Annotated in this window: 47 protein-coding genes, 1 tRNA gene and 1 other RNA gene (1 of these 49 only partly in view); 7 read left to right on the top strand and 42 right to left on the bottom strand. The window is 59.3% G+C overall.

Annotation, left to right across the window (positions count from 1 at the left end):
* On the top strand, window positions 1–157 hold the 3' portion of the coding sequence (locus VMY05_08325; GenBank protein ID HUV31075.1) for an XTP/dITP diphosphatase. The gene continues 449 nt to the left of window position 1, outside the view; only the last 157 of its 606 coding nucleotides appear in the window; its start codon lies off the left edge, out of view; it ends in the stop codon at window positions 155–157.
* 37 nt (window positions 158–194) lie between these two features.
* On the opposite strand, the gene VMY05_08320 is transcribed toward VMY05_08325, so the two are convergent.
* Genes VMY05_08320 through VMY05_08305 form a run of 4 tightly spaced genes read right to left on the bottom strand, consistent with a single transcriptional unit; the run spans window position 195 to window position 5,943 of the window.
* Window positions 195–1,313 carry an isocitrate/isopropylmalate dehydrogenase family protein gene (locus tag VMY05_08320; protein HUV31074.1) on the bottom strand — a complete coding sequence of 373 codons (1,119 nt, stop codon included), beginning with the start codon at window positions 1,311–1,313 and terminating at the stop codon, window positions 195–197.
* 18 nt (window positions 1,314–1,331) lie between these two features.
* Complete coding sequence (locus VMY05_08315) at window positions 1,332–2,213, bottom strand: PorV/PorQ family protein (protein ID HUV31073.1); 882 nt, start codon at window positions 2,211–2,213, stop codon at window positions 1,332–1,334.
* 36 nt (window positions 2,214–2,249) lie between these two features.
* Window positions 2,250–3,236 carry a PorV/PorQ family protein gene (locus VMY05_08310; protein ID HUV31072.1) on the bottom strand — a complete coding sequence of 329 codons (987 nt, stop codon included), beginning with the start codon at window positions 3,234–3,236 and terminating at the stop codon, window positions 2,250–2,252.
* Window positions 3,237–3,246: 10 nt separating this feature from the next.
* Entirely contained in the window at window positions 3,247–5,943 is a 2,697-nt protein-coding gene (locus tag VMY05_08305) for a hypothetical protein (GenBank protein ID HUV31071.1), read from the bottom strand.
* 378 nt (window positions 5,944–6,321) lie between these two features.
* Between VMY05_08305 and VMY05_08300 the strand changes: the two genes are divergently transcribed.
* On the top strand, window positions 6,322–7,701 hold the full coding sequence (locus VMY05_08300; GenBank protein HUV31070.1) for a PKD domain-containing protein: 1,380 nt from the start codon (window positions 6,322–6,324) through the stop codon (window positions 7,699–7,701).
* A gap of 77 nt (window positions 7,702–7,778) precedes the next feature.
* Here the strand turns inward: VMY05_08300 and VMY05_08295 are convergent, their stop codons facing one another.
* Complete coding sequence (locus tag VMY05_08295) at window positions 7,779–8,744, bottom strand: electron transfer flavoprotein subunit alpha/FixB family protein (GenBank protein HUV31069.1); 966 nt, start codon at window positions 8,742–8,744, stop codon at window positions 7,779–7,781.
* A 70-nt stretch (window positions 8,745–8,814) separates the two neighbouring features.
* Entirely contained in the window at window positions 8,815–9,828 is a 1,014-nt protein-coding gene (dusB, locus tag VMY05_08290; protein HUV31068.1) for a tRNA dihydrouridine synthase DusB, read from the bottom strand.
* Between the two features lie 132 nt (window positions 9,829–9,960).
* Between dusB and VMY05_08285 the strand changes: the two genes are divergently transcribed.
* The 3 genes from VMY05_08285 to VMY05_08275 are packed head-to-tail and all read left to right on the top strand — an operon-like array spanning window position 9,961 to window position 13,879.
* Complete coding sequence (locus VMY05_08285; protein HUV31067.1) at window positions 9,961–10,659, top strand: FHA domain-containing protein; 699 nt, start codon at window positions 9,961–9,963, stop codon at window positions 10,657–10,659.
* A complete protein-coding gene (locus tag VMY05_08280; GenBank protein ID HUV31066.1) occupies window positions 10,656–11,384 on the top strand; it encodes a metallophosphoesterase family protein in 729 nt (242 codons plus the stop codon). The genes VMY05_08285 and VMY05_08280 overlap by 4 nt, the downstream gene beginning before the upstream one ends.
* A gap of 11 nt (window positions 11,385–11,395) precedes the next feature.
* Window positions 11,396–13,879, top strand: coding sequence for a serine/threonine-protein kinase (locus VMY05_08275; GenBank protein ID HUV31065.1), 2,484 nt, complete (start codon window positions 11,396–11,398; stop codon window positions 13,877–13,879).
* Between the two features lie 135 nt (window positions 13,880–14,014).
* Here the strand turns inward: VMY05_08275 and VMY05_08270 are convergent, their stop codons facing one another.
* The 17 genes from VMY05_08270 to VMY05_08190 form a co-directional block, all read right to left on the bottom strand.
* The gene (locus VMY05_08270) at window positions 14,015–14,473 is read right to left on the bottom strand and encodes a hypothetical protein (GenBank protein HUV31064.1); all 459 of its coding nucleotides are present in this window, start codon (window positions 14,471–14,473) and stop codon (window positions 14,015–14,017) included.
* A gap of 37 nt (window positions 14,474–14,510) precedes the next feature.
* A complete protein-coding gene (locus tag VMY05_08265) occupies window positions 14,511–14,744 on the bottom strand; it encodes a twin-arginine translocase TatA/TatE family subunit (protein ID HUV31063.1) in 234 nt (77 codons plus the stop codon).
* 30 nt (window positions 14,745–14,774) lie between these two features.
* Complete coding sequence (locus VMY05_08260; GenBank protein ID HUV31062.1) at window positions 14,775–15,041, bottom strand: DUF4321 domain-containing protein; 267 nt, start codon at window positions 15,039–15,041, stop codon at window positions 14,775–14,777.
* On the bottom strand, window positions 15,038–15,751 hold the full coding sequence (gene purQ / locus VMY05_08255; GenBank protein HUV31061.1) for a phosphoribosylformylglycinamidine synthase subunit PurQ: 714 nt from the start codon (window positions 15,749–15,751) through the stop codon (window positions 15,038–15,040). Before purQ ends, VMY05_08260 begins: the two co-directional genes overlap by 4 nt.
* The gene (gene purS / locus VMY05_08250) at window positions 15,748–15,999 is read right to left on the bottom strand and encodes a phosphoribosylformylglycinamidine synthase subunit PurS (protein HUV31060.1); all 252 of its coding nucleotides are present in this window, start codon (window positions 15,997–15,999) and stop codon (window positions 15,748–15,750) included. Before purS ends, purQ begins: the two co-directional genes overlap by 4 nt.
* Before the next feature lie 4 nt (window positions 16,000–16,003).
* On the bottom strand, window positions 16,004–16,777 hold the full coding sequence (pssA, locus tag VMY05_08245; GenBank protein HUV31059.1) for a CDP-diacylglycerol--serine O-phosphatidyltransferase: 774 nt from the start codon (window positions 16,775–16,777) through the stop codon (window positions 16,004–16,006).
* Window positions 16,767–17,468, bottom strand: coding sequence for a phosphatidylserine decarboxylase family protein (locus VMY05_08240; protein HUV31058.1), 702 nt, complete (start codon window positions 17,466–17,468; stop codon window positions 16,767–16,769). The genes pssA and VMY05_08240 overlap by 11 nt, the downstream gene beginning before the upstream one ends.
* Window positions 17,465–18,760, bottom strand: coding sequence for an adenylosuccinate lyase (gene purB, locus VMY05_08235; GenBank protein HUV31057.1), 1,296 nt, complete (start codon window positions 18,758–18,760; stop codon window positions 17,465–17,467). Before purB ends, VMY05_08240 begins: the two co-directional genes overlap by 4 nt.
* Complete coding sequence (gene fsa, locus VMY05_08230) at window positions 18,757–19,407, bottom strand: fructose-6-phosphate aldolase (GenBank protein HUV31056.1); 651 nt, start codon at window positions 19,405–19,407, stop codon at window positions 18,757–18,759. Before fsa ends, purB begins: the two co-directional genes overlap by 4 nt.
* Before the next feature lie 15 nt (window positions 19,408–19,422).
* The gene (truA, locus tag VMY05_08225; protein ID HUV31055.1) at window positions 19,423–20,175 is read right to left on the bottom strand and encodes a tRNA pseudouridine(38-40) synthase TruA; all 753 of its coding nucleotides are present in this window, start codon (window positions 20,173–20,175) and stop codon (window positions 19,423–19,425) included.
* A 2-nt stretch (window positions 20,176–20,177) separates the two neighbouring features.
* The gene (locus tag VMY05_08220; GenBank protein ID HUV31054.1) at window positions 20,178–20,981 is read right to left on the bottom strand and encodes an energy-coupling factor transporter transmembrane component T; all 804 of its coding nucleotides are present in this window, start codon (window positions 20,979–20,981) and stop codon (window positions 20,178–20,180) included.
* A 47-nt stretch (window positions 20,982–21,028) separates the two neighbouring features.
* On the bottom strand, window positions 21,029–21,202 hold the full coding sequence (locus VMY05_08215) for a hypothetical protein (protein ID HUV31053.1): 174 nt from the start codon (window positions 21,200–21,202) through the stop codon (window positions 21,029–21,031).
* Window positions 21,203–21,204: 2 nt separating this feature from the next.
* A complete protein-coding gene (gene feoB, locus VMY05_08210) occupies window positions 21,205–23,622 on the bottom strand; it encodes a ferrous iron transport protein B (protein HUV31052.1) in 2,418 nt (805 codons plus the stop codon).
* 24 nt (window positions 23,623–23,646) lie between these two features.
* Window positions 23,647–23,877: a FeoA family protein gene (locus tag VMY05_08205; protein HUV31051.1), complete on the bottom strand. Its 231-nt coding sequence runs from the start codon at window positions 23,875–23,877 to the stop codon at window positions 23,647–23,649.
* A 76-nt stretch (window positions 23,878–23,953) separates the two neighbouring features.
* Window positions 23,954–24,394, bottom strand: a complete 441-nt coding sequence (locus VMY05_08200; protein ID HUV31050.1) for a transcriptional repressor — start codon at window positions 24,392–24,394, stop codon at window positions 23,954–23,956.
* Between the two features lie 188 nt (window positions 24,395–24,582).
* Window positions 24,583–27,375, bottom strand: a complete 2,793-nt coding sequence (locus tag VMY05_08195; protein HUV31049.1) for a M6 family metalloprotease domain-containing protein — start codon at window positions 27,373–27,375, stop codon at window positions 24,583–24,585.
* 86 nt (window positions 27,376–27,461) lie between these two features.
* Window positions 27,462–30,377, bottom strand: a complete 2,916-nt coding sequence (locus VMY05_08190) for a S8 family serine peptidase (GenBank protein ID HUV31048.1) — start codon at window positions 30,375–30,377, stop codon at window positions 27,462–27,464.
* A gap of 279 nt (window positions 30,378–30,656) precedes the next feature.
* On the opposite strand from VMY05_08190, the gene VMY05_08185 reads away from it, so the two are divergent.
* Complete coding sequence (locus tag VMY05_08185) at window positions 30,657–32,831, top strand: glycosyltransferase family 39 protein (GenBank protein HUV31047.1); 2,175 nt, start codon at window positions 30,657–30,659, stop codon at window positions 32,829–32,831.
* Window positions 32,832–32,910: 79 nt separating this feature from the next.
* Here VMY05_08185 and VMY05_08180 read toward each other — a convergent pair whose 3' ends face one another.
* The 11 genes from VMY05_08180 to aspS all read right to left on the bottom strand — a co-directional run bounded on the left by VMY05_08180 (window position 32,911) and on the right by aspS (window position 51,387).
* On the bottom strand, window positions 32,911–35,187 hold the full coding sequence (locus tag VMY05_08180) for a hypothetical protein (protein HUV31046.1): 2,277 nt from the start codon (window positions 35,185–35,187) through the stop codon (window positions 32,911–32,913).
* A 20-nt stretch (window positions 35,188–35,207) separates the two neighbouring features.
* Window positions 35,208–36,191 (bottom strand): PorV/PorQ family protein, encoded by a 984-nt coding sequence (locus tag VMY05_08175; GenBank protein HUV31045.1) that lies wholly within the window; start codon window positions 36,189–36,191, stop codon window positions 35,208–35,210.
* A gap of 45 nt (window positions 36,192–36,236) precedes the next feature.
* Window positions 36,237–39,608 carry a TonB-dependent receptor gene (locus tag VMY05_08170; protein HUV31044.1) on the bottom strand — a complete coding sequence of 1,124 codons (3,372 nt, stop codon included), beginning with the start codon at window positions 39,606–39,608 and terminating at the stop codon, window positions 36,237–36,239.
* Window positions 39,609–39,936: 328 nt separating this feature from the next.
* Window positions 39,937–40,734, bottom strand: coding sequence for a hypothetical protein (locus VMY05_08165; protein HUV31043.1), 798 nt, complete (start codon window positions 40,732–40,734; stop codon window positions 39,937–39,939).
* A gap of 63 nt (window positions 40,735–40,797) precedes the next feature.
* A complete protein-coding gene (locus VMY05_08160; protein ID HUV31042.1) occupies window positions 40,798–43,734 on the bottom strand; it encodes a sigma 54-interacting transcriptional regulator in 2,937 nt (978 codons plus the stop codon).
* A 151-nt stretch (window positions 43,735–43,885) separates the two neighbouring features.
* On the bottom strand, window positions 43,886–44,125 hold the full coding sequence (locus VMY05_08155) for a hypothetical protein (GenBank protein HUV31041.1): 240 nt from the start codon (window positions 44,123–44,125) through the stop codon (window positions 43,886–43,888).
* A 458-nt stretch (window positions 44,126–44,583) separates the two neighbouring features.
* A complete protein-coding gene (locus VMY05_08150) occupies window positions 44,584–45,861 on the bottom strand; it encodes a hemolysin family protein (protein HUV31040.1) in 1,278 nt (425 codons plus the stop codon).
* Window positions 45,858–46,295 (bottom strand): rRNA maturation RNase YbeY, encoded by a 438-nt coding sequence (ybeY, locus tag VMY05_08145; protein ID HUV31039.1) that lies wholly within the window; start codon window positions 46,293–46,295, stop codon window positions 45,858–45,860. Before ybeY ends, VMY05_08150 begins: the two co-directional genes overlap by 4 nt.
* Complete coding sequence (locus tag VMY05_08140; GenBank protein HUV31038.1) at window positions 46,295–48,541, bottom strand: HDIG domain-containing protein; 2,247 nt, start codon at window positions 48,539–48,541, stop codon at window positions 46,295–46,297. Before VMY05_08140 ends, ybeY begins: the two co-directional genes overlap by 1 nt.
* Before the next feature lie 21 nt (window positions 48,542–48,562).
* On the bottom strand, window positions 48,563–49,546 hold the full coding sequence (locus VMY05_08135) for a PhoH family protein (GenBank protein HUV31037.1): 984 nt from the start codon (window positions 49,544–49,546) through the stop codon (window positions 48,563–48,565).
* Window positions 49,543–51,387 (bottom strand): aspartate--tRNA ligase, encoded by a 1,845-nt coding sequence (gene aspS, locus VMY05_08130; GenBank protein ID HUV31036.1) that lies wholly within the window; start codon window positions 51,385–51,387, stop codon window positions 49,543–49,545. The genes VMY05_08135 and aspS overlap by 4 nt, the downstream gene beginning before the upstream one ends.
* A gap of 433 nt (window positions 51,388–51,820) precedes the next feature.
* On the opposite strand from aspS, the gene VMY05_08125 reads away from it, so the two are divergent.
* The gene (locus VMY05_08125; protein ID HUV31035.1) at window positions 51,821–52,321 is read left to right on the top strand and encodes a PTS sugar transporter subunit IIA; all 501 of its coding nucleotides are present in this window, start codon (window positions 51,821–51,823) and stop codon (window positions 52,319–52,321) included.
* Window positions 52,322–52,686: 365 nt separating this feature from the next.
* On the opposite strand, the gene VMY05_08120 is transcribed toward VMY05_08125, so the two are convergent.
* From VMY05_08120 to VMY05_08085, 8 genes are all read right to left on the bottom strand, one after another.
* A complete protein-coding gene (locus tag VMY05_08120) occupies window positions 52,687–53,556 on the bottom strand; it encodes a DMT family transporter (GenBank protein HUV31034.1) in 870 nt (289 codons plus the stop codon).
* Window positions 53,553–54,464, bottom strand: coding sequence for an EamA family transporter (locus VMY05_08115; protein ID HUV31033.1), 912 nt, complete (start codon window positions 54,462–54,464; stop codon window positions 53,553–53,555). Before VMY05_08115 ends, VMY05_08120 begins: the two co-directional genes overlap by 4 nt.
* 177 nt (window positions 54,465–54,641) lie before the next feature.
* Entirely contained in the window at window positions 54,642–55,097 is a 456-nt protein-coding gene (locus VMY05_08110; GenBank protein HUV31032.1) for a CBS domain-containing protein, read from the bottom strand.
* Window positions 55,098–55,462: 365 nt separating this feature from the next.
* Entirely contained in the window at window positions 55,463–55,723 is a 261-nt protein-coding gene (locus VMY05_08105) for a hypothetical protein (protein ID HUV31031.1), read from the bottom strand.
* Between the two features lie 163 nt (window positions 55,724–55,886).
* Window positions 55,887–56,151, bottom strand: an RNA gene (gene ffs, locus VMY05_08100) — signal recognition particle sRNA large type.
* Between the two features lie 44 nt (window positions 56,152–56,195).
* Window positions 56,196–56,268 (bottom strand) — tRNA-Ala (locus tag VMY05_08095).
* A gap of 128 nt (window positions 56,269–56,396) precedes the next feature.
* The gene (locus VMY05_08090; protein HUV31030.1) at window positions 56,397–57,014 is read right to left on the bottom strand and encodes a hypothetical protein; all 618 of its coding nucleotides are present in this window, start codon (window positions 57,012–57,014) and stop codon (window positions 56,397–56,399) included.
* Entirely contained in the window at window positions 57,011–57,631 is a 621-nt protein-coding gene (locus VMY05_08085) for a hypothetical protein (GenBank protein HUV31029.1), read from the bottom strand. Before VMY05_08085 ends, VMY05_08090 begins: the two co-directional genes overlap by 4 nt.
* Window positions 57,632–57,671: the final 40 nt, after the last annotated feature.

The raw sequence follows: 57,671 nt of genomic DNA, 5'->3' as shown, positions 1-57,671 counted from the left end.
GGGGTTCGGGTACGATCCGGTCTTTTACTATCCCCCGAAGCAAAAGCGCTTCTCGGACATGACGCTGGAAGAAAAGAACCTCGTCAGCCACCGGGGCAAAGCGTTGCAGGAAGCCCGTTCCTTGATAATCGAACGGCTCAACGCCATGCGAGCTTGAAGATGAGCCCGGACTGACTTTCCGGCAAGACTCCGGCCTAAACCCCGGCTGCCACGGCTTTGGCTACATCGAGCGTAGAATTGGTGCCACCCATGTCGTAAGTGCGGATCCTGCCTTCCCTGATCACGCCGGCGATGGCCTTCTCCAGGGTGTCGGCACTGGCCGTCTCCCCCAGCCATTCCAGCATCAGCTTGACCGACAGGAGCATAGCCATCGGGTTGACTTTGTACTGCCCGGCGTATTTGGGCGCCGATCCGTGGGTCGGTTCGAAGACCGCGTAGTCGTCACCAATATTGCCGGAGGCGGCAAAACCAAGGCCGCCGACCAGTTGCGCACACAGATCGGAGACTATATCCCCGAACATGTTCGAGGTGACAAGGACACTGTAGTCCAGCGGGTTCTTGATCAACCACATGCACATGGCGTCGATGTTGGTTTCCCACAATTCGATACCGGGGTAATCCCGGGCCACCTCGCGGGCCGTGCGAACGATCAATCCCGACGTCTCGCGGATGACGTTCGGTTTCTCGACGACGGTGACGTTCTTGCGCCCGGTCTTTTTCGCGTATTCGAAGGCGTCGGTGATGATGTTCCGGCTGGCGTTTCGGGTAACGATGCGCAGCGATATCGCCATGTCTTCGCCCGGTACACGGTCGAAGCGGGCCATTTTCTTGTTGTGTTTCTTCAGGACGTCGCGCACTTCGTCCGGGACGGGGTGAAACTCCACGCCGGAGTATAAATCCTCGGTATTCTCGCGGAACACGACAATGTCGATACCGCCTTTGTAGTTGAGCGGGTTGCCTTCGTATGCCCTGCAGGGGCGGAGGTTGGTGCGGAGGTTCAGCTCCTGCCGCATGCGGACTATCGGCGAGGCGTATACGTGCCCCTTACCCTGAAGCTCCGGGATGAGGTCCTTCTGGGCCTCCTCTTTAGGGCGCGACGTGATGGCTCCAAAAAGGGCACAGTCGGTGTTTCTCAGCAGGTCGAGGGTGCGGTCGGGCAGCGGGTTGGCTTCCCGTTTCCAGAATTCCCAGCCGACGTCGCCGGGGATATACTCGGCGTCAAGCCGGATTGCGTCCAGAACGATTCTGGCCGCTTCCATGACGTCGTTACCGACACCATCACCGGGTAGCCAGGCGATCCGATACTTGGCCATCAGGGTAGCTCCTGTTTCTTATATGGTCACAGTCAGGTTAAAGAGATGACTTGTCCCCAGGTCGTTTGTGTACGGTACGAAAGCGTAGTCAAAAGTGAAGTTGTGCCGGGTGAACGACGCCCCGGCCGTGAAGTTCTTCGAATCATAGTTGAACATGTAGCCCGAGCGGATGGATAGACTCTCGTGCAGGACCGCCTCGGCCCCGGCGTGGACATGTACCTTCTCTTCCAGCATCACCACGTCCACGGCCCCGAGATACCGGTCGTAGCGGTACGAGCCGCCGGCACGGTAGGTCGTCGGCAGGGCAATATCTTCGCTGGACGGATTACCGTCGAGCTTAAGATTGAAATCACAGCCGTTATTGACGACCGAGGCGCCGACTACGATTACCGGCGTGATCCTGTACAACAGGCCTGCGTCGACGTTGAACGCCGACCCGCGCCAGGCCCCGATCTTCTCCATGAACCAGCCCACGGCAAAGCCGGCGCTGAACCGTTCAGTGTACCGGTAAGCCAGCCCGGCCTTGAACGAAATGTCCCTGGCCTCGAAAACGACGTCCGGCTCGGCCGATGGTGCGGACCGGCCCTCGATATCGTCCACCGAGGCAAACCGGAACCCGCCGTGAAGGTACGTTCGGCTGCTCAGCGGGGCCACGGCGTAGCCGGTCTCGAGGCGTACGTTGGTCCAGTAGGTGTTGTGACCAAGCGAAGCGACAAACCGTTCGGTCATGACGGCCCCCGCCGGATTGTACGCCGGAGCGTTCGGGTCGCCGGTGACTGAAACAAACGCCCCGCCCATCCCTGATGGACGGGCCGCCGGCTCAACCTTCATCAGCGCCAGCCCGAGCTGGGCCTGCACCTCGGCAGCCCCGGTCAGGCAAATGACGAGTAAGAACGTCAAACACGATGCGCGTATCCGTACCATCCAAACGAGCCCTTAGAATTGCACGTCGAACGAGAAGATGTGCTCCGAACCTTCATCGGCTTTATCGGTAGTAAAAGCGTAATCAATCAGCAGAACCCGGCTGCCGAGCCGAAACATGTAACCGGTGCCGGCCGTGAACCGCCCGTCGGAGTAACCGGAGCGAAGGGCAAACTCTTCGGACACGTAGAATTCAGCGCCGGCATGTAATTGAGTGCCCTGCTTTTCATTTTTCAGGACGTCGGCGGCCAGCAGCAGCCTGCGATCTGCGAAGCGACCGGCGGCGCCAAGACCGAACTCCAGGGGGACGTCGTCATCACGTTCCGAACCCGTGGCGTTCGTCGTATACTTGGCGAGGTAGGTCTCCGAGTTCCACGAATATCTTTTGGACACGTTCTTGAACGTCAGGCCGACCTGGATATCCTTCACCGGCAGCTCCTCGCGTTTTTCGCGGTCGAACAGCTGATCAACATAGAACATCAGGCCGAAATCGAAGCCGACCGAAGCGGCGTTGATTTCGGGCATCGTTGAGTACAGGTAGCCGAGATTGATACCAAAGGCCAGGTAGCGTTCAAACCGTTTGGCGAACACGGCCGCAAACTGGTGGTTGTTGTTGCTGATATCCCTTCCCAGGAGGTCACCGTCGGAATCCCTCGCCTCGACCGAGCCCGATCCGGCATACAGCCAGTGGGCCCCGACCACGGCGCTGCCCTGAACCGGAAACATGACGGTGATGTAGCCCAGGGACCGGTCCAGTTTCATCGCCCGATACGAACTTCCGACCAGAGGTCGCTTGAGATTGGCCAGCCCGGCCGGGTTGAAAAGCGGAGCCGCACCGTCGTCGGAAACCGCAAGATAGGCTCCCCCCATGGCCGTCGGGCGCGCTCCCGCCGGTACCTGGAAAAAGGCTCCGGCATACCCGCCGTCGCCCTCGGCCGACCGCCCCGGGCAGGCCCAGAGTACGCCGATAAGCACCGCGCTGACAAGGATTCGGTAATTCATCTCTTCTCCCTTACGGCATAACGGCCAGTTTGCCCCAGCGTTCCTCGCCGGATCCGGATCGAACCTTAAAGTAGTAGACTCCGACCGCAACAATGTCACCCCTGCCGTTTCGTCCGTCCCAGATGATCCCCTGGGACGATTCGCCCGGATAGATGCCTGCCTCGTAAAACACGTGGTCGATGGGCCTGGCCACGAGGTTCATGGCGAAATCATATATCTCCACCGTGACGTAGCCCGCCTCCCTGACCGGGAAATGAAAGTCCACCGTCTGCCCGTTATCGCGACCGGGGCTGAACGGCACCGGGAACGCGTAAACCTGGTCCGCGGAGTCAACCTTTCGAATCAGGCGGTTGTCAAGGAAAGGGCTCAGCGACAGGCGTACGGTGCCGTCGTCGGTGCCTACCCAGAGAAACGTGTCCAGGGCCTCGACGGCCAGCACCGTAGTTCCCGGGTCAACGAGCTGCTCGCCGGTGGATTCGTTCACCAGCGGCACCCGGACGCTTGACCCCAGGACGGCCGGGCCGATATCCAAAAACAGGCCTGCATCGGTCCCGGAGAACGTGGAATCACCGACAAACTCGAAATTCCAGGCGAAGTTGCTCGTATCGACGGCCTGCCAGCGGACGCTGTATCCCACCGTGTCGACCGAGATCGTGTCGCCCGTGACCGTGTCGACAACGGTGACCACCTCCGGCTTGGTGAACCTCCCAACCGAACGGCCGCCCGCAAAGCCGTCCGTGACCTGCCTTCCCGATGCCCAGACATGGGCGACCCCCGCATCGCCGTACTTTACACCCAGGGCGGGAATGAAATCACCCGTCAGGCCGTAAGTGGAATCATCAAAATTCAGGCTGGACTGGAACGTATGATTGATAACAAAGTCGGATTTGAGCGTGTCCAGATTGGGGCGCACAATCGTGAACGTCAGCCCGCCGTCTAAAGAGTAGGCAAAGCCGTTGTGGCTGCCGAAGAGAACCGTATCCCCCCGCAGTTCCATGACCGTGACCGTGTCGTCGTCGAGTCTGTCCCGAACCACACCATACTCGTCCACCTGCCGGACCGTGAAGGGATTTTCCGGGTTCTGGCCGGTGGTCGTGAAGCGGACGCTGACGCCGTTGAAATAGCCGGTCACGAAAGCCGTGACTCCGAAAAAGTTGACGTCGAACACCGGGGCTCCCACCTGCAGGTGGGCCCAGACCGTCGTAGTGTCGTTGGCGATGGTGTCAATGACCAATCCGCGGCGACCCACCATAGGCTGACCGGCCGGCGAGAGCGGGCGATGTATCGTCCAGATGATCGTCGAGTCCACGTTGTCAAGGGTATCGGTAAAGACCTGCGTCTTGACGCGAATGATTCTGCTCGAGCTGCTGTCACCTTCCGGAAACGGCGTAAGGCTGCTGGAATCGACATTCCCCACGGCATCCATAAACAGGGCCGCGAGACCGGCATCGGTTCCAAGCAGCAGCGTGTCCTCCTTGACGTTGAGGGCGTTCACGGTGTTCACGTCGGGCGCCGTGAGCGTGTCGAGGGGAACGGGATTCCATGACAGTCCGTCGTCCAGCGAGACGAACAGTCCGGCTGTCTGGGCGGCCAGGTACAAACGCCCGTTCATGAGCGTGAAGTCCGAGATAACGCGATCAGGGCCGACCACGCCCGGCAGCGTTACCGGCGAGAAGGAGTCTCCGACGTCGGTCGAGACGGCCAGACCGGCCGAGGCACCTGACCCGGTGTCGACGGTTCCGACCAGCAGGTTGCCGCCGACGTCGATAAGAGCCGATACGAACGACCCGGGAAGGCCGTCCACGTCTTTAAACCGCGTTTCATACGGCCCGCCGGTCAGCCTCCCCCGGCTGAAGCCGTTGTCCCCGGCGACAAACAGGATACCGCCGACGGCGCTGTCAGAGCAGGTATCGCAGAAGGCCAGCCGGTTCACGCGGCGAGAATACAGCTTCTCCCGAGGCGTGACGAAGACGTACTGGTACACGCCGTTGGCCGTTCCGTTCCACAGCACGAGAGTGTCGGCATGCGACGTATCCACGGCACACGAGAAGTTCCGGTTGGCGTAAGAAGGAGCACCGCCCGAATAGTACTGCACCGAGTCCATCGCTGACGGGTAGATCCGTCGCCAGTGCATACCCCCGTCCTGGGAAGCCAGAAGGCCGCCGGCAAAGGCGGAAAAGAACAGCCATTCGGTGGGGGCCGGGTCCGCCAGGTGATTGAAAAAGCCGGAGTCGATATGGCCGGTAACGTCGTACACCGTTCGGTCCCCGCCCCATACGAACGGTATGTCCAGGCCCGACGGTCCGAAGTTGATCTGCGTCCACGTCTCACCGTTGTTGTCACTGAAGGAAAGGCCGTCCGAAATGGAGAATAGCTGCTCTTTTATCAACTCGTAGTGAAGAGATCCCGCCCAGAGCCGACCGCCCACTGAAAACAGCGCCGAGATAACATCGCTGACCAGGCCGTCGCGGGCGTCGCGGATAAACCAGGTCTGACCGCCGTCAAACGAGAAGTTCACGCCCTTCCCGGTGGCCAGCCAGATGCCCACGGAATCGGCGGAGAGACCGTGCCGCAGGGCCTCAAGGGCCGTATTGCTGGCTACACCCGTTGCCGGAGAGGCGTTCAATTCAAAATGGTCAGCAACCTCCCCGACGGCCGCCGGAGCCAGGAGCAGGAAAAGTGCGCAAAGCTTCACAACAGTTTTCACAGTGTACTCCAGGTAAAAAAAGACCCGTCGCCGGGAGCAGTTTTTACGCGGTTTGGTCGTGTCAAGGCCGTTTCATGCCGTATTTACCGGTCGGGCGGCGCTGGCACTGCCGTGCGTTGACCGGCCCGGGATTTGATGCTGGGGAACATAACCAAAACGGCTGTTCAAGGCAAGGCCTTTAGAGCGTCCGCGACCGGCAGTCTCATAGTCTTACCCGCCACGGGCCTTGAGGTTCCGTCACGCCGCCATGGCGCTCCTCGTTTCGTATACCGTCAGGGAAACAATCGACGTGGGGCGGGTAGAAATAATGAATTGACACCCAGGAGAGCCGTACATATATAGTCAGGCGTACTCAATTGCGACAAGGAAAGGCCGTCCATGACCAGAAGATCCCTCCTGCCAATCTTCCTTTGTGTTGTTGTCACCGTGGCGCTCACCGTTCCCGGGTGCGACGAACTGGTTACCGAGGTGACCGAAGTTACGATCGCCGGGCACCCGACGGCGGAATTCGGCGTCGATATCGACTCCGGCTGTGTGCCGCTGACGGTGACTTTTCAGGATCTGTCGGACGGCCCGCGAACCGGCTGGCTGTGGGACTTCGGCGACAGCACAACCTCGACCGACACCAATCCCGTCCACACGTATGACAGCGCCGGTGTGTACACGGTTATGCTGACGCTGGAACATGAGCCGACGGAAGGCGAGGATACGGAGATCAAGAAACGATTTATTATCGCGGGCCAGTCAATCGCCGACTTCGTACCGTCGGTCGATTCAGGGTGTCCCGGTCTCGAGGTCACTTTCACTCCGGTGCAGTATGGTGGCATTACCGCCTGGGATTGGGATTTCGGTGACGGCGAATCATCCAACGACTCGGTTCCGGTCCACGTGTACGATACCGTCGGCCAGTACAGCGTGACTCTGACGGTCGACGGCGCCTGCGGCCAGACCATCCTTACGGACTCCAATTTGATCCAGATTACGGATTGCCCGGTCGTGCAGTTTGCCGCCGACCCGGTTTCCGGATGCCGACCCCTGATAGTAGCGTTCTACGACTCCAGCGAAGCCGGCCAGGATCACGCCATCACCGGTCGGTCGTGGAGTTTCGGGGACGGCGGCACCTCAACCGACCAGAACCCCGTCTGGACGTACGAAGACTCCGGCACGTACACGGTTACGCTGGAAGTGACCAGCACCGGCGGCGTGTCCATCGACTCGATGGTCGACCTCATCACGGTGTATGACAGCACCCAGGCCGCCTTTTCGGCGGCCAGCCCGACCGCCGGCTGCATATCTGACTTTCAGCAGTTTGTCGTCAAGTTCCAGGATGAATCGGTCGGCGGAATCACAAGCTGGACGTGGGACTTCGGTGACGGCACGTTTTCCAACGACACCAGTCCCGCCCACGCCTTCATGACGCCGGGCAGGTATACAATCATCCTGGAAGTCGACGGTCCCTGCGGCCAGGACGAACGCACGGCAGCCGACCTTGTCGTCCTGTCCGATACGCTGCAGACCGTGTCGTTCAGCATCTCACCCACCACCGGCACCACGGACGACGTTTTCACCTTCACCGACCTGTCGCCGGGCGTAGTCCTCGGTCGAGACTGGGTCTTCGGCGACCCCGCGAACACCGGAACGGACAGCATCGAAACGTTTCAGTTTACATCCGCCGGTTCACACGAGATACGGCTGACCATCAGCAATGACTGCGGTCAGGTAGAAGACGTGGATACGGTAGTGGTGACGGCACCGTAAGAGTTAGCCAGGAGAAAAGCCCGTCGGCCGAGCCGGCGGGCTTTCTTATACTTCGCTTTGTTTCCGTCCGAGTATGTCTACCGCGACAGTTCCGCCTTGAATTTCCTGGTGAGCACCGGGACGATCTCAAAAAGGTCTCCGACTATACCGTAGTTGGCGATGTTAAAGATGGGAGCATCCTTATCCTTGTTAATCGCCACGATAGTCTGCGAGGTCTGCATACCGACGAGGTGCTGGATGGCTCCGGAGATCCCCACGGCGATGTAGAGCTTCGGGTTGACGGTCTTTCCGGTCTGGCCGACCTGCTGCGAATAGGCAAGCCAGCCGGCATCGACGACGGCTCGGGAGGCGCCGAAGGCTGCACTGAGCGCGTCAGCCAAATCGCGCACCAGTGCTGCGTTCTCCGGACCCTTGATGCCGCGACCAGCCGATACCACGATGTCGGCCTCGGCAAGGTTCTGTGACCCGGCCGATTCCACCTTGACCTCCGTTACCGTAGCGCGGGACTGAAAGCATGACTCGTCGACGGTTTCAGATACAACCTCACCGGCGCCGTCCGACGACTCGGGGAATATCTTCGGGCGTACGGTGGCAAAAAGCGGCCCCCCGGCACTCCGCCCGACGACGCGCTCTATGACCGAACCGCCGTAGCTGGGTCTGGTAATCTCCAGCCTGTCGCTGTTCGCCTCCACACCGGTTACGTCGGACACCATAGCTCCGCCCGAAAGAGCCGCCAGTCGGCTGAACAACGCTTTGCCGTAGAAGGACGCAGGCCCGAGCACGAGATCGGGTGCATGTCGCGAGATCATTTCAGCAATGACCCGGGCGTAGCTCTCGTCGTTGAAGTACTTCAGAGCAGGGTTGGACACTGCAAGTACCTTGCCGCCTCCTCTTGATGCAATCTTCTCGGCCGGTGCCTGTGCGTTGTCGGCAAGTACGGCCGTGCTGATCTCTCCGCCGAGCGACTTGGCCACCGTGATTACCTCAAAGGTAGCCGATGCAACCTTACCGTCTTTCTGCAGCGCAACTACAAGTATCTTCATTCCGTCACCCTCTGATGTGCAGTAACTTGGCTCGTAATATAGGCTTCGCTCCCGTGCCAGGCAACTCTTTTCAAGCGCCGGGTCGCAGTTTCTCAGGCGGAGCAGACGGCTCAGGGGCGCCGGCCCCGAGATAACGTTCGAATATCCGCTCGATGTCCCGAAGTGTTTCAACTCTGAACAACAGGGGCCGCAGCTTGGCGGCACCCCGAATGCCCCTGACCTGCCAGCCGAGGTAGCGGCGCATCATCCGCATACCCCTCTGTTCGCCGTACTCATCGCGCATGAGACGGGCATGGACCAGGGCCAGTTCCACGATCTGGGGGATGGTCGGCGGCGCCGGCTCCACACCGGTTGACAGCAACTGGTTGATCCGACGGAATATCAGCGGATCGGTCATTGCCGCTCGCCCGACCATGACAGAGTCGCAGCCGGTTTCTTCCAGCATGCGCCGAGCGTCTTCCGGAACACGAATGTCGCCGTTGCCAATCACCGGGATGGATACGGCCGATTTCAGCCGGGCGATTGCCGACCAGTCGGCCCGACCGGCAAACCCGCAGGAACGCGACCGAGCGTGCAGCGTTACGGCGCTGACACCCTCCTCCTCGGCCAGACGGGCCACTTCGATATAGACGGGGCTCGATTGCTCCCAACCGGAACGCATTTTGACAGAGACCGGGGTGGTGCCGGCGGCCGTGACCACGGCGCGAATGACCCGCCTGGTCAGGCCGATGTCCTTGAGCAAGGCCGCCCCGCCGTTTTTGCGAACCACCTTTTTCACGGGGCAACCGAGGTTGATATCGATAAGGTCCGGCCTGAAGCGTTCTACAGTGATGGCGGCAGCTTCGTGCATAACCGCCGGGTCGGCACCAAATAGCTGGATGCCAATAGGTTGCTCGTCAGGCTTGAAACGCATCATGGCCAGCGTTTTGGCCTGAGACCGAACGATGCCATCGGCCGAGACCATCTCCGTAAACGCCATGGCGGCTCCGGCGCTGATGGCCAGGACGCGAAACGGTCGATTGGATACACCGGCCAGCGGGGCCAGGAGGGCCCGCCCGGTGAGGTTTAAGTTTCCCACCGTCATGCCGACAATATACTAAGGTTGACCATGTTCAACAAGTGATGTTGCAACAAGATACAGAGCCCATGGGTCTATGGCCGTCACGGCCCTGACGGAACAAAACGCCACTGGCAGATAACAGGAAAGGAACCCTCAATGGCTGAGATCGTAGTCAGATTTGAAGATAAGGTCATCGAGCGGATCGTCACCGAGAAGAAGCGGCTCTCCATCGGGCGCACTCACGACAACGACATCGTCCTGGAAAACCGGGGTGTCTCCCGCAAACACGCGATGATCGAATTCAACGACAATGCCGCCGTGATCATCGACAACGAATCGCTCAACGGCACTTTCGTCAACAGCCGCAAAATCACCGAGGAAGTGCTCCGCAACGATGACACCATCACCATCGGCAAGTACTCTCTCGTCTACCACAAGGAATCCACGGCCCGTGCCGATGACATGGCCAACATGGACGGGACGATGGTGCTGAACACGAAGAAGCAGAAGAGAATGCTGGAGGACGACCGCATGGAACGGCAGATGGTCGCCAAACACGGCGGATCCGTCCTGACCGGCGAGGAGAACACTGAGTTCTCGGAGTTCCGGCTGGACCGGGAGGTGACCACGATCGGCCGGGCGAAGTTCGTGCACGTGAAGGCAAAAGGGTTCATGATCTCGGGCATTCAGGCCAAGGTCGTGAGCGAAAACAACGGTTTTGCACTGATCAACCTCGGTAAGAAGGGCAAGACGAAGGTGAACGGCGAGTCGATTGAGCGCTGCGTGTTGAAGAACGGTGACCTGGTAACGGTGGGCAAGTCGACGTTTAAGTTCGTTGAAGGCAGGACTGCATGAGGTGTGCGCTGATATCGGACATCCATGCCAATCTTGAGGCCCTGCAGACGGTTTTCCGGGACATCGACGAGCAGCACCTCGACCGCGTCCACTGCCTGGGCGACGTGATCGGATACGGGTGCAACCCGGTTGAGTGTCTCAATCTGGTCGTTCGGCACTGCGACATCAAGCTGCTGGGCAATCACGAGTACGTCGCACTCGGCCTGCTCGATTGGAGCCACCTGAACAAGGTGGCCAGGGATTCGATGGCCTGGACGGTAAGCCAGCTGGACGATCGGGAACTAGCTCAACTGGCGGATTTCGAACTGGATGCCACCATCCACGGTGCCTACCTGGTGCACGCCTCTCCGCGCCAGCCGGACCAATGGCACTACATTATGACGATTAGTGAGGCCAAAGGCAGTTTTGAGTGCTTCCCGCAGCAAACGGCATTCTTCGGCCACTCTCACGTGCCGCACATTTATTCAGCATATCCCGACGGCACCTACGGCAGCAAGGTCGGTCATGATTTCAATCCCGATCCCGAGGGACGCTACCTTGTCAACGTCGGCTCAGTGGGACAGCCGCGAGACAACGACCCTCGCTCATCTTACGTCATTTACGATTCGAAGCAACAGGAGATCATCTTTCGCCGCGTGGAATACGACGTGGGGCTGACGCAGAAGAAAATGAAAGAGGCAAGCATACACAAAATGCTCGCCGACCGGTTGGTAGTCGGACGGTAAGGAAGGACACCATGGCCAGATATTCTTCATACGTTCTCTATCTCCTCGTTGCCGTGTCCATTGTGATCCTGTATGCGAACGGCTTCGGGCCCATGGAGTCAATGCAGCGATCACTGAACGACGCTCTGTGCAGGCTTACGGCACCGGAGGGCGTCCGGCCCAACGTGTCGCTGATCATGGTCGACGGCCGCGCACAGGACTCGCTGGGCTCCTGGCCCTGGAATTACGACCTGATCGCCGACCTGACCGCCGCCGTGGCCTCGGGCAATCCGAAGGCCATCGTGCTGGACTTTGACCTGCCGGAAGACGCCACCCAGGACTCGGCCGGCTTCACCGACATTCTGGCCGACCAACTCTCGTGGATCGATAACGCCATCCTGCCGTACGACATCGCCCTGGCGACCTACCGATCGGGCAAGACAAGCAACCCGCCGTACCTGTTTAATAATTCCATTACCACGGACAATCCGCTCGGCGTGCTCAGTGAAGAATCGTCGCTGCTGGCGAGAAAGATCTTCCTGCCGGCCGAAAAGCTCCTGACCCACAAACCCTACATCGGGTTTGACTACGAATCGCCGGACGGCGACCACCTTCTGCGCCGCCACTCGCTTGTCATGAACTACGAGGGGTTCTACTACCCCTCGCAGAGCCTCCTGGCCGCGGCGGTCTCCCTCGGTATTCCTCCGGATCAGGTACAGGTGGTGGAGAAGGAGGCCATTCTGCTGGGCCGCCAGCGCACCATCCCCATTGACGATGCCAGCCGGTATTTCATCCGCTTCGCCCGAGGCACCCCCTTCGAGCGCTACTCAGCGGCCGACGTCCTGACCGGGAAGTTCGACTTCACCAAGCTTGCCGGCAAGACGGTTCTTGTCGGAGTCGACGAGCCGCGCTTTACCGAAACGTTTCGCACCCCCTTCAGGGAGGATACGCCCACTCTGTGGGTAAAAGCGACCGTCATCGAGAACATCCTCAATAAGAACATGGTAACGGTCAGGGAAGAACGAGCCCTTGTCGACGCGTTCATTCTGGTAATCCTGGGCGTCCTGTGCGCCTTCGTTCTTCCGCGCCTCGCGCTGATGTACCGCATGGTGGCGCTCGGCACGTCCGTGATTCTGCTCGCCAACGTCAACTATTTCATGGTGAGTTCCTTCGGAATCATCCCGCAGACGGTATACGTGGCCCTGGAGCTTTTCCTGTTCATGGCCGCCGCACCGCTGCTTGACAGCCGGTTCATTACCGGCGAAACGAGGGCAAAAGCCGGCCCGCCCAAAGCCAGCGTGCCGATCGCCGCGGCGGGCCAGCCGCGCACAACGCGGGAGGACATCCCGGTGCGCCAGATCCGTGACTCAGCTTACGACTCGGCACGCATGGAGACCCGGGCTATTGATCCTCACAAACCGATCACGCCGCACGGTCTGCCTGACGACTACCAGACAATCAACATTGACGAGGAGGTCACCGAGGTCCAGCAGACAACCGTAACGCCGGCCACGACCGGGTCGGCGGCGACGGTCTCCCCTGACATCGCCGGCTCCGGGTCGGTCGAAGACGAGCAGGACTATGTCGCTCCGGACGGCTTTCAGATTGACGAGAGCGGCGAAACCGCCATGGAGCCGGAAGGTCCGGACAGCCGGAAAGTCGGAGTGCCCACCGATCCCGGCGAGGTCAAGCACCTGGGTCGCTACCAGGTCCACAGTGTCCTGGGCAAAGGCGCCATGGGCCTGGTGTACAAGGGAATCGACCCGGCCATCAACCGCCCCGTCGCTCTCAAGACGATCCGGCTGGACTTCGTCAACGACCCTGAGGAAATGGCCGAACTCAGGGAACGGCTGTTCCGCGAGGCGCAGGCAGCCGGCAAACTGTCTAACCCGAACATAGTGACGATTTACGACGTCGGCTCCGAAGGACACCTTCAGTACATTGCCATGGAGTATCTCGAAGGCCACACGCTCGAAGAGATGATCAAGAAGAAAGTGAAGTTCAACTACCGGATCATTGCCCAGATCATCACCCAGATCTGCAACGCTCTCCACTATGCACACGAGCAGGGCATCGTTCACCGCGACATCAAACCGGCGAACATCATGATCCTCAAGGATTATCGCGTAAAGGTGATGGATTACGGTATCGCCCGTATCGATTCCAATTCCATGACCAAGACCGGCATCGCCATGGGCACACCGAACTACATCTCGCCCGAGCAACTGAAAGGTAAGACGATTGACCGGCGGGCCGACATCTTCTCCCTGGGCGTCGTCATGTACGAAATGCTACTCGGGCGCCGGCCGTTCAGGGGCGAGAACATCACGTCGCTCATCTATGCGATCCTTCACCATGAGCCGGAAAAGCCGTCAAACGTCAACCCGCAAATACCGCTGCTGTTCGATCACATCACGGCAAAAGCGTTGAAGAAGGAGCCGGCCGAGCGATACCAGAAGGCATCGGAAATAAACGTCGACCTTCATGATTTCGTGGAATCCTTCGCGGCTCGTTAAGCTGCGGAGACGGCCAGGATACAAGACGGCCCGCTGCGCCCGGAGGCGGCGGGCTTTTTTGTGGTTCCGGGCGGGCAGACAGTGACGCCCACCGGTCGCACCGGGACCGTATCGTCGGCATCCCGATTCTCAGGTTCAGTCGGCCGGACGATCCTCTTCTTTTTCAAGGATTTCCTCCGCCAGCGAGAGCGCCACGCCGGAAAGCATGGCCTCCACTCCGAGCTGGGTGAAATCCGACGAGATCAGATCCCGGCTCATGCCGGCGTACAGGGAACAGGAGGCGCCCCGTTCGACCACCAGGCCTGACAGCCGGCTGGCGGTCTCGGCGACAAAGGTCACTTCGGCCAGTTCCTCGGAGACCACGTACCCCGTGCAGTTGTGCAGTTGCAGGTGGCTGTTGCCCGTGTAGATGACCACCAGCATGCCCCGCGAGCGGCCCAGCGTCACCTCCGGATACACTTCCAGCACCAGGATGCGCTTTTCTTCCGGGTTGGTGACCTTGAGGCGGTAGTGATCCTTCTCGTATATGATCCTCTCCGCGCCCAGTACCTTGCCGATCTTCTCGACGTCACTCTTGCCAAAGCCTGTAGTCATTTTTTGCCTCAGGAGATGCGCCGCCGGGGCGGCGTTGTCACTTATCTCCCTTACTGTCAGACTTTCCTGACTTGACCGACGTGTCGGACGTCTTATCCTTGTCGGGGTCGATCGACCCCTTGATTTCGTCGGTCGTATCCTTCATCGCCCTTCGGAATTCCTTAATTCCCTTGCCCATGCCCTGCGCGATCTCCGGCAGTCTCTTGGCACCGAACAGCAGCAGGACAGCAAGAAAAATCAGCAGCAATTCCCATGGCCCAAGTCCGAACATATAACCATCCTCCCAGGATTCTCGCTCTCGTTACAAGTACCACCAGCGGAAATATACTATTACGAGCAAAATAAACAGCACCGACATGAAATTAATCTTGAACATAAGGCCGACGGTGAATGATACGGCATAAAACTCCACCTGGAAAGGCGCAAAACCGATCTGAACCGACTTCGAGAAGACCGTCTTGGCGGCGCCGGGCGGCAGAAACGTGCCGATGATGTCTCCCAGCAGGCCCCCCACTACGGCCCCCAGAATCAGAGCCGTGATAATAAACGTCAGTTCGCGCCGTTTCACGGCTGCCTCGCCAGATTGGGATTCGGTTTCGCCGCCCGCAGCGACTCGAAGACCTTAAGACCGTCCGCGGACCCGAGGATCTTTTCAACCGCCCGCTCCGGGTGAGGCATCATGCCCAGCACGTTGCCCTCGGCGTTGGAAACGCCGGCAATGTTGTTGACCGAACCGTTGGGGTTGGCCTCGTCCGTCGTACGCCCCTGGCTATCCACGTAGCGAAAGACCACCTGTCGCGCATCTTCCAGCCTGCGAATGTCACCCTCGAAATTGTAGTAACTGCCTTCCCCGTGCGCAATGGGGACCATGAGCACGTCCCCGTCCGCGCAGGCGGAGGTAAAGCACGTATCGCTCCGCTCGACGCGGAGGTATACTTGGCGGCAGCGAAAGCGAAGGTGACGGTTGCGGACAAGGGCTCCCGGCAGCAGGCCGACCTCGGTCAGCATCTGAAAGCCGTTGCAGATGCCGATCACAAGGCCGCCGGACCGGGCGAAACCGACAACCTCATTCATGATCGCTGAGAAGCGTGCGATAGCGCCGGCGCGCAGGTAATCGCCGTAGGAAAACCCGCCCGGCAGAATGATGACGTCACATCCCTTAAGGTCCGACGAGCGGTGCCACAAAAACTCAACCTCGTCGCGCAACACGTGGCGCACGGCGGCGTACGCGTCGTAGTCGCAGTTGGACCCGGGAAAAGTGACCACGCCGAATTTCATCGCAGGCGCTCCACGCGATATTCTTCGATAACCGGATTCGCCAGCAACCTGGAGCAGACGTCATCGATCTGCCGGTCAATGTCGGCGGCCCCGGACTCGATTTCCAGTTCAAAGAACCGGCCGGAGCGCACCGATAAGAAATCACCGTACCCCATCTGGTTGAGCGCTTTCTGGATGGTCACCCCCTGAGGGTCAAGAACACCGTCCTTGAGGCTTACGTAGACAATCGCCTTCTCGCGTGCTGGCATCGTGTCAGTCCTTTCCCGCCGTTCGTCGGGGGTGCGGGCGACCGGTGACCTTACCGACACCGACGGTAAACAACCGGTAGAATTCTCGCACTATACCGGACAATATATACAATCCCACAAACAGAAACAATAAAACTCTATAGTTGAACCATCTGCCGCTGACGACCAGCGTGATAACCATCACCAGGACCGTGCCGACGACAAAGGCAAGCTTGAGTCGCTCGCGGAGCGAATGAAAACGATCCGGCAGACTGTCATACTCCACCTGCGAAACCATGAGAAACGAACACAGGACAATCGTTGAGACCAGGAATTCATCGTACCGCAGGCCACCCCACAGGTGATAGCAGGCAATGATGAAAGAGACCAGGGCAAAGGCCGCCGCGGGAACGGGCAGCCCGACAAAGTCCTTCTTCTCTTCCGTGTCGGCCATCAGGTTAAACCGCGCCAGACGGTAGGAAGCCGCCATGATGTAAACAATGGAAATGATCCAGCCCCACTTGCCCAGGGCGCTGAGCCTGGTGGCGTACACTACCACCGCCGGAGCCACGCCGAACGAAAGGAAATCAGCCAGAGAATCAAGTTCCAGGCCGAACTGGGACGTCGTGCGGCTGATACGGGCAACTTTGCCGTCAAGGGCATCGAGAAACCCGGCCAGAACAATGAACCAGCACGCCGTCGTGACGTTCCCTTCGAAGGCCGACAGAATGGCCAGGAAGCCGCACACCACGTTGCCCATGGTGAACGTCCCCGGAAAGATGCCCCGGTTAATCGACATTCTCGCTTCCCGTGACAGGGAGTACCCCCGCGGCCTCCACCCGACCGACGAGGCGGCCGAGGACGGTGCTGCCGCCCAGCACGTGATCGCCGGTCCGGACCTCGACCCTGGTTTTGCCGGGCAGGATGAGATCGGTGCGGGAACCGAACCGGATAAGGCCGCACCGCTGGCCGGCGGCAACGCTGTCTCCCTGGCTCAGACGGCAGACAATCCGCCGCGCGATCACCCCGGCGATCTGCTTGAAAACCAGCCTGTGCCCGGAGTGCGCGGTCATACCGATCTCGGTCTGTTCGTTGACCTCAGACGCCTTGTCCTTGTAGGCAGCGACAAACCTGCCGGGATTGTATTTTACGTACGCTACTGTTCCCGAAACCGGTACCCGGTTGACGTGCACGTCCAGAATCGATAGAAAGATCGATATCCGTACGGTGTCGTCTCCGGCAAACGGGTGGTGCTCCGACCTGGTGATTGCAACGACCCGCCCGTCGGCAGGCGATACGATCGTATCGGCCTGCTCCGTGAACGTCCGCTCGGGGTCACGGAAAAAGAACGCCGTGCCCAGCGTCAGCAATCCGAGCAGCAGGCACAGAACCGGCAGCAGCAGGCCGCCGAGCGCAAGGGCACCCCACAACAGGACGAGCGTGAGTGCAAGCCCGACCAGGACAAATGGTATGCCTTCCCGCGCCATCATGAGCCGAATACCCGGCGAAAAATCTTGCCGACGTGCTTCGTATAGTATGAAAGGTCAAAACAGTCGTCTATTTCCGGCAGGGAAAGATATTTCCGGATTTCCTCGTCTCGGCGGACCAGGTCCCGAAACGACCCCTTGCCGGCCGTGGCCAGCAGGCCGTTGCGCTGGACCATGCGATAGGCCTCGTCGCGTGAGCCGACCGGCCCGGCCAGTTTCAACAGCAGCCGCTGGGAAAAGACTAAGCCACCGGCCCAAAAGATGTTTTCGAGCATGCGCTTTTCGTTGACAGTCAGCCCCCGGAGCAGCTCGATGAACTTCTGCAGGTCGTAGTCGATGATGATAACGGCATCGGGAATAATCACCCGCTCGACCGAAGAATGGGCGATATCCCGCTCGTGCCACAGGGGAACGTTCTCCATCGCGGACACCGCATAGCCGCGCAGGAGCCGCGCGATTCCGGTGATCCGCTCGGCCGTGATGGGATTCTTCTTGTGCGGCATGGCCGACGAACCCTTCTGCCGTTTGCCGAACCCCTCGAACATCTCGCCGATTTCCGTGCGCTGCAGGTTCCGCACCTCCGTGGCAAACTTCTCCAGCGAAGAGGCCATCAGGGCCAGGGCGGTGATGTACTCGGCGTGGCGGTCCCGCTGCACTACCTGGGTCGATACCAGCGCCGGCGCCAGCCCGAGCCGCCTGCAGACGGCTTTCTCAACCTTCGGGTCAAGGTTAGCGTAATTGCCCACTGCCCCGGAGATTTTCCCCACTGATACGGATTTCGTCGCGGCCTTGAACAACGCGCGCCGGCGCTTGAGTTCGGTATACCAGACGGCGAATTTCAGTCCTACCGTGGTCGGTTCAGCCAGGACGCCGTGTGTGCGCGCGATGCAAGGGGTAGTCTTATGCCTGTGGGCGAGTTTTCGGATCAGCCGAAGCGCCGAGTCAACCTTCTTGTCGATAATGGCCGACGCCCGCATCATGCGCAGCGACAGCGCGGTGTCAAGCACGTCCGATGACGTCATGCCAAAGTGCAGATACCGGGCATCTTCCCCCACCGCCTCCGAGACCGAGGTCAGGAAGGCGATAACGTCGTGATTGACGTCCTTTTCGATCTCGTCAATGCGGGCTATGTCGAAATTCGCCTTTTTGAGAATGCTGCGGAAGGCCTCTTGAGGAATGATCTTGTAGTAGGCCATGGCCCGTGCGGCCTCGATTTCGACCTCCAGCCAGCTGTCAAACGTGGCCTCCCTGGTCCAGAGCGCGCCCATCTCGGGCAAGGTGTACCGTTCAATCATTGATTCTTGCTCGCCTTCCTGAAATCGCTGAGAAACTTCTCCAGGCCGATGTCGGTCAGCGGGTGCCGAATCAGGTTACGAATCACGGCCAGCGGCATGGTAATCACGTGGGCGCCCATGCGGGCGGCCTCCACGGCATGCATGGGATGCCGCACCGACGCGACGATCACCTCCGTGCTGAAACCGTAGTTACCGTAGATCGTGACAATCTGCGATACCAGGTCCATGCCGTCGCTGGATATGTCGTCAAGCCGGCCCACAAACGGCGATACAAAGGTCGCCCCGGCCTTGGCCACGAGCAGTGCCTGCATCGGACTGAACACCAGCGTGGCATTGGTCATAATCCCGCGACCGTTCAGTTCCTTTATCACCCGGAGGCCTTCCAGAATAGTGGGTATCTTAACAACGATGTTGTCGCCTATGGCGGCCAGTTCCTCGGCTTCGCGGATCATGCCGTCGGTGTCGGTCGCGAGCACCTCGGCGGAGACGGGCCCCGGGACAAGCTTACAGATTTGAGCCAGCAGTTCCCGGTACGGAGTGCTCTCTTTGGCGGCCAGCGACGGGTTGGTCGTCACACCATCAAGCACACCCATGGCCGCGGCTTCCTTGATATCGTCGAGGTTGGCGGAGTCAATGAAGAATTTCATGTGTCGTATCCCATGCTAATAACCTACAGATACAAGATAGAGACCGTGCGCCGGGGCGGTGAACACGACCCGTATCTCACTGGGAGCCAGTAAAATATCTCTGAACCGTGACAAAGTCAAGTTTTCCGGGTGGCGGTCCCTGCGTATCCGAGCCAGATTGACCATCGCCCCGACCAGCGACCGGACCATCCCGTGGAGAAACCGATCCGCCCTGATCTCGTACACCAGCAGCGAACCGACCGACCGCCACCGGGAAGATCCTACCCGGCACACGTTACTGTCTTTCCGCGATGCCGTCACGCAAAATGGCGCGAAATCATGCTCACCCGGCACCAGAGATGCCGCCCGGCACAACAGCTCCTGGTCCAGATCCTCCTGGTGCCAGCGAAAATGCCGGTGAACTGCCGACGGCTCGGCGTCGATCAGGTACCGATACCGCCTGAATCTCGCGTCAAACCGGGCATGAAACTCCAGGGGCACATCGACTGACTCCCTGACGTGTACGTCATCCGGCAGATGGAAATTGACAGCCTGCTTGTATCGTGCCGGCTCCAGCCGGTGCTCGATACGGAAATTCGCCACCTGGCCCAGCGCGTGCACCCCGGCATCCGTGCGGCCGGCTCCGATCAGGTTGACCCGCTGACCCGTCGTCCTGTAAATGGCCTCTGTAAGTTCACCCTGAATCGTTCTCTGGTCGGTCTGCATCTGCCAGCCCGCATACTGCGTACCGTCATAGTCGACAGTCAATCTGATATTCCGCTCGGCCATACTCAGCGCATAATCCAGTATAACAGACTTGTTGCCAGACAGCTTGTGGCTATGAAAGCCCACTCTTTTCGACCTACCAGGGCCCGGCTGTAGAACGTCCTGGGCTGACCGCTCCGATAACCGCGCGCTTCGATGGCCAGGGCCAGGTCGTCGGCCCGAGCGATTGCCGTCACAAGGACGGGCACCAGAAGGCTGGAGGTCCGGCGAATCCTATTGACCAGCGAACCTGAGAAACTCACTCCTCGTATAATCTGGGCATGTTTAATGGCCATGAACTCACCATAAAGAATGGGGATAAAGCGCAGCGCCATGAACAGGATCAGCCCCAGATCGTCCACCGGGACGCGGACTCTTTTCAATGGCCTCAGCAGCCGTGTGACGGCTTCAGCAAGCTCCGAGGGCGAACTGGTGAGCGTGACAAGGAAAGCCATGGACAGAAAGAGCACTAAGCGAAGCGAAAAGAAGGAGGCGGTCATCAGGGCTCCACTGGTGACGTCAAAGCCGAGAAGCGTGAACTGGACCGCGGTGTCGCGGCCTGAAAACACCAGGTGGTAAGCAAACGTAACGGCCACAATGATCAGGACCGGCCGGAAGTTTTGCATGAGCGCACTCAGCCCGACGCCGGAAGCGATGAGCCCGGCCAGCAGGGCTCCCAGTATCACCACGTAAAAGAGCAGAGATTCGGTGAGAAGCCCGAGGACTAACACCAGCAGAACCGGCAACAGCTTGGCACGGGCGTCCAGGCTGTGAAGGAACGAATCAAGCGGACGGTATTGCCCCAGCAGTATCGAATTTGATCGCAGCATCTTACATGTACCCAGGAGCGGAAAATATACCGTATGCGGACGGAAAGTCAACCGCCCGGACGGCGCTCCGGCGGCACGCCTTCACGCAGGCCGACCCGTAGAATACCACACTGCGCGCAAGGACGCCTTCGTTTCCTGCGGCGGGCGGCATAGGCGACAAGATAGACGAAGGCGACCATCACCGCCGCCGCGATACCCATATCCTGCCAGAATACGCTCATGACTACGCCAACCGCACGATAAGCTGGTACGCCGCCAGCGCGCACAGGTAGGCAAGAGTGGACATGTAAGCAAACGTGGCCACCGGGTACCACCAGCTGTTGGTTTCCTGCCTGATGGTCACAAGGGTTGCCCCGCACTGGCAACAAAGCGCAAAGAAGATCGTTATCGAAAGTGCCACCGCGACCGTGAAAAGGGGCTGCCCTTTCTTCGGTCCGTCGTCCCACGTGGCTCGCCGCAGCCGGGCGACGAGCGACGGGCTGCCTTCGCCAAGGCCCTCTCCGAGGTTGAAGATTGTGCCCAGGGTGGCAATAATCACTTCCCGGGCCGGGAAAGAAGCCAGCGTCGCCATGGTCACTTTCCAGTCCCAGCCGAGGGGACGAAATACCGGCTCGACCGTGCGGCCGATGCGGCCGAAGTAGGAATTCCTGAGGTTGGCCCCGGCCTGCTCGGCGCCTATCGCCTGCCGGGCCTGTGTGAACGTGAGGTCGGTTTCTCGACGCTCAACCAGGAGCCGCACAAAATCCAGGCTCGCGCCGTCGGATCGGTACAATTCGCCGGCCGTTCGATCCAGCTCCTCAAGTGAAGACGTCGACGCAAGGCTCTGCCGGACCTGCTCGACACGGACAGACGGCGTCTGGGGACTCCGGTTCTCGAGCGAAGAGAGCCTGCCCTGGATATCAGCGATGCGAGCGTTGTATTCCTGTCCGAGAGCCGCTTGCCGGAACTCGAAGGGCTGCTGCAGGTCCGGCGGCCTCGGATAGTAGCTCAGAGCCCATATGATGATGGTGATGGCCAGAATGAGGGTGCCGGCTCTCACGACGAAGGAACGGGCACGGGCGTATACGCGAATGTAGATCGAGCGCGGGGTCGGCAGTTTGTAACTTGGCATCTCCAGCATGAAGGTACCGCGCCGGGACGGCAACAGCGTCTTGCTCAGCACCAGCGATACCAGTACGGCCACCGATATGCCGAGCAGATACAAACCGGTGAGCACCAAACCGCGCGAGTTGAACAATCCCCAGTAGGACCTGTGGGGGATAAAGGCGGCGATCATGATAGCGTAGACGGGAAGTCGCGCCGAGCAACTCATCAGTGGCGAAACCAGGATCGTGATAAGGCGCAGCTTACGGCTCTCAATCGTGCGTGTGGCCATGATGCCCGGAATGGCGCATGCGAACGACGAAAGCATCGGAATAAACGACTTGCCCGACAGGCCGCACCAACTGAACATGCGGTCGACCAGGAAAGCCGCACGCGGCAGATACCCGGAGTCTTCGAGCAGGGCGATAAAGAAAAAGAGGATGACAATCTGCGGGAGAAACACCAGCACTGAGCCTGCGCCGCCTATGATCCCGTCGGCCAGAAGTGATCGCAACGGTCCGGCCGCCATCACGCTCTCGACCTGCCCGGCAAAGCCGCTGAACAGCCGGTCGATAGTAGTCATCGCCGGTTCCGCCCAGCTGAATACCGACTGGAACATCAGAATCATCAGGGCGACCAGGATAACCGGTCCGAGCAGGCGATGAAGGAGCACGCGGTCCAGCCTCTCAGTGATTGAATCCCTGCCGGTTTTCGGGGCGATAACCGCCTGCGCGGCCACCTCGGCTGCTGAAGCGGTCAGAGGCAAAGTCTCGGCGGCCGAGAGAGATCCGAAGCTGTCGATCAGCCGCTGCCTGCCTCCGGCCAGAACGGCCCTGCCGGCCTGTTCTTCCTGCCGCAGAAAACTCCCCTCAGCCGGTCCCGCAACGTCAAAGAGCACTCGCAGGTACTCGGCATCTGATCGCCGGCCGTTGTTCGACGCGCTCTTCAAGGTCTCAACCACGTTCATGACCCGGGCATCGTACCACTGCTGCCCCGGCCCCGTTTCCTCCGTCAGTGTCCGGCCAATCGCCCGTTTGAGGTCATCGATACCCCTGTTGCGGCTGCCCACAACGGGGACCACGGGGACTCCGCCAAGCCGCTCGGAGAGCACCGCGGCCTCGATTCTCAAACCGCATCGCCAGGCCACATCCATCATGTTAAGCGCCACCACAACCGGCCGGCCGAGTTGAAGAATCTGAAACAGCATGTAAAGGCCCCGCTCCAGATTGGTCGCGTCCAGAACATAGACGATGACATCAGGAGACCGCTCATCCTTGACGTGCCCGAAAAGGACGCCTGCCGCGATATACTCGTCCGGAGAAAAAGCGGCCAGGGAATACGCACCCGGAACGTCGACCAGCGTAAAGCGGCTTTCCGGGCAGGAGCGTATGCCGAAGCGTCCTGAGACCCTCTCCACCGTCACGCCCGGATAGTTGCCCACCTTTTGCCGAAGGCCGGTGATGGCATTGAATATCGTGGTTTTCCCGGAGTTAGGATTGCCGCAGATGGCAACCGCCACGTCGCGCGGGGAAACGGCACTGTCGGGGCGAACGTTCATGTATACCGCCGGCCTCTTTGAGCGCTAATCCTGTAACTCTACGAGCACGAGGGATGCCTCGCTGCGCCGAAGTGACAGACAGGACATCCCCACCTGAATCTCAAGCGGATCCTGAAGCGGTGCGTTCCTTACATGCGTAATACTCCGGCCCGGCACCAGACCCATTTCGACCAGCCGACGCGCCACGGTGGAATCGTCCGTGAATCCCACTATCTTACCCCGTTGCCCGGGAACCATCCTGCTCAGATACGTCATGCTTTCTCACCCTGTACCAAGATGTATTCTTGCTTTTCCGGTCCGCCTGCCCGGCCGAACCCTTTCTCCAGCGTGGTCAGTTCAGAAGCTCTTCTTCTGACGCGCCGCCGTCGTTCTGCCGGCATGACTTACAGACGCCGTGTATTTCGACCTTTACGCCCTCAACCGCAAAACTCTCTTTTCGCGCCGTCCGGCGAAGTGAGCCGGTCACGTCATCCATGCCGAACTCGACGACCTTCTTGCACTTCAGGCAGTAGAGGTGGCCGTGCGGCCTGCGGGTAATACGGTCGTAGCGAGTCACACCGTCACCGAGGTTCACCTCTTCGGCCAGACCAACCTTGCAGATCAGCTTGAGATTCCGCCAGACCGTGGTATACCCGACCGACTGATCACTGGCGCGAACGCGACGATACAGTTCGTCAACCGTCACGTGCCTGCCGAGGTCGAAAAAAGCGCGGAATATCAGTTCCCGCTGCGGGGTCACCTTGAACCCCCTGGTCCTGAGGAGCTCTTTCATTGTATCGCCTCCAGGTCAGTTATCGGTCAAATGAAATCGAATTTCAATTTCATTTAACCCATTTGAGGCAAAAAGTCAAGTAATTCCGGAAACTTCGAGCGCCCCTCGTTTCGAAGTCCGCGGAGCGGACCCACAAAAAAAGGCCGCCAGCGGCAGGCGGCCCTGTTACGGTACGGATTTAGCAAAGACTACTTCAGAAACAACATCTTCCTGGTCAGGTGCCGGCCGTCGCTCTCCAGCCGGTAAAGGTAGACGCCGGAAGCGACTTGGCGTCCCCCGCTGCCGGTCCCGTCCCAGACGACCGTGTACGTTCCCGGGTACTTCAACTCATCAACCATGGTAGTTACCTTTTGCCCGAGCGTATTGTAGATGGTCAGGCGGGTGGCTACGAGTTCCCTGGGGTGGTTGCCGCCGCCTACCGTGTAGGTAACAGTCGTAACGGGGTTAAACGGGTTGGGATAATTCTGCGCCAGGGCAAAGCCGGCCGGCAGAGCATCATCAGCCCGGCGGTCTTCGACCGGCGTGGCAATGCCCTCGGCAAAGAAGCTCAGCACCCGCCGCATGAGGCTGTCGCGGTGATAAACGCCATACAGGGGGATCTCGTTTCCGAGGAACTCAAACCCGAAAGTCGTCAAGATCGTGCGGTATCTTTCGGAGAACGTCACGCCGCAGGTTCCCAGGTCAGTCCACACGTTGTAATCTTCGGACAGTTCGAATGCCGCCTGCCCGCCACCGACGGGTTCCAGGATCAGGTGAAAGGGACTGGGAGCATTATTGGCCAGGGCAAAGGCGGCGCCCTCGCCCACCGGGTTGCCGTCGACACCGTTAAAGCCAAGGCCGAAAACGTCGCTGCTGACCAGATTGGCGTGCAGGTAATCGGCCAGGAAGGCTGAGTCGAGCCCGTGAAGTTGGGATGCTGCGGTCATGCTGCTCAGGTACAGGTTGCCGCGATTATCAAGGAACTGCTTGAGCACGGAGACGTCGCCCGCCGTCAGTGTGCCGCCGTTCGCGCTACTGCCGGTGAACCACAGGACAAACGGGTAGGGGGCCAGGTCGCTATACGACGGCGAACTGGAACTCTTGTCCCAGACATCGTACGGTATGCGGAGCCGATCCAGGCTGTTCTCAAACCGGGATTCGTACGCCGCCCCTCCATCGTCGTCCACCACCAGCACCTGGGTTCTGCCGAGGCGCCACTCAAAGGTAAGCTCCTGCACGTACGCCCGGTCGCCTGACCCGGAAATCGAATCAGCCTCCAGCGTAAGCGTGAATCCGGCCTGGACCGTCACAAAATCAGCGGGCAATGAAAACTTGATCGGCACCTCGTTCCACGCGTCAAAAACGGGACTCAGCGTGGCCGCCGCTAGGGGGACGCCGTTCTGGATGAAATTCACGCCCGGAGCGTCGACCGACAACGTAAACGTCGGATCGTAGGCCAGCCTCATCTTGTTGCGCACCCTGAAGGACGCTTCGATGGTCTCGCCCGCCTCGACAATCCCGTTGCCGTTGCCGCCCGGGGCTTTATCCCGGAACCTGACGGAGTCTTTTGTTTCCGCGAAGACCACGTAAGGGCGAGAGAATTCTACATCCAGATCGGCATATATCACCGGACCCGAATTTCGGATGTTCCACACGGCGATGTCGGTGATGTCGCCGTCGTTGGTGCGCGAATCCGGTATGGTGTAAGCGTGGAAATTGCTGTTCCCCGTAATCCCCGGCCAGGGGTCGCCGGCGTCACTCGCGAAGCCGTAGTATAGATCCTCTTCCCCGTCCGCCTGCTCAAGGGCAACCCGATAGCGGTCGTGATCGTTCTGGCTCGCAACGAACGGATCAAAGTGGTAAATGCAAAGCCCGCCGCCGGGCAGGGACTGATCGAAACCGACTCTTTGGCGATTCTCCACGAGCCAGTACTCGTGGGCTGCATCGCCCGGAACCGTGCCGAGATGATAGATAACACCGCTCTCTTCCACCTGGGGTAAAGCAGCCTGCGACAGATTGGATTCGAGGTATGCGACCTCCCCAAAGTCCAGCATCAGCTTGCACCAGGCGTCGAAGTGCGCGGGAGAAGATCCGGGCGGTCCACCGTTCCAACTCCCATTAGCCATCATCGACCAGGAGCCGAGACCGCTACCTTTCTGAGCCTGAATCGGGTTGAGGTCATACAGATCAGGCAGACCGATGACGTGACCGTACTCGTGGCCGAACACGCCTATCGTCGAGAGACTGCCGTAATAGGACTCTTCAGGGTTTACCGTGTAATCCGATATCAAGACGTTGTCATAGTTTCGTAAAGGCGAAATGGTTGACTGGTGGGACCAGATGCCAGTGCCTGCGGACTCCGCCCCGGGCCCGGGGTGCACGACGATCACGCCGTCGACCCACGTATCGCCATTGGCGTAAAGACTAAAATCCACTCCGGCCGCCTCGGCGGCATCAACGGCGTGTCCGGCCAGCAGGGCGCCGCCGCCGCCAAGCCCGTAGTTGTCGCCTACGTACCACGAGTAGTCCTGCGGCATCATGTACCAGCCGAACACATCTCCCGTGATGACGAGTGCACCGTACGAGTTCTCAACGTAGAAATCGGTCATGGAGCCGGTCGGATAGGGGCTGGGATCGGTGCGTCGGTCGGAGAAGAGCAGGGCTTCGAAATCCGCCACCGTGGCCGACACGCCCTGACCGGAAGCTCGGTAGTCCGGGAACTCAACCAGGAGCACGACCACGTTGATGGTATCCACAACGTCACTGCCCAGTGCCGCCGCGCGAGCGGCCCGAAAAGTCTCAAGTGGAGAGTGTTCTCCTGGAGCGCAGCCTCCGGCCGCCTTGAAGGCCTGCCAAACAGCGACGTTCTCTTGCCACACTCCGTCGGCTATCCACTGTTCGGTGACCTCATCGGTCGGCGGCATCGCGTTCACAGGACCAACAATCAACGCAAGCGCGCATGAAACAAGAAGCGCCCTGCCCAATCCTCGAAGAATCAGCATCACACTTTCCTTTCCCAGATGTCCTTAACTTTTGATACGTAGCCGGGACACGGCGTGTTCCGAAAACCAATATAAGGCCCGGATGCCTACCGCAAAAGCAGCATTTTCCGGGAGCGCGATACGCCGTCGACTGTCAGGCGATACAGGTACACACCACTGGCAACGCCGTCGCCGGCGTCGCTGCGGGCATCCCATTTCACCGTGTGGCTGCCGGCCGAGAGGTAGCCGTCGCGCAGTTGCCGCACCCGCTGCCCGAGCACGTTGAAGACCTCCAGGTTGACTTCCGCACCGGAGAGAATCGAAAACGTGATTGACGTCGTCGGGTTGAACGGATTGGGATAGTTCTGGCCCAGCACAAAGGTGCCGGGAAGGCCGCCGGCAGACTCCTCGATACTGGTAACGATATCATACTTGTCCCTGGCCAGCCAGGCATTCCGGTACAGACCGGCTACGTTATCACCCGCCACGAGGGCGAAGGCCACTTCAATAGAGTCGAGCGCGGTAAGCGTGACGGCGCCGGATGATGCGACGAACATGAGGTCGCCGCGCAGGCTTGTGTCCACATCGTTCGTACTCTGAGATATCAGCTCGTACAGTTCGACGGACGAAAAGCCGATTTTTCCGGAATTGTTATCCAGCAAACTGAATGAATTCACATTGCCCAGGGCCACGAGGCCGACCACCGATGCCCCGCCCCCGCACTGGTAGATAAGCTTCATCTGGTCATCGTACACGACCTGATCAGCAGTGTCGGACAGGTCGAAATCGGCCAGGAAGCCGAAGCTCAGGCCGGTGAGCTTTTCCAGGGTGTTGTTAATGACGTGGTACTGAAAGATCACGGCCGCTTCGCCGTCGACGCCGGCGAAATCAACGGTGTGTTGATCAATCGTTACCGGGATCGGAATCTCTGAGTATGAATCGACGAAGCGGGCATGCCGGTGAAATGCCTGCTCCGAGTCAAGCAGGCCGGCACTGAGCCCCTGGATCGGGGTAAAATCTGAAGGCCTCAGCTCCCCGGTCAGATCTCGGATCGAACTTGACAGCTGCAGGTAATTCCGCCCGACAATCAACCCGGCTTCGTAAAGCAGGTTGCTCGATCCGGCGTAGCGAAATCCGTTTCCGGCCAGGTTGTATATCGAACCCGGAGCAAAGCCGAACTGCCCGAAGTCCGAGACCGTGAAACTGATATCGCCGGACGCGTGCTCGCCGATCGAGCCGGGTGGCGCATAGCCCACCGTCAGGCCCAACTCGAGAGTGTCGAGCACACCCCCCGTCGAATCAGCAAGGTAAAGGTTTAACGTAATCTCCTGCCCGTGCAAGGCAGTCGAGGCGAAAGTCAGTTGGAACGGCGCGTAGTTGATGGCCGTCGTACCACCGTCGCCGAAGAAGAACTCAGCATGATCGCTTGTGATGGAAACCGGCCCGCCGTCGTCAGCCTTCAGTATGCCCGTGAGGCTTTCAACGTTCGCGGATGCGTTGGTGAGAACCACCTGGAAGTCGAACCCTTCACCCGGGCAGGCGACACCGTCGCCGGAGATAATTGTGCCGGAAACGGCAAAATGGTACAGGCTTGACCTCGGCAGGTTCTCCAGCATCCGGACGGCATCGACGAGTCCATAGCCGTAAGCGTTATCCTCTCCGGCCGGCCCGAGGTCCTCGGCCGACTGAATAAGGGCCGACTTGATTTCGTCCACAGTCGCGTCGGGATTGTACTGGCGTGCCAGCAGAGCCAGCCCGGCCACGTAAGGAGCGGCCATCGACGTCCCGCTCATGACCGTGTAGGTTCCATCCTTGGAAGACGATCGCACGGAAATGCCCGGGGCGACAACTTCCGGCTTCTTCTGGTTGGCATCGCAGCGCGAGGGACCGCGGCTGGAAAAGTCGGCGATAATTTTACTGTTGCTGACGGCACCGACCGAGAACGTGTTGAGCGGACCGCTGGCCCGGTCGGCGGGGTCGCGGAGCGACTGCGGGGCAGGACCTTCATTGCCCGCGGCAAAGACGGCCAGGATTCCGGCCGCTTCAACGTTGTCTATGACCGTCGAAAAGGTCTGATCGCACGGGCTGAAGATGCCGGCCGGTATGCCCCAACTGTTAAGGATAACGTCCGGCACGTCGTTGGTCGTGCCCTCGTCGCCGTCCGGGTTGAGAGCCCATTGGAAAGCCTGAATGATATCGGAAACCGTCGCCGAGAGGGACCGTCCCTGATCTACGACTCCGGCCGTAATCCACTCGGCACCCGGGGCGACGCCGAAGGTGTCGGCAACCGTCGAGCCTACTATGATTCCCATGGTATGAGTGCCGTGACCGGCGTTGTCGTACGGCAGTATGTTCGGCTGGATCGGTGAAAACCAGGACGCCGACAGATCTGCGTGATTACCGCGCCATTTGGGAGCCAGCGCCGGGTGCGGTTGCTCGACACCGGTATCGAACGACGCCACCAGGCGTCCTGCACCGGTCAAGCCCAGCGCCCAGAGTTGAGGCACTCGCAAAAGCTCCAGCTGGCTGGACACGGTGGTGGAAAGCGACGGAGACGCGGAAACGTCCACCGGCTCGACGGCGATCAGCGGAACATCGGGAACGATCAGTTTCACTCCCTCAAACTGCGAGAGAAGATGGATGTCCGTAGAACTGATGGTCGCCGTGTAAGCGGGAACGATCCAGTGCCTTATCACCTCAGTTTTGGAGACCCGGCCGACAAACTCTTCGACTCTCTCAGAGCCCTGCGCTTTGAAAGACTGGAGGCGACGCAGAACTCCCGTAATTCTGGAGGATCGAGACAGGCCGGTCCGTCGGGTCATCATGGAGAGATCATCACGGGCGGCCTCGTCCTCCATAAATATCACGACCGTGACCAGGCTGTCGCCTTCGGTCTGATAATCTTCAAGCCAAGCGAGGCCGTCAGGTGAAGGAGGAATATCGTTCGAAAACGCGCTCCGGGCGAGCGTTATCACGACTACCGCCAGAAGAGCCGCCGCGAGTTTTCCGTACCGTACCTCCATCTCGTCTCCTTCCGTAAAGTCCAGAAGGTCTTTGAGCAAAGGCTGTGCCAGCCCCGACGGGGCGGGATTTCATGCACCCGGTTGCAGTCCGAAAGCGGGCGCGAAGCATAACCCATTGCATGGCAGGGACTTACCTGGGGGTTGGCCGAATTGTTCAAGGGATAAACTGCCTCACCCTCCAGTACCGTATTCTGCATACAGGTGACGGCAATTGCCTATCGTGACGGAACCTGCAGTTTTTGGAGCCCCGGCGTCTCGCGAAGTCGTATATTGGTGCCGATGGCATTCAGACCCGCCAAGCTATTCCAATCCGTCTCACCTGTAGTTCCGGTGCTGCTGCTTGCCGCTCTCATCAGAACGGTATACCTGGCGCAGTACCACGGACTTGTAGAATGGAACCTGCTGACCGTGGACAACTACTACCATCACAATTGGGCGCAGGTGATCGCGGCCGGAGACATATTCGGGGACACAACGTTCTTTCGGGCGCCGCTGTATGTATTTTGCCTGGCCGTTCTGTATGCGGTTTTTGGCCCGTCTCTGTGGGCCGCGCGGATATTCGGGCTGGGCGTCGGACTCGGCTCAATCTTCATGACCTACCTGCTTGGACGAAAGCTTTTTGGAAAAAAGACAGGCCTGATAGCTGCGCTGGTGCAGGCACTGTACCCGTCCATGATCTACTTCGAAGCCGAGCTTCTGCTGGACCCCCTGTTCATGCTCTTGTTCCAGCTAACCGTTTATCATCTACTTGTCTGGTACACGGAAAGGCGGTCCGACAAATTGTTCACGGTCGGCCTGCTGGCCGGACTGGCGGCCATAACCCGGCCTACAGCCCTTATCCTTGTCCCGGTCATCCTGTTAATCGTGCTGTGGCAGCGGGCACACTGGAAGCAGACCATCAGGCAGGCGGTATTGGTCGTCGCGGGACTGAGCGTATTGATAGGACCCGTGTTACTCAGAAACATTCTGGTCGCCGGTGATCCGGTGCTCATTGCTTCGCAGGGAGGGATCAACCTTTATATCGGGAACAACGACGAAGCCGATGGTTTGTCCGCCTTCATGCCTCAACCGCTCGGCTATGACTGGCGAATAAGCGATATTACCTACATCGCCGAGCGGGACCGGGGCCGCGAGCTCAAATCGGGAGAGGTATCGGCCTACTGGACGGAACGGGCGGTGCGATGGATTGCGGACAATCCGGTCCGTTTCGCCGGGTTGTGCCTCAAGAAGATGTATTTCAGCTTCTCGGACCGCGAGGTCTCCAATAATCGTTCCCTGCCGGTCTTCTTTCACAAGACGCCGGTGCTGCGTCTTAACCCCCTGTCGTTCGGCCTGATCTTCCCTTTCGCCGTCATCGGGGCGCTTGCCGGGTTCGCCCGGGATTCCCGGATACGACTTCTGCTCTTTGTCATGGGACTTTATGCTCTGACGTTTGCGCTGTTCTTTTTCGCCAGCCGCTTCCGGCTGCCGCTCATTCCCTACTATATCCTGCTGGGCGTCTTCGGCGCGACCGTCTGCATCAGGCACGTACGTCTGAAGGCGGCCACGATCCCGGGGCTGGCCGTCGCCCTGTTCTCACTGGGCGTGTTTGCTTTTTACCCGTTGATTTCATTGCCGACGAGCCGTCACACCGGCGACCTCTCCTCGGCCGGCCTCTACTATTACAACGTTGGGGATTACCGGCAATCGTTGCAGTATTACAGAGACGCCTGGCTGAGAGACCCGCATTTCCCCGGAGCCGGCCTGAACGTGGGAGCCGCCTACTATCGCCTGGGCGCGGCTGACTCGGCACGTCACTATTTCGAGTTGGAGAAACAGGAGCATCCCGAACGCGCCGATGCCTACAGCAACCTTGCGTCGCTTTATCTCGTCAACGGCCAGTACGAGGCGGCGCGGCGGGAGGCCCTGGCCGCCCTGGAGCGAAAGCCGTACGAGCTTACGCCCAATACGATTCTCGTGCGCGCGGCCGCCGTTGACACGACGGTAGACGTTGACAGCCTTTACCGGACCGTGCAGGCCGCCGCCCGCGCCACCCACGATAACCTCTACCTTCTGAACGAGGCGGCGGTGTTTCTCACCGATCGGGGTGAGCACGCGAAAGCTGAATCCCTGCTGCTTCGAGCAGCGCGATCCGAGCCGGTCCCGGTGGAGATCGACGACCTGGCGTTCAGCCGGCTGTTCATGACCGAGCGGGCACGATTCGTTCGGGAGAAGGCGAAAGCATATCACCAACTGGCGTTCTTAGGGGGGATCAATGGGCTTTACGGACAGGCAATCCGGTACGGCCAACTGGCCATCACGACGGACCCGCAGTTTGCCGACGCTTACGTGAACCTCATAACCGCGCACGCGGCACTCGGCCACCTGAACACGGCTGACTCCGTTCTCCAGGTGGCACTGGTCCGTTTCCCGAACCATTCCGCCTTGCGCGAGATCCGCGACCACCTCCAATAAGAAAGGCGGGATCGCCGGAGCAATCCCGCCCTGATATCGTAAGCCGGTCGTCAGAGCTCAAGCCGGCTTCAGTCCCCGGTTACCGGAACGTCTCGGCCAATTTGGGGTCCTGCAGCGCCTTGCGTTCCATACGCTCCCAGTACCGCTGCCGAACCTCCTGCACCGTGGTCGGCATGCCGGCGTCCAGGTACCTCGGCGCAGCAGGCGGTGTCGTGGCATACCTCTCGTACAGCCAGTCCAGAACGGCGTCGATCGTCACCTGCATGCTCGAGTCCGCCAGGGCGTACGGCGTGAACATGAAGTATACGGTCCTGAAGAGACCACGGTTCAGGCGATGCGCCACCGGCTTGCCCTGGAAGTCGAAGTTGGGATCGTTCAGGAAATGCTTGGAGCCGTACTTTGACTTGTACAGGTACATAGCCAGCGATCCCGGTGTCCTGATGAACCAGTCCACCTCCGGAAGGGCGGCTATATCAGAATTCCACGGGTAGTGATCCTTCCACAGGTACCTTTGGTGCAACTGTGCGGTGTCGACCGTGAGATTGGGGAAGATGTCCTTCTCCAGGCTGAGCGCGCCCACGAAGTCCTCTATCCGGACCGGCGGCAGAGGCAAGGGCCGGCCCAGGATGTGCCATTCCCACCCGGAATACGCAAACTGCTCGATCCCGAAGTAGAACAGAATGTTGAGCGCCAGTCCCGCCGGCGCACCGCCCATCGGTTCGAAATTCGGCCCGCTGGCCTCGCCACCGAAGAACTGTGCCCTGCCGCACATCCATACGTTGACGCCGGCATCTATGGCCGTGAAGATATCATCACTAAAGTCAGGGTTGGCCATCGCTCCGGGATAGGAGTTGTCATTAACTAAAATCAGGATCTTGTGGGCGAGCATCTGGCGTAAAGAGACACCGATTCCCTGCGCCACGTTTACTATCATGTAGTCGGTAGCGTCGTCGTAAGCGCCCGAATTGCCGGCTGTCCCCGCGCTGTTTTCCCAGCCATCAATGGCCCGCACCCAGTAAGCCCGGGCCGAGTCTCTGATCCCGGCGTTTATGAAGAAACTGAACTGCACGTCCAGAATGCCGATATCGCGCTCGTAGTGCGGATCGATAACGCTGAACGTCTCGAAAGCCGGTGTCATGTCCGGAACTTTGGCATCGTCGCGGCTACGGACCCAGAAAATGAAGTACTGCTCCTGGGTCGTATCCGAGGGTTCGGCTGCAAACACATCATAGACGGAGTCGCGCAGGTTGCTGATCCACTCGTCCCTGTCCGTAGTATCATATGACTGCGCCGCGACGCGGTCAAACAGCGGGTCAGCGGCAAAGTCCGGATCTGCGACATCATAGATCGTATCTATGTAGCCCAGGACGTTGGACACGGTAATAGTGTCGATCGGGATGCTGTCACATTCAATGACCTCGATGACCGTATCAAGGTACGGCACCCAGGAGGTATCGCAGGTGACCAGCGTATCATTCTCCCCGTACCTGAACAAGCGGGCGTCCCTCGTGACGAAGACTGTCCTGACAAACCGCAGTTGAATCTCCTCCCAGGTGCTGTCGTTGATAGTGTCGGACAGGTAGGGGCCATACAGGCGCCACTCGAATTCGAAGGGAGGCGGATCAGTCGGGAAATCGACGATATCGGAACCCTGCCACCGCATGTGGACACCGGTCACGGAACCGCCGGACGATTCGGCGTTGATAAACGGTCCGCCGAGGAAGCCGATGATGCGGGTGTCAGGCGGGTTGTCGTTACGGTCGAAGGCACGGAAGATAATCTCCGAGCCCAATCCCTGCTCATCGAAAGCCTGCACGAAAATGTACTGCCTGATGAGAACCCGGACGGGGTCCGAGACTTCCGCCGACATCGGAATGATATTGCTCGTCTTGGGATCGCCGGCCTGCGGGTCAACCTCCAGATAGGTCCAGATCTCGGTCGTATCGCAGTCGATAACCGTGTCGATACCCCCGGCCGTTTCCTCATACACGGTGTCGCACCCGATATCCTCGAGCTTCATCAGGGCTTCGTCGACGAACGGCTGGACACTGGCACTGTCGAGCGGGAGCACCGGCGGAATACCGTCGTAGTAGGTATCGATTATTTCCTGCTCGGTGAACACGACGTAGCGAAACATCACCACCTGGCCGTCGATATCCTGTCCAACCCAGTTAATGATCGGGTTAGTGCTGGTCCGGCTGTCCTCGGGCGGGACGTTGACAAACCAGACGACGGGCGCCTGATTCGGGGTCTTTTCGCCGCTGAGACGATCGGTACACCCCGGCACATAGAGAGAGAGCATCGCCAAGATTGTGATACCAAGCAGGGCGGCCACCGCCGCTTTGCGAAAATTCATAGTCATTTCCTCGTCTCTCCCTAGAACGCGATTGACATTGAGAACCGGTGGATTTCCGTCAGGATTCCGAAATCCTGGAAGGCGTAATCAAGTCGCAGTTCGCCCTCTTCGCCAAACGGAACTCGGACCCCGCCGCCGGCGGTGAACCCATCGGCGTCATAGTTGAACCGGCCGCCGGCACGAAGGATGAAGCGATCCTTGAACATGTACTCAGCACCGGCATTGTACTTCTCCAAATTATCGGACGGGTGCGAGCCCTCGGCCGACATGGTGACGACGTGCTCTACGGACTCCACAACGTTTATGGCGCTGCCAAACCGGAAATTGATCGGCAGCGGGTATTCCTTCTCGATGAACTGGAGGTCCGGGCCGAAGTTGGTGATCGCCATAGCGATTTTGAACCCGCGATACCCCGTGTCATAGGAGGTCCCGACGTCGGCCGACCAGCCGCTGGTGGAGTAGTTGTGGACGAACTCACCGATGTAGCGGAGCGTGACGCCGACCGAGAAGCGATCCGTCAGATACCGGCCGTAGCTTACCGCCATGGAGAAGTCGTTCCAGCTGAACTCCCGCCCCGTACCTTCCATCGTCCCCTGCTCGTACGTCCGCTCAACCATGCTGCCGCTGGTCAGGCCAAAGGCGCCGAACCCCAGCACGCCGCCGATGGATTCGAGCGGGAAGCCGAGACCGAGGAAACCGTACTGAATGTCAGCGGGCATATCGACGTACGTGAACATGACCTCGCGGCCCAGGAGCGACGTCAGCGCGGCCGGATTGTAGTACACCGCGGAGATGTCGTCGACCACGGCGGAAAACGCTTCGGCCATCCCCATTGCCCGCGCCGAGGGGCCGAGTTCGAGGAACTGCGCGCCCGTCGTACCTACCTTAGCCTGAGCGGCAACGTCTCCAGGCAGCCACAAACCCGCAGCGCCAATCATGCAGAGAACAGCCACAAGGACGACCCGCAGGCGGCGCCTCCTCTGCCGGTTATTGTCAATACACATGTCTACCTCATCTATTCTCATCGCTTAACTTCTAACACGCTCACATTACAAGCTCATCTCCAGACCGACCCGAATCTGACGGCCGTAGTCCCAGTTTAACGGGTTCTTGGAGAACTCGGTGCCGCCGAAGACTACCTGGTTGCGGTTCTGGTCCGTGTCGGCCCGACCGGTGCCTGAGTACACGCCCAAAACGTTACGGCTGTCCAGCAGGTTCTCAACCCAGAAGATAACCTCCCAGTCAACGCCGGCCAGCTCGAACTCCTTCGAGAACCGGGCGTCAAACACGGCCGTCGATGGCAACCGCATCGAGTTCCTCTCGATGTCCTCCGTACCGTCAGCGGAAATATCCGGGAAGCTCTGGGCCGGCGTGAACGGCATCCCCGACTCAATAACCGACTGGATGGTCAGCGACCACCCGCTGGGAATCGGAAAACCGAACAGTCGCGGCTTACTCGTCCTCGGCATATATATCTGGATGCCGGCCTTGAGGCTGTGCCTGATGTCGTTGTCCAGGGCACGCTCCGAGAGCGGCTCACGAGACAGCAGGAAGTCCGACAGGAAGAATTCGTTGTGCTTGGACGCCTTACCGAAGGCGAAGGCGTAAGTGTAACTGACCTGGCCGCTGACGTTGCCGGTGCGCTTCTCCAGCGTGACCTCAACGCCTCGACTGCGACCATAGTCACTGTTGCGATAGGCCTGGCGGAAAACGGAGCCGTCACGGATACGCGCCGAGTTAATCTTGTCGAACTCGTCCTTGAAGTAACCCTGCAGGTCGACGGAGTAGCTTTCGGACATGGCATACTTGACGCCGAACGAGTACTGGATCGTCTTCTGGTAATCCAGGTTCGGATTACCGATAACGTCGTTCTGGTTCACCGACGACGTGTTCCGCGCGTACATCAACATAAACTGCGGCAACTGGAAGAAGTGACCGTAGTTGAAATAGACCTTGGCCTTGTCCGAGATGGGGTATGAGAACCCGATACGCGGCGAGATCTTGTGGCGGTCGCCGTCGATAATGCCGCCGCGGTCATCAGACCGAAGAATGTCAGCAAGACGGTCCGTATCCTGCAGGAAGAAATCCAGGCGCAGGCCCAGATTGGCGATCATCGAACCGTACTCCAGCTTGTCACGCATGTATACGGTGCCGGTCCACGGTTTGAAACTGTAAAAGTCGCGGAAAGCGCCGCGATCCGGATACGGACCGCCGTCCTCACGGCCGGTGTACGGCAGGTACGGACGCTCTATCTCCTGGTAGATGAGATCCTCGTAGGTCAGCGCCACCCCGCCTTTCACTTCGTGCTTGCCCATCTGGCGGAAAACCTTCACCTCACCCCGGTACGTGCGTACCTCACGGTGATGCCACCTGGTTGTATCCTGGTGCTGATTCGAGTTGAGGAACGTCCCGGAGCCGCCGAAATCGTACTCGCCGTTACCGTTCACGTCAACGTACGGTTCACCCGGATCATACACCGTGTTGGGCTCGTCGTAGATCCCGTTGCCGTTCCGATCCCAGTAGGGAACTTTCGGCGTCCAACGGTCCTCGGGACCGTCGTACCGGCCGTTGTGGTTGTAATCCTGGTTGACGTTTTCATCGTCGCTGATCACGAAAATGTCGATGCCAATGTCGTAGCCGCCGTTGGAGTTGATGTCGGTGAACGGTTCACCCAGGATCGAGTCACCGTCGATGAACGGCTCATCGTCACGCGTGTTGATCGGCGAAAGGCGGTAACGGTCGAGTTGGCCGTTGCCGTTCTTGTCGGTAAGGAACTCACCGCGGTCCCACACGCCGTTGCCGTTGAGATCTATAAACGCTTCCCCCTCAAGAAGATCATAGACGCCGTTGTTGTTGAAGCGGAAGTTGCCCTCAATAATGCCGCCTCCCTGGACGTTGGGCAGAATCAGGGCATCGTCGTCGAAAACACCGTCCCCGTCCAGGTCATAGAACTCTCCGTACGTGTACGCAGGGCCGGAGAAGTTGGTGCCAAACGTGGCCGTATCCGGGAAAAGGTTGATCACCGGTTCCGGAGCGTCATATATGCCGTTGCGGTTGGTGTCGGACCAGTCTTCCCAGTCGCTTTGCAGCAGGAAGTCGTCAGGGTCCAGCCCCCGCCCCGGGTTGTCCGGGTCGCCGGGCTTCTCGGAATACGCGAAATTCGTGACCGAGAGAATGGCTTCATAGTTCATGTCTTTGGAGACCTGTTGGATAAGCTCCAGCGATACAGCAGACCTCTCCTGCCGCTCCACCGGTGCCGTAGCCGACGAGTAGCGGTGATCCCACGCGAATTTCGTGTTGCGCGTAATCCACTTCTTCAGTGACAGCACCACGCGCATGTTCTGCTTGGGGCGCATCTTGAAGTTCGCCTGGACGTGGTACCGGTTGCGCAGCCGCTCGGGAACGTCAAAACCAAAGAGGTTGAAGGACGACCAGTCACGCCGCGTTTCTGGCGTGTCAAACGAGGTGTACTGAAAAACACCATCGTCCTTCTCCATCTCGCCGTACAGGTAGTAAGTGAACTCCTTGTCGACGAGGAAATTCAGGCCGAGGGCCGGAAACAGCTTGTCGGCTATAATCGGATCGGGACCGGAAATAGAAGCCCGCATGTAATCGTAATTCCGCGAGAACTCATTGAGGTCGGAGTTGCCGAGGTCATCGGTGAGGATCTGCATATTAAAGCGAGTGGCGTCCTTCGACCCCGTCTGGCTCCGGATGTTCACGATGCCCGAGAGCGCGTTTCCGTACTCAGGATCGAACCCATCCTTAATGATCTGGATTTCCTGGATCGAGCCGGACACCAGCGAGAGGTTAGCGCCGGACTGTCCGAGGCCGCCGAGCGGATCACCGATCGGCACACCGTCGACGATAAACGAAACCTCCCCGGCCCGGCCGCCGCGGACGAACACCTCACCGGCCGCCGTCGTCTGAACACCCGGAACCTGCTCGAGCAGCGCGTCCACCGTCTGAACCGGCCGATGCTTGATAGTCTCCTGGCTGATGTTGACCTGCGTGCCGGTCTGGAACTTGTCGAGAAGGTCACGCGTCCCCTTCACCGTGATAGTCTCATCGAGTTCGGTGACTTTCTTCTCCACTTCCCGGTTCTGCTCGCTGGTGAGGTCGGCACTCACGACAACGTCGGTAATATCGACAGTCTTGTATTCGACGGAAGACATTCTAACCGTATACGTTCCCGGTGGCACCCGTGAGATGAGGTAATACCCATCCAAGTCCGTAGTGTTGCCCATGGTAGTACCAAGAATAAGTACCGATGCCTGGACAACCGGTTCGCCCGTCTCTGCGTCAATAATCCTCCCCTTGATCTGCCCCGTGGAGCCAGCCAAAACGATCAAAGGCAACAGGGCCAGCATACCCGCTATGGCCGCTAACACGACACGAGTCTTCCGGGTATTGAAAACCATCTCTCTTCCTCCTCGATGAGCCCGACTGACGCTCCCTATCGGTCACGCCTGACGTTTGGCTCAGCTGCATCCATTCCCGTAAAGCGGTTTACCTCCAACTGACTGCCTTCCCGCGAGCCGGAGCGAGCGCACACGAGACAGGATTGACGGCATCTGAACCCCCCTCACGAAGGGCGGAAAACACTCCTCAATCCTATCACTCATCGGTGCTTACCAGACGCTGCCGAACTCACTTCAGATCAGGAAAATACCTTTCCCTGGCCTTGCAAGTCAAGCGATTTTTTGGACGTCACCGCCCTAAACCGCTACCTTTAAGACTATTTGGGGGTCACAGTCGTTTAACAATTTGACGCTTCGCGCAGGAGTTTTTTTTGAGGTATTCGACGCGTGCGGCTACCTGCCGTACGTCATGTGACGAAAGCGCGTCCGGCTCGATATCGATTCCGAGAGAACCGGCCAGGGTGGCGGCAAAGTCCTCAGACCACGCGGCGAACTCCCGGCCGGTCAGGGGAAGGGGGTTTTGGGGCGAGTCAGCCGGGCCGTGCAGCGCCGGATGTACGGCCACTCCGCCCATTTTGATCGACCCGTGCTGGAGCAGCGCCGGGCCAATACGCCTCTGCGCGGAAGCCACCACCTTACGGCCGGCCGCCACCAACTCATGCCGCGCCGCCGAGGCGAAACACGGGGCCTTGTTGAAAAACTCCCGCCGCCCCTGCCCCGGCGTCGAGACGTGGACATACTCCGAGACGACCCCGACCCGGTCGAGAAAATCCTGGAGCGCCCCGGCTATGGCCCGGCAGGTCTGCGAGAGCGAGCCGGACAAGCTTGCGTGCGCCAGGCCTTCCCTGTTGACAGCGACCGCGTAAGTCAACTCCGAGGGGTCGTGAAACACGGCCCGCCCCCCGGTCACCCGCCGAATGACCGGAGTGCCGTCAAGGCGCGAGAAATCGAGGGCGGTTCTCTCGTTCTGGTTGAACCCGAACGTTATAGCCCCCACCCGCCACGTATACAGCCGGACGAATATGGAGGCTGGCTCGGCGAGGGCCCGACAAAGCAGCCATTCGTCAAAGGCCATGTTGTAGTACGGATCGGCGGCGAAATGTGCGTCGTAGCGCGCTCTGGTCATAGGCTATAAAAAAGCGTCCCGTCGACGGGGACGCAACACCTTACAACCGGACCTGACAGCAAGTCAGTTGACCGCGTCAAGCCGGTCGAGATCGATGTTGTACTGCTTGATCTTCAGGCGCAGGGTCGATTCGGGAATGTTCAGTGCCGCCGCCGCGTGCTTCTTGACACCGTTGCGCTCCCTGAGCGCCTGGATGATGAAGCGGCGCTCATGCGCCTCCAGATAGTCATAAAGAGAGTACTGCTCGTCAAACGCGAGTTCGTCATATCCGGAAAGATCAGCATCCAACTCCGGCGCCGCGTGCTGACTGACCGAGACTATCTTGCCTGAGAGAACAGCGGCACCGATCTCCTCGATGTCGCCGGTAAGCAGGACCATTTTCTTGATCTCATTCTCCAGCTCCCGAACGTTCCCGGGCCAACCGTAGGCGACCAGCGCTCGCATGACCTCAGGCGAGACCCGCTTGCCGCTTTCCCCCAGGAAGTGATTGACCAGCAGAGGGATATCCTCTCTCCGTTCTCGAAGTGCCGGTAGCCGGAACGTCAGAGCCGACAGCCGATAATACAGGTCGGGTCGGAACCGCCCCGTCTCCATCTCTTCCTTGAGATCACGATTGGTCGCTGAAATGATACGAACATCCACTTTGCGCGGAACGCTCTCGCCAAGACGGACAATCTCCTGCTCCTCCAGCACTCGCAGGATTTTCGCCTGCACGCTTAACGGCATGTCGGCGATTTCATCCAGGAAGAAGGTGCCGCGGTCGGCCTCTTCAAAAAGGCCCGACTTGTCACGATCGGCGCCGGTGAAGGCACCTCTCCGGTAACCGAACAGTTCCGATTCGAGAAGTGTCTCAGGCAGGGCCGCACAGTTCACGGAAATAAACCGCCGGTCGCGCCTGCCGGAATTGTAGTGAATCGCACGCGCGAGAATATCCTTGCCGCAGCCCGTCTCACCTTCGATGGCTACCGAGATATTGGAGTCGACGACCTGCCGTACCTGCGACAACAGTTCCAGCATGGCCGAGTTGCGGGTGAGAATGTTCGGGAACGCCGCCTGCTCCTGCAACTGGGCCTTCAGGCGGCGGTTATCCTCCTGCAGCTTCATCTTGTGCAACTCTGCCGACTTAAAGGCGATGATATCGGAAAAGCCGACGGCGAAATTCAACTGCGTCTGGCTGAACGGGTTCAGCGTATTGTCGAACGACAGCTTGTCCAGGTATATGTAACTGGTGGTATTGTCGCTCATCTTGAACGGAATAACGATCACGCTGGCCACCACGTCCGGAATATCGGGCAGGAGGTTGTTAATGTAAGGATCGCGCCGACAATCGAGCAAAAGGGTGGGTCTGTCGCGGGCGATCTCTTCACCCATCAACTGCCCGAAACCGTCTGCAAACCTGCGTGCCTGGAAGGGGGTCAGGGGAAAAGAAGCCGTGACCGGACTGTCTTCGAAATCGGGAGTAAAGATGATGGCGCGCGCAGCACCCGTCCGGCGCGTCAACACCTCCAGAACCTGGTCGATGCGGCCGGTCCTCAAATCCTCCAGATCGGACTGGTTGAGCAAAGTACCGAAGACCTTGAATTCGTTTTCCTGGGAAACCGACAGCGCCACCGCCTGATCGGCCAGTGTCGTTAGAAACTGGTGCACCTTGCGAACCCTGGCCGAGTCGCCCAGCATTGAGAATGTCTTCTCGGCACGGCTGAGCCTCTTGAAGCCACGCGGAAGATCACCCTGCCGGCAGGCAAACGTGCCGGCCTTCAGGTCGGTCTCGGCAACCCAGTAATCAAGCCCGAGCTTCTTGAAGAGGCGTCTGGCTTCGTCAAGGACGGCACGAATCCGCTGAACCTCGTCCGATCCAGCCGCGATTTTGATGTCGGCCAGCGACAACAGCGTGCGGGCCCGTGTCAGAGGATCCCGCACTTCACGTGCCAGCTCCACGGCCTGATTGACGTGTTTCAGAGCGTCTTCATACTCGCCCCGGGCCGCAAAAACGAGCCCGGTGACGCGCCGGGCCATCACCAACTCAGACTTCTCACCGATCTGCAGAGACAACTCCAGTGCCTTCTGCCCGTACTTCATGGCCTCGTCATGGTTGTCCAGGAGCAGTTCCGCTTCGGCGAGACGCCGGCCTGACTGCGAGACGAGCGCTGACCCGGAAGCCAGCAGCCGGCCTTCATGGTAAGCTTCGGCAAGCAGGGACTTGGCTTTGAATGCGTCCCCCTTCTCCAGAGCCAGCTCGCCGATGTATTCGAGATAGATGACCTTTTCGCGCTTGAGGTCCAGCTTCTCGATCAGCTTCAACGCCTTGGACAGAAAACGCTCGGCGAAGACGAACTCGCGCCTGCAGATATGCAGGTAACTCAGGGACAGAAGGTTGCGGGCTGCGGAGATCTCGTTGGAGACCTCAGTGTGGTACTTAAGGGCTGCCTTCAGATCCAATTCCGCCTGGTTCCACTGGCCGGTCAGGGTATGAAGGACACCGGCGTTACCGGTCAACAGAGCGACTTTTCGGTCATCTCCGGCAGCCTGCTCAATGGCATCTTCAAGAAACCCGGCCGCAGCTTGGAAGTCACCTCGCGTAAAGGCGATGCGCGCCAACTCGTTAAGCGCGTCCACCTGCCCCAGCGGCTCATCTGCCCGACGATAGGATGCTAACGCGTCGTGTGCTCGGATTTCAGCGTTCTTGAGATCGCCAAGCGCCGAGAAGGTCTTGGACAAGACCAGCAACAGCCGCCCGTAGCGACGGTTGAGTGGAAAACCAGCCAGGATCCTGGCACCGCGCAGGCCCATCTCAATCGCCTGCCGGTAAACCCCGTCGTTGAAACAAATGTCAGTCTTCAGAGCCAGAAGCAACCCTGCTTCATGCTGGCCGCCGTTGAAGTCCTCTTCGCTCAGGCCCTCCAACTCGCGGCGGGCAACGTCATATTTCCGCTGCCTAAAAAGCTCTTCGACTGATAACAGGCGGTTATCGAAGTCCAACTTTTGTGAGGAAGTCTGCATTAGCTAACTTCTTTCGCCCGGTCAGTCACGCCGGGCGATAATTGTCGGTCCTGTTTAGGTCATCACATCATGGCTCGCTGCTTCTGAACACATGCATTTCCTCCCCGAATGCACCGCCATCCAGGGAATCATCTCCAAGTACACCACCTGCTTACACCTGGGTTGCATTGTACAGCACGTACAAATACCAGTACCAGTCCGGACTGTCACTCATTTCCGGGTAGCTTTCAGGAGCAATGAGGGTGTCCTCGTCGCTGCCGGGGTTAAGCGGCTGTTTGTCCTCTTCGTCGGCATCCCACGGATGCTCACCCGATACCGCAGGACCGGAGATGAAGCATGCGACAGCCAGAACCAGCAGCATCACAACGATGGTGAGAGCTCTGCCTTTCATAAACCTATCCTCCTGATATTAAGACGATAACAATCGAATTGTCTTACAGGTTCACACAAATAATTCTTGCGCAGTGAATTTCCCTCCGGCGCATATCTTGCCCCTATAAATGTACGACCCAGCCAATCTCTTGTCAAGGAATATCTTAGGGGACGCAGAATTTGCGCCGGGCAACTCGCAGAGCCCAATTCGCTGGCTCTTGAGCCCGCCGGATGCGACTTCTCACGCACAGCATCAGATATGAACTCCGCGTCGAGTGTGCGCTCAGCAACTCACACAGTGATCACACAATACGTTGAACACACGGCACTTAGCTTGAGAATATGCCCCCTGCAAGGCGCGGGATTGGGCTACAGACGGCCTGGCTTTTTTGGTGTTGCAACAGCCCGCTCCCCCCAGCCAGATCCCGGTGAATCAAGCACAGCAGCCCCTGGATGCATTCTGCGGCGCGGTGCGCACTATCCCTGCGGCCGCTTGCTGCGCACCTTCACCTTCTTGATCCGCTGTCCTTCGACACGGATGACCTCAAACTCGAATCCGTGCCAACTGACTTTGGCCCCTTCATCCGGCACCGAACTGACCAGGTCATAAATCAGACCGCCCACGGTGTCATAGTCTCCCTGCTCGTAGTCGGTACCGAGGCTCTCCTGCAAGTCCTCGACCAGCAGTGAAGCATCCACCAGATACTGTCCGTCAAGAAGCTTCACGAACGGAGCCTCTTCGGCATCGTGCTCGTCCTGGATCTCGCCGACAATCTCCTCGAGAATGTCTTCAAGCGTGACCAGCCCGGAGACCCCGCCGTATTCGTCGACGACAATAGCGATATGCTGCTTCTTGGCTCGAAACTCACGCAAGAGATCGCCGATGACCTTCGATTCCGGAACAAAGGAGGGTTTGCGAAGGTACCTGGAGATGACGAACTCTTCTCCCGGTTTGGGCATGTTGTTAAACAGGTCCTTTACGTACAGGATGCCGATGATCCTGTCGATGACTTCCTCGAACACGGGGAACCGGGAATGGCCGTCTCGGCGCACAATCTCCTGTATCTCCGAGAAGCCGGTGGATCGTTCGATTCCGGTGATGTCCATGCGGGGAGACATGATTTCCCGCACTACCGTCTGGTCGAGAAGGAAGATGTGACCGATCATTTCCTTCTCGTCCTCCTCAACGATGGCTTCACCGATACCGGCTTGCTCGGCCAGGGTCTCGATGGCGCGCTCGACGATCTCCTCTTTTTCCTCCTCGGTGACTCTATCTTCCTGGCTGACCCGACTGAGCCCGCGACGGTACAAGGCAACGACGGGAAAGAACGTATGATACAGGACCGAGATGAGCCACAGGTACCGGCTCATCGGGCTGCTGATGGCCCTTCGTGAATGCCGACGGGGGAGGTATTCCACGAAAGCGATATATAACAGCCAGACGAGCAGCAGGCCGGGCACGGCGGTGACATAGATGCCCGTTTCAACGACGGCGGCGAGCCACCTGAGCATGAGAAGAGCCAGCCCGGTGACGGCAATGAGAGAGAATGATTTGTAGAATGCCGCAATCTGCAGTAAAGCCCGCGAATCCGAGGCCAGTTTCTTCAGCAGCCGCTGCCGACGACGGGACTGACCGGCAAACAGCGACTCTACCTTCTCCGGGTCTATGTATACGGCCAGTGAATACAGCGACACCAGGTAAGCGCTCACGTAAAGGCCGATAACCAGGACAATGGACAGGAGGACCAGAATCATGACGCCCCTTCCTCCAGCCGCGAAAGGTAGTAATCTTCGCGCTGCCGCATGCGGGCGGCAGGACGCTTCTTCTCATGGTCGTAGCCGAACAGGTGCAGAAGCCCGTGGCCGATGAGCCGCAGGTATTCCCGCGCCAGGCTGGCCCCGTGCTGCCGGGCCTGTCTGGCGGCGGTGTCGACGGAGATATATATCTCGCCGAAGACGCTCCGGCGTGACTGCGGGTCGTCTATGTTGAACGAAAGCACGTCGGTCGCGCTGTCTTTTCCCAGGAATTCCCGGTTGAGCTTGCGGATTCGGCGGTCGGTGGTGAGTATCAGATTGACAGAGCCCTGCCACCCGGGATCCGCCTCCCCGTCGACAACAAGTTCGAAAAGGCGACGTATCTTTCCGGCGGGAAGACGGGTTTTGCATTCTCTGAACGTCAGCAGTCTCATCAGACCTTGGCTTTGTCTTCATGCGGGTATTCCACGCGACGGTGAAAGGCCGCGATAAGAACCTGGGTAAAAGCCTCCTTTATTCTGGCCAGGTCCTTCAGCGTCAGCGGGCACTCGTCCAGCTCGCCGGACTGGAAACGGTCATTGATAATCCGCTGAATGAGATTCTCAATACGGGCCGGCTTGGGATCATCCAGCGTGCGACTGGCCGCCTCGACGGCGTCGGACACCATGGCTATGCCGGTCTCCCGAGTCTGTGGCTTGGGACCGGGATAGCGAAACTTATCGATGGCAGACTCATCCGCGCCCTGTTCCCGCGCCCGGTTGTAGAAGTAGCTCATCACCATGGTCCCGTGGTGTTCCTCGATGAAATTGAGGACGTCGTCAGGGATGTCCGCCTCCTCGCCGAGGAGGCGCCCCTTCTTCACGTGCGAGGCCAGGATGAGAGCCGACATGGACGGCGTCAGCGAGTCGTGTTTGGACTTGATGCTGAGCTGGTTTTCGACGAAGTACTCCGGTATCTCGATCTTGCCGATGTCGTGGTAGTAGGCGCCGACACGCGCCAGCAACGAGTTGGCGTTGATGGTCTTGGCGGCCGCCTCGCTGAGGTTGCCCACAATGATCGAGTGATGATACGTCCCGGGCGCCTCGATGGCCAGCCGCTTGAGCAGCGGGTGGTTAAGGTCAGAAAGCTCCAGCAGGGTGATGTCCGTCGTGATCCCGAAAAGCGACTCGATGACCGGCAGGATGCCGATGGTCAGCAGAACGGACACCAGGCCGATGCCTATGCCGTAGGCCAGTTCGGTCAGGATCTCTTCGTTGGGGCTTAGCTTGAGGTTCTCGACCACTACGATCACAATCACGTAGGAGAGCACGACCAGGAGCATAATCCGGTAGAAGTCGGACCTTTTCCGCACCATTCGAGACGAGAAGCAGGCCACGATACCGACCAGGGCGGTCAGGAGGGTTATGGAAAAACTGAACCGATGCATGATGCCGAGCAGGAGGGCCAGAATGATGGTGGTGAGAATCCCCACCTCGGCGTCAAACAGGATTGTCACCATGATCGGCAGCACGGCTACCGGGTAAGCATAGATCGATTTCAATCCAAGCTGATCGACGAGATACAGCAGGAAAAGCTGCAAAGCAAACACGATGAAGAGAGCCAGGACCTTGGGATTGGAGTTGTATATCTGCCGCCTGAAATAATACAGAAAGAGGTACAGCGCGGCGAACGCGGCCAGCACGAGCAGGACGCGGGCAAGAAGCGGAAGCAGAGCAACCAGCCAGTGGCGGCCGGCCGTCTGGGAGTACAGGTAGCGGGCCATTTCCTGAAGGATTTCCTCCTGTCGCTCGGAAACCTTATGACGCGCGCTGACAATGACGTCGCCGGTGTTGACCACTTCCTTGACGTTCGACACCCGCGCCAGTTCGTCGGCCACGCGGCGATTATACTCCTCGGTATTGGGCCACAGGCAAGGCTGGATGAAGATCCGACCGATCAGATAGTAGTATTCGACGTCTATCGAGTCGACGGCGCTCAGGCGGTTCAGTGCCGTCAGCAGCCGGGCGTTAGCCAGGGGAACGTCGAGCAAACGGTTACGCTGGTATATGCTCTCGCGATCACCCTGCCTGACAAGTACCGACTTGTTGCGCTGTTCCGGAACCTCGCTCAGCGATCTCAGCACGCCGACATCGTATATGTCGTCCGAGTAAATGCGCTCCAGGCGGCCATGGAGAACGGCCACGTCATTCGTGTCGGTCAGGACCTTGCTGATGGCCGTTCGGCTCAACATGGGGAAGCGCGCCGAAACCAGATCGAGCCGCTCCAGCTCTTCGATGGAGTCGACGGGCACCGACGCACGAAGCGAGTCGACGAGAGCGACAAAGCGTCTCAGGCCGCGGTAGGTCGAATTGACGATGCTCGTGTCACAGTCAAGCACGAAGGGAATGGAAAAACGAACCATCTCCTCCTCATCGGCGATCTCGCGGGGGCTCTTGTATATCGTGATCTGGAACGGCGCGATGACATCGTCGGGAGCCAGTTCTCCGCGCCGGGGCATGTCGAGCGGATCATACAGGACTTCACCCGGATAGAGCAGGCCAATCAACGCCGAGGCCACCACCAGCATCGCCACCTTTGTGAGCCGCGAGCGGCGAGTGGGTGCCTGCTGCTGCCGGCTCTCGGTCTGGGCCCGCAACAGCCTCTTGACCTTCCGCTTGATTTTCAACAGAATAGAAAACATTTTAGCTGCACCGGCCCTGCCCTACTTCCGGCTTTTATGGTTCTCATACTTTTCGTACGCCCGGATTATATTCTGCACGAGGTGATGGCGGATAACGTCTTTTTCGCTCAGGTAGATAAATTCGATTCCGGGGATTTTCTTCAGGATCTTCTGCACCTTTACCAGGCCGGAGGCTTGCCGGTCGTTAAGATCAATCTGTGTTATGTCCCCCGTGATGACCGCCTTTGACCCCTCCCCTATCCGCGTCAGGAACATTTTCATCTGTGCGCTGGTCGTATTCTGGGCTTCGTCGAGCACCACGAACGCTTCGTTGAGTGTCCGGCCGCGCATGAAGGCCAGCGGTGCGATCTCCACGACTCCCATCTCGAGCAACTTGCGAATTTTGTCCGGCTGGAGCATGTCGTACAGGGCGTCGTAGATGGGGCGCAGGTACGGATCGACCTTGGCCCGGATGTCGCCCGGAAGGAAGCCGAGCGATTCGCCTGCTTCCACGGCCGGACGCGTGAAGACGATGCGATTGACGCGCTTGGCCTTCAATTCCGCCACCGCCACCGCCACCGCGAGGTACGTCTTGCCGGTCCCGGCCGGCCCGATGGCAAAGACGATGTCGTTCTTGTCGACTGCCTCCACGTACCGGCTCTGTCCCACGGTCTTCGGCCGGATCACCTTCCTGAGAGAGTTGGTCAGCAGCGCCTCGGTGGAGATTTGCTCGGCCGGGCCGGCGCCGCTCTCACGGACCATGGTGATCGCATAGTTCACGTACTGCGCGGTGATGATGTCCCCCTGTTTGATCCGCGTGGTCAGGTCACTGAACACGCGGAGAATCTGCTCGACCTCGCCAGGCTCTCCGTCAATCTGAATGACGTCGCCCCGGGCCACGATCCGGGCCAGGAAGTTCGATTCGATCAGCCTCAGGAGGCTCGCGCTCTGGCCGAACAGCAGCCGCGGATCGATTCCTTCAATGCTGAAAGTAGCGCTCTTTCTCTTTTCTACGTCGGGACTCACCGCTCACCGATCCCCGCCGCATCGCCCCCCTTGACGATCAGACCGAGCTCCTGAAGTTGCTCCGGGTCAATGGGGGCGGGGCAATTATCCATCAGCGAAGTGGCGTTGGTCGTCTTGGGAAAGGCAATGACGTCACGAATATTGGCGGTGCCGGCCATCAGGCAGACCAGCCGGTCAAGACCCAGCGCAATACCGGCATGCGGCGGGGCACCGTACTGCAAGGCTCGCAGGAGAAAGCCGAACATTCGCTCGGCCCGCTGACGGTCTATGCCCAGTATCTCAAGGACCTTTTCCTGGAGTTCGCGTCGGTTGATGCGCTGGCCTCCCGAGCCGATCTCCCAGCCGTTGACTACCAGGTCGTACTGCAATGCCTTGACCCGGCGCCAGGGATGACCGGGATCGGCCACCGCTATGGCGCTGCCGAATCCCTCGTCAATGAGCGACACGTGTTCCTCGAGGGGATGCGAAACGATATTGTGCATGGCGGCCAAACGGCCGCTCTCTTCGTCAAACTCAAACAGCGGAAAATCCGTTACCCAGAGAAACCGGTAGACGTCCGGGGGAATCAGTCCCTGCTGCCGCGCCAGGTGAAGGCGCAACTGCCCAAGGATTTTTTCAGTCGCCCCCGGTTTGTCCGAGACGATAAACAGGGCGTCCCCTTTCCCGGCCTTCGCCCGCTGGCACAACCCGTCCTTGACCGAGTCGCCGATAAATTTCAGGATCGGCGATCTGTCTCCCGATTCGTCACGAAGAACCCAGGCCAGCCCGCCGGCCCCGAATGCCTTCGCCTTCTCGCTGACCTCATCGAGCTGCTTGCGCGAAAGCGCCGCCCCGCCGGGAAGGACGATGCCCTTGACCACTCCGCCTGACCCGACGTTCTCGGCAAAAACGCGAAATCCGCAGTCTCGCACGTCATCAGACAGGTCGACAATCTCCATGCCGAAGCGAAGGTCCGGTTTGTCGACCCCCCACCGCGACATGACCTCATCATAGGTCAGCCTCGGAAAAGGCGATTCGACACTGACGTTTAGCACGGCCTTGAAAAGGTACGTCATCAGCTCTTCAATGACCGCAAACACGTCCTCGGGAGTGACGAACGACATTTCCATGTCGATCTGCGTATGCTCCGGCTGGCGGTCGGAGCGGAGGTCCTCGTCCCGAAGGCAGCGGGCGATCTGAAAGTACCTGTCGAAACCGGCGATCATCAGAATCTGCTTGAGCAACTGCGGCGACTGGGGCAAAGCGTAAAATCTGCCCTTGTAAATACGGCTCGGGACAACGTAATCGCGGGCGCCCTCGGGAGTCGAACGTATCAACATCGGCGTTTCTATCTCGCGAAAACCGACCGAACTCATGTGGTTTCGCACCGCCAGGGTTACGTCGTGCCGGAGTTTCAGATTGTCCTGCAGAGGCTTGCGTCGAAGGTCAAGGTAGCGGAATTCGAAACGGAGCTGCTCGCTGGCGTGCGGATCGTCAACGATCTCAAACGGCGGTGTCTCGGACTCGGAGAGGATATGATATTCTTCGGCCGCCACCTCGATTGCGCCGGTGTCCAGCTTCGGGTTGACACTGCCGTCCGGCCGCTCGCGGACCACCCCCCTGACGGCGACGACAAACTCAGCCCGGGAACGTTCAGCAGCCCGATGCATGTCCGGGGCGATGGACTCGGGATTCACGACGATCTGCGTCAGGCCGTACGTGTCACGGAGATCGATAAATAACACGCCGCCCAGGTTACGGTAGCCGTGTACCCAGCCGTTGAGGCAGACTCTCCGGCCGACGTGAGTCGGCCTGATTTCACCGCATGTATGGGTTCGCTTAAGCTCCGAAAATGGGGGCACCCAGTCCTCCATTAATCCGTCTATCTTATTGTATTATCGGCAATTCCCTCTGCCGGTTAAGAGCCAAGGGCCGCCTGGTTCCGGCCAAAAGTACGCTTTTTGAAACGGGAAGTCAATAGGATGCCGGGCCCGGCCACGGCAGACCCCGCCAGCCTGACCACACCAGTATAGTGTGCGTTCCTTCAGGATGAATCAGTCTCGCACGGTGGGCTGTCCCTGGCTTTGGCCACCGGAAGCGGACCGGCCGACCGCACGGCCGGTGATCGTCGCGCGGCGCGCGAATTCCATTCTCGTCGCATGCGCCGATTAGCGCCCTGACGTGCAATCAGGCGATGATGCAAGGATTCGATCCGATCGCTCTCCTTGACAAATCGCACCGGGTCTGCCTATAATTGGCTCAATTTGCATGGTCAAGCACCGATACATTTAGAATATGAATCTCTCGCGCTACCTGACAGAGAACGCAGTCAAGCTCGAAATGACCACCGTCATCGAAGCACCCGATGACGGGATGCCGGTGGAGAAATGGCGGCAGCGCGGCAAGGAACTGATCATCAAGGAACTCGTCGACCTTCTGGAAGGCGCATACCGCATCGGCAACCGGACAAAGCTCGTCACCGATTTTATCAACCGGGAGAGGAAAGCGACTACCGGTATCGGAAAAGGTGTGGCCGTCCCGCACATCCGCTCGATGCAAGCCAAAGATTTCATGCTGGGATTCGCGCGGTCTGGGGACGGGTACGATTTCGGGGCCACGGACAGCCAGCCGACCCATCTGTTTTTTGTCATGGCGGCGCCGCCTTATGATGACAGCCTGTACCTCAAGGCGTTCAGGGCGCTCGCCGAAATGCTGCAGTATGACTCCTTTCGGCAGGAACTGATGACGATTAAGTCGCCCGGCGAGGTCATCCGGGCGATGCGGGGAGCGGAGTAGGCGCCTCGACCGACACGCCCGCACAGCCGGGCGGCAAGAAAATCTCGAAAAACATCATAAAGCATTGAACATTGCGGGGCGGGCGCTCGTCTGAGAGACTGGACATTCAATGGCGCCTGTATGGCGGCCATGAGCAAGGGACGCCAAAGAAAAGTGGATCATCTGCTTTTCTAAAGTGCAACGGGTTCCTCCTGTCAGACTGGCACTGACTTCCCTGTCCTGTTAATGTCCCTTTGCCTACACGAGCCACTCGCGTTTACGCGGGTGGCTCGACTTCATGTGCATAGATTAAAGAATCGTACGAGGGCCGCTGTCCCTTGTCCCTCTAGACGCCTGCCGCTGTGACCGGGGACCTGCGGGGCAGATTACTGCCTCGGGCGGCGTTGAGCGTACCAGACACCGGCCAGAACCAGCAATCCGCCGGCAGCCGTAAACCGGCCAAAAGACTCCCCGAGGTAAGGCACGGCCAGGGCCGTGGTGGCAACCGGTATCAGGTACAGGAAAATCCCCGCTTCTGCGGCCCCCAACCTGGCTACGCCCTCCTGCCAGAACCAGTGAGCCAGGGCCGTACCGAACAGACCGAGAAACAGCAGCGCTATTATGGCCTCGGTCGACAGGTGCATGAACCTGGACCAGTCGGAGGTGAAGAGCATGATGCCAAGGACCAGGACGGCCGCCGGCAACAGAACGGCAACCGTCACGGCCAGTGGGTCGGAGGATCGGGAGACCTCCCGGGTAGCGATGGTGTAAAGCGCCCATGTGTGCGCCGACGCCATGATGAGCCAGTCTCCCGTTGAAGACAGCCAGCCGAGGTCGACCAGCTTGCCGCGGGAGACAAGCAGGAGTATCCCGACCGTGGCAATCACGATTCCCGCCATGGCGTTGCGGGATATCCGCTCGCGGAGGATAAGAAACGCCATCACTGCCATTACCAGCGGCGTCACGGAAATAATCCAGCCCGTGTTGGTCGCGGAGGTGTAGTTCAGCCCCGAAATCTGGATGAAGAAGTGAGCCGTGATAACGGCCGATCCAATAAGCAAACGGCGCCAATGGATATGAATATCCGGCTTGACCCCCCTGATCGATATTAAGATCAGCAGCACCGGCAGAGCAATCAGGAACCGAAGGCCCATCAGTTCGAAAGGGGTCACGAACTCAAGACAAATCTTGGTGGCTATGAACGTCCATCCCCAGATGACCACCGTAAAGAAGAGCAGCACCCGTGCCAGAATCATGCGTCGTGCTCCACGAGTTTTGTTCTTCCATAGCGCTGGGCGACACATACGCCAAGAGAGATCAGCAGGGCGCCGACCAGCAACCAGACCGTTATCGGTTCACTCAGAAGCATCCAGGCCCCCACCATCGTAATCAGAGGCTCAACGTACAGCCAGACCCCCACCTCGGCCGCCGGCTGCCGCTTAAGCCCCTCCGACCAGAGCCAGAACGCGAAGGCCAGACAAAAGACGCCGAGAAAGGCCAGGCTGACGGCCGTGGTCGTCTGCACGCCGACGAACTTGCCCGGGCCGGTCACGACCAGCGTGTACGGCACGAACACCAGACCGGCGATGCCGGTCATGTAGAAGGTCGCCACCAAGGGGTTCACTTTGGCCGTGATTTCCCTCGTGGCCACAGTGTAAAACGCCCACGTCACACACGAGCCGAGCACGATCACGTCACCCCGTGAGTTGATCCACCCGAGATTCACGGAATCACCGTTGTATACGAGCGCAAACACGCCGCTGCAGGCAAGAAGCAGACCGGCCCACTGGAAGGTGTTGAAACTCTCTTTCAGGTACACCCACGAAAGACCGGCTATGAATATCGGAGCGGTGGTCAGAATCCATGCCGTGTTGGAAGCCGACGTCTCCTTCATACCGACGGCCATGACCCAGAAGTGAAGGAATACGATCCCGGCGGCCACGATAAGTCTGCCCTTCATCCGAACCGGCCACACCCGCAGCCCTTTCGCCCGGATTATCAGGTAGAGCGTCGGCGCCGCCAGCAGAAAGCGTACGGATATCATTTCGACCGGTTCCAGCTCCCGCAAGACGACTTTTATGGCGATGTACGAAAAGCCCCAGAAGACAACCGGGAGCAGGAGGAAGACGGACGACCAGTTCATCCCGCCAGTAAACAGCACCACCGTCCGATTCGCAACTTCAATCCAGGGCCGGCCGCCCGGCCGAAGGCTCAGCGAAAAAGGCCCGCCGACAGTCGTCAGCGCGCCTTGATATCCGGTCCTGCCGCCCGCCAGATCTTTGCCGCCGGGCAGACCGGCGGTGACTCATCCCGTATCTAACCCGGGCGGAGCCGCCCGTCCTCAATCGCCCGACATATCGCGCCGGTGGAGGCTGTCCATGTACATCTGGAGATACCGATTCTCCACCTCGGTGGCTTCCGTCTGTACCTGAATGATATCCCCCAGCGAGACCAGACCGACCAGACGCTCCCCTTCGACAATGGGGACGTGGCGTATCCAGTTCTTGTCCATGATCCCGGCGATGTACGTGATCTCATCTTCGAGCAACCCGATAATCAGGTCGGCCGTCATCACGTCGCCGACCTTCAGCGAGTGGTAGTCCCCCTTTGTTTCGTAGACCTTCTTGAAGATGTCCTTGTCGCTGATAATACCGACGAGCTTGCCTTCATTGTCGACCACCGGCAGACACCCGATCCTGTTGCTGATGAGTAGATCCATCGCCTCATCAATCGCGGCGATGGCACCGATAGTAATGATCTTCCTTGGCTTGCGATCCAGGAGGGTTTTTACGAGCATATTCAAACCTTTCTGCAAATGACGATTCGAATGGTTCCCTGGCGACTGACTGCCGGAAAGATGCCTCCCCGTATGTTCTTGTCCGGAGACTACTTTACCAGACAGCGACCAGACAGGCAAAGGTTTTCAGCGAACCCTTTGTCGCCCGGCCGCATTCTTGCGGAAAGAAGGCCTGTAAAGAGAGTACGGCCGTGAAGACCTTGCCGCAACCAACATAAGTAAGATCGTACCCGTTGTCAATCGTTTGTCGGTGGGACACGATCAGACTCCGAAGCGTCCCGAAGCCCCGGAATTCACCCAACTATGGCGCAAGCCGAGCAGCCGACATCAGACCGCCGGCCGACGCCAGGGTCACTGACCCGGTCTTACCAGCTCCCCATCAACTTTAGCACGCCCACAATCAACAGGGCGATGATAATCACCGGGAGCACCAGCGACGCCAGGCCGGCCACAAGCCCGATGACGACGCCAAACACGCCGGCGATTGCTCCCACGCCCGCTGCAACCGTGCTGACGGCTACCGCCGTCACACCGCCTGCCGTACCGAGGAGCAGGCCGCATCCGCTGCTGCCCAGGATAAATGCGAGGAGCACTACAATGAAGATTATAAGGATCGCTCTTGCCATATGACTGTTTCTCCCCACGGGTCCCGTACGATCGGCCGGTCGGAAGTCGACCGGCATAGATTGTATACTAAACGTTACGGGTAACCGGACGCCCGGGTTGCATCAAGCGACGGGGCATTGAAACCAGACGAGCCCGCCGGCATTGCCGGCGGGCTCCAGGTTTGTGTGCACCCACCTCCGAGCCGCTCACGAATGATCCGGCGGACAGCCAGCTCGGACCGGGCTGACCCGCAACACGCGCCAGGGACTCCTTACCGCTGCTACCTTCCGGTCCTGACGGGTTTCAGAGGCTCGCGCTGCACGGGACCCGGGCGTCAACACCGCTTGCCCGGCGGGGTCAAACGGTCGCTAAACCCTCGGGTGGGAATTCAACCCCGGTATAGCGGATTCCGGGTTACAGGGCACCGCTAACTCCCCATCTAGCACATGGCTTTGCCGCCCCCGAGGACCGGAGGCGGCATCTCGATTTTTGTGGAGCAGATCGGGATCGAACCGACGACCTCTACGTTGCGAACGTAGCGCTCTCCCAACTGAGCTACTGCCCCGTACTTATGCCGGTCCCGAGTCAGGCCGGCCTCATCTCCAATTTTCGGGCTTATACAATAACACAACGGGCAGCAACCGCCAAGTGGTTTTTCAATTTCAGGATCTGTGAGCATCCGCGCCCGGCTGCCTAAAACACAATCCCTGCCCGGATCAAAAGCAGCGGCCCGATTATTATATCGACCTCGCCATTGGATCCCGTCGGCGTATACCAGACAGCCACTTCTGAAAGCAGGCCCAGACGGCTATCCGGGGCGACCAGCAATTCCATGCCGGCCCGGATTGCCAGGTAGTTCGAGCCTGTTAATCGCTCGGGGTTTCGTACGAAGCCGAACCCGACTGCCACCCCCGGTCGCAGGGCCACGCGACCGCCGGCGGGCGCCAGCAGCATCTTAAGGCCGGCGCTGATATCGATCAGCGTGTTGCCGGAAACGCAGGCTCCCGGCCCAACGTGGATATCCCACGACATATGGTGAAAATCAACGGCGAACCCGTAGTGAAACCCGCGACCCATCGGGAAGTCAAAGAAGGCACCGAACGAATATGTGCCCCTGGTTTCGTGCTCAACACCGTCGATCTTTACCGTACCGGGAGCCAGCCAGCCAACTTTGAGGCCGGCGAGCCGCTCGTCGGCTTCTATCTCAACGGCGTTGCTCCCGGGTGCCAACACCCATGCGTGCGCAATCAGGCAGAGAATCAGCAGGCGACCCGGTCCAAGGGCGCCGTTGTAGAGGAGCGGCAGTTTCATAGAACTACGCCAAATCGCAACATCCACATGGGACCCGCTGTGACCACGGCACCAGCATTGCCCCCGTCAACAGCCCACAGCCACCCAACTTCCCCCAGCACGCCGTGCCCGCTGGCGCTCAGGAGGGCCAATTCGCCGAACAGGCGAAAGGTCAGGTAATGCGTTGCATCAACGATTACAGCGTTATTGACCTGAATCTCTTTCATTATCCCGTATCCAAACCCGCTGGCAGCCCTGAACACCAGCCGGCCGTCCGGGGTGGCGAATCTCCGGCTCACGTGAGCACCGAACTCCAGGAGCATCTCGTTGGCATCGGGTGCAACCTGGCTCTTGACATCAGAAATGTCAATCGAGATTCCGAGTGACATCGCGGACCGGGACCAGACATCGCCAAAAACGCCGAGGCTGTAACTCTCCTCCGTATTAAGCGTGGTTTCGGAGTTGCTGTTGATCGGCTTGATTCTGACCTCGCCCCATCCGATCATCCCGACCTTGAAGCCGACGTATCCCCGGCGGCGTGTAGACTTCTCCTGGCCGAGGGCGTCGCATGGAGACGAAGACACCAGAAAAAGTGCGCCCAGGCCGGCCAGGCACAAAGTGCGTGCTGTTGCTGTCATCTTGATACCTCCCCCTTGTTTGAAAGCCACGTTCAGAAGT

The sequence above is a fragment of the Acidobacteriota bacterium genome (genome assembly GCA_035529075.1).
GTDB lineage: Bacteria > Zixibacteria > MSB-5A5 > GN15 > FEB-12 > DATKXK01.
Note: the sequence above shows the minus strand (reverse complement) of the source record. Positions and strands in the feature narration are given on the sequence as shown.

Coding starts and splice junctions, on each gene's coding strand:
- VMY05_08280 (HUV31066.1), top strand. CDS start 10,656: ATGAGGTGTGCGCTGATATCGGACATCCATGCCAATCTTGAGGCCCTG.
- VMY05_08175 (HUV31045.1), bottom strand. CDS start 36,191: ATGTGTATTGACAATAACCGGCAGAGGAGGCGCCGCCTGCGGGTCGTC.
- VMY05_08125 (HUV31035.1), top strand. CDS start 51,821: ATGAATCTCTCGCGCTACCTGACAGAGAACGCAGTCAAGCTCGAAATG.
- pssA (HUV31059.1), bottom strand. CDS start 16,777: ATGTCGATTAACCGGGGCATCTTTCCGGGGACGTTCACCATGGGCAAC.
- VMY05_08120 (HUV31034.1), bottom strand. CDS start 53,556: ATGATTCTGGCACGGGTGCTGCTCTTCTTTACGGTGGTCATCTGGGGA.
- VMY05_08310 (HUV31072.1), bottom strand. CDS start 3,236: ATGAATTACCGAATCCTTGTCAGCGCGGTGCTTATCGGCGTACTCTGG.
- VMY05_08200 (HUV31050.1), bottom strand. CDS start 24,394: ATGAAAGAGCTCCTCAGGACCAGGGGGTTCAAGGTGACCCCGCAGCGG.
- VMY05_08155 (HUV31041.1), bottom strand. CDS start 44,125: ATGAAAGGCAGAGCTCTCACCATCGTTGTGATGCTGCTGGTTCTGGCT.
- VMY05_08270 (HUV31064.1), bottom strand. CDS start 14,473: ATGACTACAGGCTTTGGCAAGAGTGACGTCGAGAAGATCGGCAAGGTA.
- VMY05_08240 (HUV31058.1), bottom strand. CDS start 17,468: ATGATGGCGCGGGAAGGCATACCATTTGTCCTGGTCGGGCTTGCACTC.
- truA (HUV31055.1), bottom strand. CDS start 20,175: ATGGCCGAGCGGAATATCAGATTGACTGTCGACTATGACGGTACGCAG.
- fsa (HUV31056.1), bottom strand. CDS start 19,407: ATGAAATTCTTCATTGACTCCGCCAACCTCGACGATATCAAGGAAGCC.
- purS (HUV31060.1), bottom strand. CDS start 15,999: ATGCCAGCACGCGAGAAGGCGATTGTCTACGTAAGCCTCAAGGACGGT.
- ybeY (HUV31039.1), bottom strand. CDS start 46,295: ATGAGACTGCTGACGTTCAGAGAATGCAAAACCCGTCTTCCCGCCGGA.
- VMY05_08300 (HUV31070.1), top strand. CDS start 6,322: ATGACCAGAAGATCCCTCCTGCCAATCTTCCTTTGTGTTGTTGTCACC.
- VMY05_08220 (HUV31054.1), bottom strand. CDS start 20,981: ATGCTGCGATCAAATTCGATACTGCTGGGGCAATACCGTCCGCTTGAT.
- VMY05_08140 (HUV31038.1), bottom strand. CDS start 48,541: ATGTTTTCTATTCTGTTGAAAATCAAGCGGAAGGTCAAGAGGCTGTTG.
- VMY05_08180 (HUV31046.1), bottom strand. CDS start 35,187: ATGAATTTTCGCAAAGCGGCGGTGGCCGCCCTGCTTGGTATCACAATC.
- VMY05_08185 (HUV31047.1), top strand. CDS start 30,657: ATGGCATTCAGACCCGCCAAGCTATTCCAATCCGTCTCACCTGTAGTT.
- VMY05_08295 (HUV31069.1), bottom strand. CDS start 8,744: ATGAAGATACTTGTAGTTGCGCTGCAGAAAGACGGTAAGGTTGCATCG.
- VMY05_08285 (HUV31067.1), top strand. CDS start 9,961: ATGGCTGAGATCGTAGTCAGATTTGAAGATAAGGTCATCGAGCGGATC.
- purQ (HUV31061.1), bottom strand. CDS start 15,751: ATGAAATTCGGCGTGGTCACTTTTCCCGGGTCCAACTGCGACTACGAC.
- VMY05_08170 (HUV31044.1), bottom strand. CDS start 39,608: ATGGTTTTCAATACCCGGAAGACTCGTGTCGTGTTAGCGGCCATAGCG.
- VMY05_08275 (HUV31065.1), top strand. CDS start 11,396: ATGGCCAGATATTCTTCATACGTTCTCTATCTCCTCGTTGCCGTGTCC.
- VMY05_08205 (HUV31051.1), bottom strand. CDS start 23,877: ATGACGTATCTGAGCAGGATGGTTCCCGGGCAACGGGGTAAGATAGTG.
- VMY05_08195 (HUV31049.1), bottom strand. CDS start 27,375: ATGCTGATTCTTCGAGGATTGGGCAGGGCGCTTCTTGTTTCATGCGCG.
- VMY05_08085 (HUV31029.1), bottom strand. CDS start 57,631: ATGACAGCAACAGCACGCACTTTGTGCCTGGCCGGCCTGGGCGCACTT.
- VMY05_08320 (HUV31074.1), bottom strand. CDS start 1,313: ATGGCCAAGTATCGGATCGCCTGGCTACCCGGTGATGGTGTCGGTAAC.
- VMY05_08215 (HUV31053.1), bottom strand. CDS start 21,202: ATGAGCGTATTCTGGCAGGATATGGGTATCGCGGCGGCGGTGATGGTC.
- VMY05_08190 (HUV31048.1), bottom strand. CDS start 30,377: ATGGAGGTACGGTACGGAAAACTCGCGGCGGCTCTTCTGGCGGTAGTC.
- VMY05_08165 (HUV31043.1), bottom strand. CDS start 40,734: ATGACCAGAGCGCGCTACGACGCACATTTCGCCGCCGATCCGTACTAC.
- VMY05_08090 (HUV31030.1), bottom strand. CDS start 57,014: ATGAAACTGCCGCTCCTCTACAACGGCGCCCTTGGACCGGGTCGCCTG.
- VMY05_08265 (HUV31063.1), bottom strand. CDS start 14,744: ATGTTCGGACTTGGGCCATGGGAATTGCTGCTGATTTTTCTTGCTGTC.
- VMY05_08160 (HUV31042.1), bottom strand. CDS start 43,734: ATGCAGACTTCCTCACAAAAGTTGGACTTCGATAACCGCCTGTTATCA.
- feoB (HUV31052.1), bottom strand. CDS start 23,622: ATGAACGTTCGCCCCGACAGTGCCGTTTCCCCGCGCGACGTGGCGGTT.
- dusB (HUV31068.1), bottom strand. CDS start 9,828: ATGACGGTGGGAAACTTAAACCTCACCGGGCGGGCCCTCCTGGCCCCG.
- VMY05_08150 (HUV31040.1), bottom strand. CDS start 45,861: ATGATTCTGGTCCTCCTGTCCATTGTCCTGGTTATCGGCCTTTACGTG.
- VMY05_08105 (HUV31031.1), bottom strand. CDS start 55,723: ATGGCAAGAGCGATCCTTATAATCTTCATTGTAGTGCTCCTCGCATTT.
- VMY05_08110 (HUV31032.1), bottom strand. CDS start 55,097: ATGCTCGTAAAAACCCTCCTGGATCGCAAGCCAAGGAAGATCATTACT.
- purB (HUV31057.1), bottom strand. CDS start 18,760: ATGATTGAACGGTACACCTTGCCCGAGATGGGCGCGCTCTGGACCAGG.